Below are 54,376 nucleotides of genomic sequence, written 5' to 3' on the forward strand. Positions count from 1 at the left end.
GAGAGCTACGCGGCAGGCCTGCACCTCCGCGGATCGATCATGTGGCTGAAGTCTCTGACCCCAGCCACATGATCCGAACCTTGAACAGCTCCTAGCGGTGGGAGGCGTTGTGATCTTCTTTCCAGGTGGGCAGTTCGTGCGACCCTCGCTCGTGACGGTGCGGGGGCGGCGCACGGGCGGTTCAGGACCCGGCCCGGCCTCGGCCGTTCGGCCGACTCGCTGCGGCCCGGTGCTTTCGTAGCCTGCTGATGTGGAACATCTTTCTCCTTTCCCGCGTCGAGCCCAGTGGACGGCCGTCGGCTCGCTGTATCTGGCCCTCGTCCTGCTCTGGCTGGTCGACTGGGTGAGCTTCCTGCCGCTGACCGGCAACAGGCACAGCGTGGGGGACTTCGTCCTGCTCGCCTGCGGGCCGGTGTTCGCCGCGCTGGTGCTGGTGCCCGCAGAGCGGTTCACCGTGCGGAGTCGTGCCGCGGTCGTCGCGGCGGGTTCCTGGGCGGTGACCGCCGTGCTGGCCCTCGCGGGTCATGGCGCCACCGGCTCGTGGAGTCTGCTGGAGAGCGGGGCGCTCCTGGTGCTGCTCGCGGTCACCGCCCGTCGGGCCGAGCCGCCGGCCGTCGCCGTCGCCCTGTGTGCCGCCCTCGGCTCTGCGGTGATCGCCGCTCCGCTGCGCCGGGAGCACGCCGCCGATACCGCGACGTTCGCCTTCCTCCTCACCCTGGCCGTCGGCGCAGCCCTGGGCCTCGGCTGCTGCCTCCGCGCCCTGGACGCCCGCCGCACCCGTGCCGTCGCCGCCGTGCGCCAGGGCGAACGGCTGGAGCTGGCCCGCGATCTCCACGACTTCGTGGCCCACCACGTGACCGGCATCGTCGTCCAGGCCCAAGCCGCCCGGACCATCCGCGAGGCCGCCCCCGAGCAGGTCGACACGATGCTGCTTGGCATCGAGAAGGCGGGGCTGGAGACCCTGGACTCGATGCGCCGCCTGGTGCGGGTGCTGCGCGAGGAGGAGAGGCGCGCCGTCCGTCCCGGCGAGCTGTACGCGGGCCTGGCCGACCTGGCTGCCGAGTTCTCCCGGCGCGGCGGCCCGGACGTCACCGTCCGGATCGAAGCCGCCGCCCGCTGCGCGCGTCTGGCGCCGGAGGTGGAGACCTCCGTCCGGCGGGTGGTGCAGGAGGCGCTGACCAATGTGCGCCGACACGCGTCCGGGGCGCACGCGGTGACCGTACACGTCGGCCTGCGCCAGGGGCAGCTGGCCGTGGAGGTGCGGAACCGGCCGCCGTCCGAGCGGGGCGGGGCGCCCGCCGGCGGGCGCGGCGGCTTCGGGCTGGTGGGCCTGCGGGAACGCGCCGAGGCGGTCGGCGGCTCGCTCACCGCCGGTCCCACCGACGAGGGAGGCTGGGAAACGGCCGCGCGATTCCCCGTCCTGGACCGGGCGCCCGCCGGGGCCCGGGCCCCGGCATGGCACGATCGGATGTGTGAGCACCGCCCCGCAGTCCGCCCCCGAGCCCCGTCCGGTCGCGTCCGCCCCTTCGTCGCACGCCACCCGCGTGCTCATCGCCGACGACCAGGAGATGGTCCGCACCGGTTTCCGGCTGATCCTCGACACCCAGCCGGACATCGAGGTGATCGCCGAGGCCGCCGACGGCGCGGCATGCGTGGAGGCCGCACGGCGGCTGCGGCCCGACGTATGCCTGGTGGACGTCCGGATGCCGAAACTCGACGGCCTGGATGTGACCCGGATCCTCGCCGGTCCGGACGCCGTCGATCCGCTGCGGGTCGTGGTGGTGACCACCTTCGACCAGGACGACTACGTCTACGGCGCGCTCCAGGGAGGGGCCTGCGGCTTCCTGCTCAAGGACGCCGGCCCCGGCCTGCTGGTGGAGGCGGTCCGGGCGGCGGCCCGCGGTGACGCGTTGGTCTCCCCGTCGGTGACGGTGCGCCTGCTCGAACGGCTCGGGCAGTACACGGGCCCCCTGCCCGGTACGGACGGCGGGGGCTTCGCGCAACCGCTCACGGACCGGGAGATGGACGTCGTCAGGCTCGTGGCCCGGGGGCGCACCAACCAGGAGATCTGCCAGGAGCTGCACGTCTCGCTCGGAACCGTCAAGACGCATCTCGGGAGCGTCCAGACCAAGCTGGACGTCCGCAATCGCGTCGAGATCGCGGCCTGGGCATGGGAGACGGGAGCGGTCCGGTCCCGTTGAACATCGGTGCCCGTCCCCGCGCCGCGCCCGGGGCCGGACTGCGCCTCGGCCGAACGGCCGAGGGGCATGGGCCGACTCCGGCCGAACGGCAGAGGCCCCGACCGCCCCCGCCGACCGACCGTGGTGGCATGCAGCAGAGCACCATCACCCCGCCCCCCACGGCGTCACCCGCCGTGTCCCGCATCCGCGCCCTCGACGCCATCCGCGGATTCGCCCTCGGCGGCATCCTCCTGGTCAACCTCCCGACGATCGCCCGACTGGCCTTCGGGCCGCGCCCCGGCGAGGTCCACCCCGTCCGGCACGTCCTGGACCTGACCGTCGAGGGACGCTTCTTCCCCGTCTTCTCCTTCCTCTTCGGCATCAGCTTCGCCCTCTTCCTCGACGGCGCCGCACGCCGCTCGGACCGGCCGCGGCTGCTCCTCGTGCGCCGCCTGGTCGCGCTCGGTGTCCTCGGGGCGGCCCACCAACTGCTCCAGCCGGGCGAGGCGCTGACGCCCTACGCGATCTTCGGGCTGATCGTCCTGCTGCCCGCGACCTGGCTGCCGACCCCGCTCGTCCTGGCGGCCGGCACCGGCATCACCCTCGCCTCGGTGACGCTCGCCTCAGGCGGCATCGCCACCATCCCGGGCCTCTTCCTGCTCGGTCTCGCAGTGGCCCGCCTGGGTATCCCCCGCGTCCTCGGCCACAGCACCGGACGGCTCGCCGCCGCCTTCGCCGTGATCGCACCCGCCGCTGTGGCTGCGACCTGGTGGCAGAACGCCATGGACCCCACCGACGCCCACGCCACCCGTGTCGCCGCCGGCGCCGGACTGCTGGCCGCTCTCGCCTACGTCCTCGCCCTGCTCCTTCTGCTACGCGGCCCGGTGGGCCCGGCGCTGTCCGCCGTCCTCGAACCGCTCGGCCGCATGGCGCTCACCAACTACCTGACGGCCACGATCCTCGTCGTCGCGGCCGTACCGGTACTCGGCCTGCGGGAGTCCCTCCACTGGGGAACCGCCATGGTCCTCGCCCTGGCCATCCTCGTCGTCCAGATCCTCTTCAGTCGCTGGTGGCTGGCCCGTTTCCGCTACGGCCCCGCCGAGTGGTGCCTGCGCTGCGTCACCTGGTGGGAGCGTGTCCCCAACTACCGCTGAACGCCCCGCCCCGGCCCGAGCGCTCGCCCACAGAACGTGCCCACGAGGGCCACGATGGACTGACCGCCGGGGCCGGGCAAGCACATGCGGGCACTTCGGCAGACAGCCCGACCGACCCCATGGGCCGCCCACGTCACCGGCCCGCTCGATCGCCGACCCCACCGGCAACCCCGCCGCCCGGCGCACCCCCGTCACACCGGCCGCCCTGCTGGAGCCCGGACGCCAGACCGTGCCCTTCCACGGCCGGGAGGCTCTGCTCGCCGAGCTGGAGGCGTGGTGCGGGCGGGACGGGGCGTGGCTGCTGCACGGTCCGGGCGGGCAGGGCAAGACCCGCCTCGCCCACCACCTCGGCCAGCGGCTCACCGCCCAGGGCTGGCCCGTCCTGTGGGCGCGGGCCAGCGCCCGTCCCGACCATCTGCGCGAACTACGACGCGCGGCCAAGCCCCTGCTGGTCGTCCTCGACTACGCCGAAACCCGCCCCCAACAACTCGGCGCCTTCGTCGACTCCGCCGAACACCCCGGCACCAGCCCGCTCAAGCTCCTCCTCCTCGCCCGCACCGCCGGCGACTGATGGCAGCAGGCCCGAACAGGAAGCCGGCAGGCCGAAGAACTCCTCGCCACCGCCCGCACGCGCCGCATAACTTCCCTGGAGGACGACCCCGACCTGCGCGCCGGCCACTACCACGAGGCTTTGTCCGTCGCAATGCCCATGCGATGGAGCCAGGCCCAATACTCTCCCGCCAACCAGACTCAGCGGTCCTCGACGATGAAGCACGCCCGCTGGTAGAGCTCGTCGAACGTGATGATCTCGACGTCCTGGATGGACGTCCGGTACAGCTCGAAGGAGCTGATCTTCTCCGGGTTCACGGCACCGTTCTGGATGAACTCCTGCAGGCTCCCGATCACCACGACCTGTCGGGGGCGGGTGGTGGACAGCCCGACTTCGATCGGGGTGCCGTCGTCCTCGTAGATGCGATCGAGGAACTGGCGGGAGATGAGCTGCTGGGCCTTGTTGGCGGTCTTCTGCACCTGGGCCACGCCCCCGCCCAGCTCCTTCGATGCCTGGTAGACGCCCGATCGGTACGGGGTTCCGGCGAGTAGCTCCGTCTTGTGGGTCTTGATCTCGCAGAAGAGCATGCTGCTGATCAGGCCTTTGGAACGCATGATGGCGTCGATGCGCTTCCCGGCCCCGCCGAAAATACTGGCGCCTGTGGTGATGCGTTCCAGCTTGCCGTCGTCGATGGACTCACAGGCGATGAGGTTGAGGCCGTAACCGAAGATCCACTGATTCTCCTCGAAGAAGGCCTGCCAGACCGCCTCCGGCCCGCGTGTCGTGGCCAGGCTCTCCGCCTGCTGGAAGTAGCCCGGATCGGTAAGCAACCGCTCGAACCTCTGGAGCTGTTCCTTGCGGTTGCTGATCAGCCGGATGTCCTCTTCCGTGAGTCCGCCGCCGATCGCGGTCCTGACCGCACCGAGAACCATCGTCCGGTCCTGACCGGTCAACAGCTGCACCAGCTGCGCTTCGTCCCCGGTCACCAGCTGGTGGAGGTCACCCGGGGTGCTCAGGCCGGCGCAGCCCTGGAGGAAGTTGATGACCTTCCAGAAGTTCTCATGAACGTCGCCGGTGTCGACGAGCGCCTTGACGGCCCGGGTGGCGCCGGTATCAGGCACCATCAGGAAGATAGGGGTGTCCCCAGCCTTCTTCTTGTCCTTCTTCCAGAGTTTGACCCTCGGCGTGTAGCTGTCGCCCTTCTTGATGATGGTGACGTTGAGCAGGGTCGCTACCTGGGGCCGATCGTCGAGGACGAAGTCGGTGATCATTCGGCGTGCGCGGGTGTCGTAGAGGTGCTGGAGCCCATCGCCGTCTTGGGAACCGCGGATCTCCAGGCTGGCGAAGTCCCCCCGGGTGACGTCGAACTCGGTGGTGGTGAAGGGGAGACGGAAGCCGCGAACGATGGGGGTGGCAGGTGCAGCGGCCTGGGTCCGCCAGTCCGGCGCGATGTTGGGCATCGGCCGGGGATCGCCCTCGACCACGAGGCCCTGGACGTCGGTGCGCCCGAGCTGGCCGAGCACGGTCTCCAGCGTCCGCCAGATCAACCCCTTCGTCTCTTCGGTGACGGTGCGCAGGAGCTCGCGCTCCACCGTCAAGACCGCCTCGTAGGTGTCCGCCGTCCAGCTGTCACCGGGCATGGGGTGGAAGAACCCGCCGTCGCGGCGCAGGGTCAGGACCGCGGTGCGCAGCAGGTCGCGTGCGCTCTCCTCGCCGGCGCAGTCCAGGAGGCTGTAGGTCTGACCGAGGACCAGGTCGAGCTTGCCAGTGTCTTCGTCGCCCAGTGGCAGCGGGATCAACGGGCCTGTCGGGGTGACGCGGACCGGGGTGTACAGCGGTCGGCCGGAGACGAGCTCGTAGGAGCGCAGGCCCCATCCGTCTGGCGCCAGAAGCCGGTTCAGTTCATCGACGTACGCCATCGCCTCCTCGACATCGGCTGCCACCTCGGGATGGACCATCCGTGCCAGAAAGGCGAGCAGTACCTCGTCCGGCCCGTGGGCAAGCTCCAACCTGGGGTCCTCGAAGATCCAGTCGTCGGGCAGGTCATCGTTGTTGAATCGGTGCTGCTGGATATCGTCCCGGACAGTCGGAAGCTGGCTGTTCTCAGGCTGAGGACGGTCCAGGTCGTATAGGCCCTCCAGGAACGTGACCTCGTCCAGCTTCCCCCACCAGGGGCTCGACATCCCACGCAAGTACTTGAAGATGTCTTGCCGCGTCACCACAGTGATCTCTGGTCGAGCGTGCGCTGGGTCGGAGTCATTGGACGTCATGCCTCCATGATGGACGGCTGGTGTGCCATGCGGAGGGCTATTGGGACATTCCGCTCTCACTCAGACATCAACATGTCTGGCTGGCTGGCCGCGAGAACGCCGCAGCACGTCCGGGCGAGGCTGCGGGTGTCGGCAAGGCTCTGGCCGGTCCCACCGCCGGTCCGGGTCACCCGACGGACGCCGAGCCATCGACGCACTCCAGCTCTCGCACTCGCTCTTGAAGTTCGGCGGGCAGATACCAGCCCTCGATGGCCGGTGTCATGTAGAGGCGGGCCTTGAGGCCGAGGAGCAGCTGGCGACGATGTTCCTGGTCCGCCTGGGTCCAGGCGTCGCCGAAGGTCTCGCCGGTCTCGACCTCGACCCAGGCGGAGGGGCGTTGCGGGAGTGCGGCGAGGCGGCGGCGTTCGTCGACGAGGACTTCGAGGGCTTCGGCGTACTCGTCGTCGCCGCCGGGGTAGTCGAATAGGCCTCGGCGTTTCTCCTCGCGCAGGTCGCGCATGGCCGCCGTGACGTGGTTGAGCTGCTCGGTGTGGTCCTCGCCGGGGATGAACCTGCGCACCGTCATCGCCAACCCGGCCAGGCGCTCCACCAGGGCGGTGATCGCGGCGGTGACGCGCTCGCCCTTGACGGACTGACCCTTGCATGCCGGCTTGCCGGCGGTCTTCGCGCAGCGGTAGTACTCGTAGACCTTGCCGTTCTTGGCGAGGTTCACCTGCCGGTAGAACCGGTCACCGCACCGGTCGCAGTGCGGCACGCCCAGCCAGGGCGAGGCGCCGTTCGAGCGTTCCTTCGCGATCGTGCGCTCGTCCATCGCCGCCTGGACCGCGGCCCACTCCTCCTCCGTGAACAGGGGCTTGGCCATCCGGATCGGCAGGCCCTTCGCATCCCTGGCAATCTTGCGCGCCTTCACGGACCGGCCGGTGAGCTTCAGGCCCATCGTCGCCGGCGAGCGGAGGATCTTGCCCACGCTGGTGGGGTTCCAGTGGTTCGACGGCGGCGTCTTGCGCTTGCTCGAGTAGGTGTCGCCCTGGTTCTTGTACGCGTGCGTCGACGGGGTATCGAAGCCGGCCGCCTCCAGGGCCGTGGCGATCATCCACTGGCTCTGTCCCTCCAGCAGGAGCTTGCCCATGTACCGCACGGCCTCGGACGTCACCGGGTCCGGCTCCAGGGTGCGGCCGCCGCCCGGCCGGTCCACGATCCGGTACCCGTACGGCGGCTGCCCGCCGGCCCACCGGTCCGTCTTGCGCAGATGCTTGTGCGCCGCCGACACCCGGGCCTTGATCCGCTTGAGCTCCATCTCCGCGAAGATCGACGCCAGCATGAGGAAGACCTTGGCCAGCTCGTTCCCGAACGACGACTCGCGGCCCAGGGCATCCGCACCGCCCTCACGCCAGGCCCGCCGCCAACGCTCCACCGACCGCTCGCCGACCCGCAGCTCCCGGGCGATCACCGACGTCTTCTCGCCAGCCTCGAACCGGCCCCCGGCCTCCAGTCGCACCTGTTCTCGAAACGCCCGCCGCTCAGCGGTCAGGCCCCCACCCTGCGCATACCGCATACCACCGGCATACCGCAGGGATCACTACCTGTCACCACCGACAACAGAACGAAAACCTCAGTAACCGTCCATGACGACAGTCCGGGGCCTTCCCGGACCTGACACATCGCCCCTCCCACCTCCGCCGTGGTTGCGGCCGCCAGGACGCAGGCACTGAGGATCGCCCCGGAGGCAACGGCGACGGGAACGACACCCCGATGGTCGATCGCGCCGCATGCACGGGATCACCGCTCGGCGCTTCTCACCGCAGCTCATCGTCATCACCGCCGCGTGTGCGCCGGTTGTGAAATGGCCTTCCTTGAGAGCTGCTTTTCCACAGGTCAGAGGCATGTTCGATCAGAACTACGCCTTCTGCGCCAACGTCCGCGATCGCAAAACGGTGCCCGTCTCAGTCAGGCTGCCTGCCGGATCGTCAGTACGAAGAGGCAGCAGCGAGTTGCTGCACTCGTTCTTCGAGTCCGGGTGACAGGCACCAGCCTTCAATGGTGGGTGTCATGTAGAGGCGGGCTTTGAGACCAAGGAGGAGCTGGCGGCGGTGTTCCTGGTCGGCCTTGGCCCAGGCATCGGCGAAGGTTTCTCCAGTCTCGACCTCGACCCAAGTGGAGGGGCGTTGTGGAAGGGCTGCGAGGCGGCGGCGTTCGTCGACGAGGACTTCGAGGGCTTCGGAGTACTCGTCGTCGCCGCCGAGGTAGTCGAACAGGTTGCGGCGCTTCTCCTCGCGCAGGTCGCGCATGGCCGCCGTGACGTGGTTGAGCTGTTCGGTGTGGTCCTCGCCGGAGGTGAACCTGCGCACCGTCATCGCCAGCCCGGCCAGGCGCTCGACCAGGGCGGCGATCGCGGCGGTGACACGCTCGCCCTTGATGGACTGGCCCTTGCAGGCTGGCTTGCCGGCCGTCTTCGCGCACCGGTAGTACTCGTACACCTTCCCGTTCTTCGCGAAGTTCAGCTGCCGGTAGAACCGGTCGCCGCAGCGGTCGCAGTGCGGCACGCCCAGCCAGGGCGAGCCACTGTTCGAGCGTTCCTTCGTGATGGTCCGCTCGTCCATCGCCGCCTGGACCGCCGCCCACTCCCCCTCCGTGAACAGGGGCTTGGCCATCCGGATCGGCAGACCCTTGGCGTCGCGGGCGATCTTGCGCGCCTTCACGGAGCGGCCGGTCAGCTTCAGGCCCATCGTCGCCGGCGAACGCAGAATCTTCCCCACACTGGTCGGGTTCCAATGGTTCGACGGCGGCGTCTTGCGCTTGCTCGTGTAGGTGTCGCCCTGGTTCTTGTACGCGTGGGTCGCCGGTGTGCAGCCTTGGCTGGAGTCGTCCCGCAAAGCCCTTCGAGCCCTGCGGGACTGTCAGCAGATGAAAGAAACCGCTCTGCCGGCCCCGGACGCCGACGGACGGTCACCGGCTCGTCTCGCCCTGCGTCCCCGGTCACGCCCGAGTCGCGATGATGCGTCGGATCGTCGCAGGAGCGCGAACGCCGGAGTCGGCGTCCCGCGTCCGGCACCAGGACCGGCCGGCCTCCGAGGTGGACCCCCAGGACGAGGCGAGGTCGCGCCGCAACAACCAGGGCCGCAGGAGGCCCGGGAGGGCCTGCGGGTAGGGCACGCGGTGGCAGGTGTCCGCGATGGCCTCCACCGCCGCCCAATCGGGGCCGTCCACCGTCCGGCCAGGGGCACCGGGAGCCACGAGGGCCAGGACATCCTCGAACCCGGCGGTCAGCATGGCGTCGCACCAGCCCGCCGCTCCCGACCGGCGCGGAGCAGGGAGCGCGCCGGGGTGGACCGCCGGGCTGGCGGCGGCCGGAGCCGCCGCCAGAGCGGCGTCCAGCCCGTCGGCGGCCGCTTCCCCCGCGAACTCGCGCACCGTGGCCGCCAGCCAGGCCCGCCCGACTGCGTCGGCGGCCGACCAGCCTGCGGTCAGCGCCCGCCACCCGCCCCCCTCGATTGCCCGGGCAGTTCTGACCGCCAGGCAGACACCTGCGATTCCGGCGACGCAACGGCCCGCCTCGGCGAACCCGGGCTCCAGTCCGAACCGCGCAGCCTCCATCTCCAGTACGCCGTAACGTGCCGTCGATCGGATGTCAAGGTGGCCCCTGACGGTACATTGCCACAGTGCTCGCCGAAGCTCTGCACTGGCCATCGCGATCCCCTCCGCTTCTCGTCGACGGTTCGCCCTGACGCATGTGTACCTCGGTAGGTCGGGCACCCCCGCTCAGCGCAGCCGGTAGAGATAGATCGGAGTGTCCCACGGAATCTCCCCCTTCTCCGCCTGCTGAAAGAGGTAGTAGAGCCGGTGGTTCCCGTTGTCGATGGTCTTGCCGTCGCTCAGCATCGCCGGATACATCCCGTCCCTCGGCCGGAAGATCGAATCCAGCAGCTTGCCCTTCTCCGCCAGCTTCCTGGCCCCGGCCAGCTTCTTGTCGCTCTCCGGTTCGCCAGGGTTCACGTCCCGGAAAGTCTTGCCGCGAAGGTCCGCGACCGTTCCGTTGGCGGCTGGCGCCTTACGCAGGACGTTTATCTCGAACCAGGTGAAGTCCGGGTATTCGCCGCAGTTGTGGACCAGGACCGGGGTCCGGCCCGCGAGGACGTAGTACGTGTGAAGGTCCGCGACGGTCAGGTTGTGGGCGGGCCGGGGGGCGGTGCGGTAGGTACGGGACGCGGTGACGGTGACGGTGGTGCCGTCCCCGGCACTCAGGCGGTCGCCGATGGCGAGCTCGCCGGCATCGGTCCAGCGCTGGGTGGTGACGTCCCAGTAGGGGTGGTGGTAGGTGGAGGTGAGGACGGTCGGTTCCGACGGGGCGGCGTCGTCTCCGGCGACGAGCGTGAGATCGGTGAACTTCTCGTCGTCCGGGGTGAGGATGGTGTCGGTGACCGGTTTCGCCGTGGTCTCGCCGGTCTGCGGGTCGGTGGCGACGACGAGGTCGCCCTCGACCAGCTCCTCGATCGGCTTGGCGCTTCCGTCGGCGAGCAGGACGAGCGTTCCGGCCGGGAAGCTCTTGCAGGCTCGCCCGGCCCCGGTCAGCGCGTCGCCGGCGGCGCCCTTGGCGCCAGCCCGCGGGTTGACGCCGATCGGCATGTCCGCCTGGGTGGAGACGAGTTCCTCCAGCGCCAGGGTGGCGCACGCGGGCGGCATGGCCGCGCAGACCGGCGCGCCGACCAGGAGCAGCGAGGCGAAGGCGACGGTGTTGACGAGGCCGCAGATCACCTTGGAGTCGCACCCGCGCGCGGACGGGTTGTTGACCGGGTAGCTACCGAGCAGCAGTTGGGGCTGGCCGCTCTTGGCGGGCGTGCTGGATCCGGTACTGGCGGCGGGCCCGCAGTTGTGCTTCATGCCCATCGCCCACATGCAGCCGCTGTCCTTGGTCTTCGCCTTGGTGGTGGTTCCGCCTACGCCCTTGCCGTTGCTGATCGTCGTGGCGATGTACTGCCGGGTCTTCAGGTCGGACTGGTGGTACTCCCAGGTGGAGGTCTGCTCGGCGCACTGGAGGGTGGCGCAGAAGCTGGCCGGCGGGTAGACCTGCTCCGAGGCGCGTGGGCTGTAGTGGCCGCCGCCGCAGCGTCCTTCCTTGCAGTCGTCGATGATCAGGCCGCTGGCGTCGGTGTGGTTGACGGGGTCGTTGTTGGCGTACGCGTAGGCGTTCCACTGCTGTGGGTCGGACTGGTCGAGCAGCGGGTCGGGGCTGATGAAGCGCCCGGCACGCGGGTCGTAGTGGCGGGCGCCCAGGGTGGTGAGCCCAGCCGCGTCATCCTGGACGCCGCCGACGAAGCCCTTGCTCCCGGCCCAGCTGTCCGGTGCCGGAGCCGTGCCGCGGGCGTTGCCGAACGGGTCGACGGGCCGCCGGGTGACGGCCTGGCCGGGGGCGCAGGCGATCTGCACCCCGTTGGTGCCGTGCGGGTCGGCGGCCTGGACGAAGAGGGAGCCGCCACCGATCGGTGCGGTGACCCGGGTGAGCGACAGACCGCCGGGGGCGCCGATGTAGCGGACGGTGCTCATCGCCCCCGACGCGGTGTCCAGGGTGAGCTGGTCGGTGGCCAGCAGCAGGGTGGTCTTGCCGGGGTTTCGGCGGAGCAGCAGGTTGCCCTCGGCGTCGTAGACGTACTCGTTGGCGCTCGGCTGCTCGGTCTTGGCGAGTGTGGCCAGCTTGCCCTGGCCGTCCCAGCCGAGGGTGGTGGTGCCTCCGGTCCTGGTGACGGCGGTGGTGTTGCCCGCCGCGTCGTACTGGTACCGGTCGACGCGGGTGCCGGACGGCGAGGCAGTGGTGGAGCTGAGCAGGGCGTGCGGGCCTCCGGTTCCGCCGCCCGTGTCGGGCGCGGTGGTCGGCGTGTTGACGGTTCCTGCGGCTCCGAACGTCTGGGTGGTGACGGTGTCCTTGGTGCTGTCGCCGCTCCGGTCGTGCTGGGTCAGGCTCGTGCGGTTTCCGGTGGCGTCGTAGGTGTAGCTCTGCCAGTACGGGCTCGGCCCGCCAACCGACCGACCTCCGGGGACGGCGGCCGGGCCGGCGGCGTTGTCGCAGCCGCCGGTGCCGGGCGCGGTGGTGCCGCCACCGGTACCGTGCTTGACCCCGCTGGAGTCGGTCCAGTCGGCCACCGTGTGCACGCCGCCCGTGTCGGCCCACGCCTGGGTGAGCCGGCCGAGGTGGTCGTAGGTGAAGCACTGGGTGTCGGTGGCGGTGGCGTTCTGCAGGTCGCTCGCCGAGGTCAGCCTGCCGGACGCGGTGTAGGTGTAGGCGGTCTGGGAGACGGAGACGGTCCCGGTCTGCTTGTCGGTGTGGGAGTTGATCAGCCGCCCGGTCGCCCAGTCGTACTGCTGGGTGGAGACCACCTGGGTTCCGTAGTCGCCGACGGTGGTGCGCACCGCACGGCCGAGCGCGTCGTACGCGACCGCCTGGACGAGGGTCTGCTCGTCGCTCATCGCCCCGGTGAGCAGACCGGTGTCGGTGTAGGAGTAGGTGAGGGTCTCGGCGGGCAGGCCGCCGGCAGCGGGCACGCTGAGCGAGGCGACCGCGCCGGTCACCGGCTTGTAGGTGGTGGTGCTGGTGTAGCTTCCCGCAAGCGCGCCCTCGATGGACGGGATCGTCACCGTGGTGCCCAGCGGCCGGTAGACCGTGTCGTAGCCAGTGACCGCCTTGGTGTAGGCGGGCCCGCCGGCTCCCGCGGTGTACCGCGTCGAGGAGGTCGGCTGCCCCTTGGCGAGGGTGTCGTAGGTGAAGCCGGTGAGCTGGTTGGCCGCCGCCACGCTGCCGGCGTACTCGGCGGTCTTGCGGCCGAGAACGTCGTAGGTGGTGACGATCGTGCGGCCGCGTGCGTCCGTGGTCCGCTCGACCCGGGAGTTCACGTCGTAGCCGACCGTGCTGGTGCCCGCGTCGGGGTCGTCGGTCGCGATCTGGCGGCCGCGAAGGTCGTAGCGGAAGGCCCAGTTGTTCCCGGCCCGGTCGGTGTGCCCGGCCGGCTGGCCGGCGGCCGTGTAGCGGTAGGTCGTCACGTCGGCGTCGGCGGGGCTTCCGGTCGGGGCCGCCGTCCGATACTGCCACAGCGCGGTCCGTCGCCCTCGGGCGTCGGTGATGGTGGTCACCGGGGCCTCGCCCTGCGGGGGTGTCACATCGACGCGGTCTGCGCCGGGGTAGGCGGTGACCGTCGCCCACTGCGCGTTGGCGAAGAACCGGAACTCCTCGCGGACGGTGCGGCCCGTGCCGTCGTAGGAGATCCAGGTCTGCGCGGGCACCTGGGAGTCGTTGCCGGGGACGAAGAGGTTCTTGCCCGGCAGGCTCGACGCCTCGTAGTAGGGGGACGAGACCTTGACCGCCCAGCCGTGCGAGTCGTAAGCGGTGTCGGTGATCAGACGCCCGGTCGGTTTCGCGTCCGAGGTCTGCTGGGTCTGGCGAAGTCGACCGAGGCCGTCGTACAGCTCGGTCTTGGAGGAGTACGTCTGGCCGTTGCCCTGAAGCCATTCCGTCATGACCACGGAGGGGCCGGTGGTGCCGTTGACGAAGTACGAGTACTTGAGGCTCGCCTTGCCGCCGGTGGGCCGGTCGGGGTACCAGACGGCAGTCAGCCGGCCGAGCGCGTCGTGCTGCTCGGTGGTGCTGCGGCCGTTCGCGTCGGTGTGCACCAGCGCCTGGCCGCGGCCGGGGTCGTAGTCGACGGAGGTGGTCCAGCCGCCGAGCGGGCCGGTGGTGGTGATCCTGGTGGGCAGGGCCCCGGAGGCCGGGATGTTGGCGATCTGGGTGACCGCGGGCGCCGTCGTCGGGCCGCCGGTCCGGTTGCCGTCTTTGTCATAGGTGGATCCGTCGGTGGTGGCGGTCCGCACCGGCCGGCCGTAGGCGTCGCGCTCGACGGTGCCCTGCTGCAGATAGACCGGGGCGTTCCCGTCGAACCGCTCCAGGACGAGCGAGGAGGTGTGGTCTCCAAGGTCGCCGGCCTGCCCGTAGGGCTTGCCGTCGAACAGCGTCCGGACGGCGGAAATGGTGTTGGCGGGGGTCGCGGGGGTGCCGCAGGGGGCGGCCGTGTGGACCGACTGGGCGATCAGCTGGCGCAGCATCGGGTTGGCCGACGTCGCGTAGCTGTTGGTGGTGCAGGTCTCGGGCGTGGCGGCCGTGCCGTCGCCCTTGTCGGCGACGTGCAGCAGCCTGTTGCCGTTGGCCGGGTCACTGGTGGAGACGGTGGTCGTGGTCCGCCAACTGCCGTCAGAGAGTTTGTCCTTGGCAATCGCGGTGACCTGCGCAGCCGGGTAGCGGGCGTAGCGGAAGGGGATGTCGCCGCCGCGTGCCTGCGTCGCGGTGATCTCCTGCGCGGAGAAGAGGCTGCCCTTGACGCTCTGGACGGTGCCACCGGCCTGGTCGTAGGCCTCGGTGGCGACGGTGGAGCCGGCCAGCCAAGCGCTGTCGACGACGGTGCCGCCGAGCGGGCTGGTGACGCTGACGGCGCGCTTGGTGCCGTCGGCTTTGAGGTCGCCGTCCATACCCCGCAGGTAGGTGACCTTCTGCTGGGTCTTCGGCGCCTCGCCCGCGTAGCCGCTGCCGGTGGTGGTGGTCACCGCCTCGTAGCCGCGGAAGCCGTCCCACGTCCGGGTCTTGGGATCGGCGAACTCGGCATCGTTGCGGTGCCAGGCCGCGCCACCGTGGTAGGTGTACTCGTTCGTCCGTACGGCGGCGGCACCGGTGACCGCGTCCTGTTCGGTGACACTGGTCACCAGCGGCTTGTTGAACCAGTCGGCGACTGGTGTCGAGGAGCCCGGCTTGTACCACTTGACCGGCATGCAGGCGAGCGTGTTGCCGTCCTCGGAGGCGGGCATCCGGTTCTCGACGCGCGAGCAGGCGGGCGGTGAGTAGTTGACGTTGATCCGTCCACCGGTTTCGGTGTCGATCCGTGCGACGCGGGGCCGGACGAACATCGGCGCCGCGGGCACCAGCCCGTCCACCCGGTTGGCCAGGCCGATCGCCGAGAAGGTCACGGCGGGCAGGCTCTGGGCGGGCAGGCCGTTGCTGCCAGTGCGCGTCACCGCTCCCAGCCATAGGGTCTTCGCCGTTCCGTCTCCCGGGTCGTAGAACGACTGGCCGAGGTTCCAGGTGTCCACGGTGATGCGTGCCGATCCGGACAGGACCGAGGTCGTGATGGTGGTCAGCCGCTTGGTCGAGAAGAAGGACGGACCCCGGTTGGCGCAGGAACCGGATGCTCCGCACTGCTGGTCGACCGGAACGTCCGGCCAGAAGGCGGCGTTGGCGCTGGTCCGCTCCGATTCGGCGCAGGTCACCGCGCCCGAGGGTACACAGCGTTCGGCGGTGCCGAAGTCGATCCGCGCGGCGGGTTGGGCGGTGCCCCTGGCGGCGGTCTGCTCGGGGAGCCGCTGGCCGTAGGAGATCTGCTTCAGATAGCCCGCGCGCTGGTAGGGCGTCAGCACGCCGGTGCCGTTGTTCTGCCCGGCGCCCCGGCTGTAGTGGTTGGTCTCGCTCGCGTAGACGTAGGAGGTCAGGTTCTGGTGCGGGTCGACCACGTAGTCCAGCTGCCAGCGCCAGCCCATGGTGCACCAGGAGCCCTTGTCCTTGGCGGGGTCGTGGCACGGGTCGCCGCTGTTCGGGGCGTAGACGGGCACGCCGAGCGCGGAGTCGGCGGCGGGGTCGGTGCCGTCGCCGCCGGGCAGGTGGTTGCGGCCGAAGTAGTACTGGACGCCGTCGGAGGTCGTCACCCGCCAGTACTCTCCGCCGTTCAGGCCGTTGGACGCGCCGCTGAGCTGCTCGATCTTCGAGCCGTCGTCGCCCTGGAGGTGCCACACGCCGGTGGTGTCGTCACGGATCAGCGCGCCCGAGTGGCCGCCGAGTGCCAGGCTCGCGTTCTGACCCGCCCAGCAGAGGTCGGCGGAACCGGTGATGCCGGCCTTGTCGCACGGCCGGTAGGAGCGCTCGATGTAGCCCGGTTCGTAGTCCCAGCCGTCGCCGATCCAGGAGGACTGCGAGTTGGTCGCGGAGCTGCGGCCGTCCACGGTGGCCGAGTTGTAGGACAGCGAGACGGACGGCGCTTCGCCGCCGAGGGCTGGGGGGACCTCGATCGGGTACGAGTAGAGGAAGTTGCCGGCGTTGGAGCCAGCGTTCCAGGCCATCGAGGGGGCGAGCGAGGTAGCCGCGTAGCTGCCGCCGGAGCCGGCGGGGGCGGGCTCCGCGGTCAGCACCATCGGCGCGGCGGCCGGGGTGGGAACGAGGGTGGCCGCGGCGTTTGGCGTGGAGACGGCGGGCAGGGTGACCGTGGCGGTCAGCGTCGCGGCCCGGACGTCGGTCACCGCCTCGACGGGTGTGCGGGTGCGGCACTCGGCGCGCTCGGGTTCGGTGAGGGCGCAGGCCGGGAGCGCGACCAGCCGCGCGCGGTCCGCCCAGGCCGCGCCCTGGAGTCCCGCCAGGTCCACCGTGACCCTCACCTCGCGCCCGGCGGGGGCGCCCTCGGCGGGCGGGGAACCCGCCGTCGCCGGTGGCCCGGCGTCGGCGAGGGTCAGCAGTGGGCCCGCGACACCGGCGGCGCGGCCCTGGTCGACCCCGGACACCGAGACCGCGACCGTCTGGGCGGCCCGTCCGTGGCCGTCCTCGGGCAGCAACAGAACCGGAAGGTCGCCGGCCCGTGCGGGAGTGGCGCCCGCCGACGCCGGGGAGGCACCACCACTGGCCGCCCGGGCCGCCTTCGCCTCGGCGCCGTCCACGCCCAGCGTCACCGTGGTGGATCCGGACAGCACCGGGCGTGCGACCACCGGGGCCGGGCCGGCAGGGAGCGGAGTGCCGCCGGGCAGCGGTGTCACCGTGAGGTCGCCGCCCGGGACCGACGGGGAGTCGTCGCCCAGCGGAGTGTTCGGCGGCACCCACACCTTGTCGGGGTCGGGCTGTTGGTGGGCCGCCGCCCACGCCGCCGTCGAAGGGGCGCCGACCAGACCGGTCAGCAGCGCAAGAACGGCGACCACGGCAGCCGGGGCCGGACTGCGCCGACGCTGCCGGGCCTGCCCCCCACCGCCCGCTGGCTGTATGCGGCCATGCCAATTCAACACGGAACCCCCCGATGCAACGTGCCGCCATGGCGGGCGAGTGGATCGCACACCTTCGATGAGCGACGCCGACCCTAGGGGCCCATGGCGGAATTGGACTAGACCTACTGGTGGGTAATGGGGGTTTCCGCAGCCGTGTCGCAATCTGACTGATCGTCATCGCATCTTTCTGCTAATCGACATGGCAGGTCTTGACTCCAAAGGGTCTCTCCACGCACAGTTTCGGTCCGAACGTCTGCCCGTCGGGGCGGCTATCGGGAGGGTCACACATCATCACCATGGCGAGCACACCAGGAACCTCGCACCACGGAGCGACCCACCAGGGTCCTTCCCGTCGCAGAACCCACCGCGCCGCCGGCCGGATCGCCGCGCTGGCCGTCGCCGGGGCCCTCGCTCTCGCCGCGACGGTGGTCCCCGCGCACGCCGACCTCGGCCCGTCCGGCGCCGGTCCGGACGGCTTCGAGACTCCGGCGCCCGCCAACCAGACCGCGGAGCAACTGGCCGTGGCCGAGGCGATCGGGCAAGCCCGCCGGACCGGCCAACAGGTGGCGGTGGACGCGCTCACCACGGAGACGTCGAGTACCGTCGCCACACCGGCGGGCCGACTCGCCACCACCGACACCGCACAGCCCGTCCGGACCCGGCGCGACGGCGGCTGGTCCGATCTCGACGCCACCCTGCACCGCAACCCGGACGGGAGCGTCACCCCCGCGGTGGCCATGGCCGGGCTCACCCTCTCCGGGGGCGGCAACGGCCCGATGGCCACCCTCACCACGGACGACGGCGCGAGGATCGCGGTCACCGCGCCCTTCCCGCTTCCGGCACCCGTGCTGAAGGGAGCCACGGCCACCTACGCCGACGTCCTGCCCGAGGTCGACCTGCAGGTCACCGCGCTCCCCGCCGGGGGCTGGCGGAACGTGCTGGTCGTACGGACCGCCCAGGCGGCCGCCCGCCCGGAACTGACGACCCTCACCTTCCGGACCGAGGCGACCGGCCTCACAGTCTCCGCCGACGCGGTCGGCAACATCGAGGCGAAGGACCCGAACGGGCGGACGCAGTTCCACGCCCCCGCCCCGATCCAGTGGGACTCCACCACCACACCGCAGACCGGGACCCCGGCGGGCACGGCGGCGAAGGCCACGCCCCTCGCGCCCGGAGCGGCAGCCGGCGCTGCCGAGGCCGCCGACCCGGACGCCGCTGCGGACGGCTCCAGCGCCGAAGGTCCCGGCGAGCACGCGATCGTCGCCCGGATGGCCACCCGGGTCACCGAGTCGGCCATCGAACTGACCCCGGACCGCAACGCCCTCGGCAAGGGCACCGGGCCGTGGTACCTGGATCCGACCCTGGTCGCCACCAGCAGCACCCAGGGCTCGGTCGAGGTCCAGGAGAACCACCCCGGCGCCCGGAACTACGGCTCCTACACCCAACTCGCCACCGGCTTCTGCGGATACAGCGACTGCACCCCGAAGGGGCGCCAGCGCGCGTACTTCAAGATCGGACTCAACCCCGCGCTCCGCACCCGGCCGGAGGGCGCCCCCAACCCTCCGAGCGTCTTCGGCTCCGTCCTCAACACCACCGTCAGCTGGGCCGCCAGCAACGGCACACCGACCCCGTTCGGCTTCTACTGGGCCCCCGACGGTGACATCAACACCCTGACCGACTGGGGCAACCAGCCCTGCGGCATCCAGGGGCGCATGAACGGCTGCACCCGGATCGCCGACGGCGCGATCACCGGCTACGGGCCCATGAGAGTCGTCGTGACCTCCGCCGTCCAGCAGGCCGTGGCCCGGGGCAACACCCAGATGATCATCGGGATCGCACCGGACGACGAGTCGAACATGTACTTCCGGCACAGGTTCGCCGACAACCCGTCGATCACCACCGAGTACGACCACACCCCGAGCATCTGGTACCCGCGCACCGGCCCCTACCCCTTCCATGCCAAGAGCAACCGCCCGATCGACTGCACGGTCGGCATCAGCGGCGGCAACCCCTGGGACAACCCCGGCTGGATCGGCTCGAACCAGAACATCTGGCTGAACGTCAACAGCTGGTCCCCCGCCGGGTTCAACCTCACCAACCAGTTCCATCTCTGGGACGACACCGACCAGACCTGGGGTGCCTCTCCGGCCGCCGGCGGCGGATCGTGGAACTCCCCGGCCTCCGTGCCGGTCGGCACCCTCGCCGACGGTCACCAGTACGGCTGGAACGCCTGGGCGACCGACGGCACCCTGACGTCGGCCGGCTCCGCACTCTGCTACTTCCGCGTGGACCGGACCAACCCGCGCGCCGCCATCGCCTCGCCCGACTTCCCACCGTCCGGAACGCCCAACGACAACCCCACCGCCTACGCCGACAGCAACGCCACCTTCACCCTGGGCGGCAACGACCCCGCTCCCGGCGGCGGCCTCCAGGCCTCCGGTCTCGCCTGCTTCCGCGTCAGCACCGACCCGACCCCGGTCACCGGGTGGCACTGCGGCGACGCCGGGACCGTCACCGCCGACGACAACGGCAACGCCAGCTTCCAGCACGTTCCCGGCAACTGGGGCACCAACGTCATCTTCGCGCAGGCCCAGGACAACGCCGGCAACTACAGCGACGTGGCCTCCTACAGCTACTACGCGCCCTGGCGGCCCGGCTCGCTGCCGGTCTTCGGCGACGTGGACGGCGACCGCAAGGCCGACATCCTGCGCCCGGACGCCGCGGGCAACCTGAACGCCCTCGGCGCCAACACCGACCCGACCCGCACCAACTCGGCCGTCGCCGCCGCCGCGCCCGGCAACGACCAGAGCCACCACCCCACCTGGAAGGACTACCGGATCACCCACCGCGGCGCCCTCATCGGCGGCGCCAACGTGGACCAGATCATCGCCCACAACACCACCGATCCCGAGCTGAAGAAGCTGCTGAGCCTCGTCTACAACGACGGCGCGGGCCGCTTCGACAACCTCGTCTCGACCAGCCTCGCCCGGCCCGCCAATTGCCGGCTGACCCTGGGCGGGCCGGTCACAGACTGCGCCTCCACCGGCGTCTACGCCGAGGACTGGTCCACCCTCAGCCAGCTCGTCGCCATCGGCACCCCCGAGGGCGAGCGCACCTCGGGCACCGTGATGACCACCCGAAGCTCACTGCTCACCGTCGAGCAGGGAGGACGGCTGTGGCTGTACCGTCCGGGTGGCGCGAACGAACTCTCCCCCACCGCCCAGCTGATCCCCACCGAGGCCGGCCACGGTGACTGGAACGACTACGAGCTCATCAACCCCGGCCCGGCCAACGGGGCCCTGAAGATCTCCGACACCGACTCCGTGGGCCAGGCCACCGTCTGGGCCCGCTACCGCGGCCCCGGTGATCGGCACGGCAACGTCTACGCGTACGCGATCACCGGCACGGTCAACGCCGACAAGACGGTGACGCCGAACTACTCCGCGCTTGCCCGGCCGGACGCCGGACGCCTCATCCTCGGTGGCAGCGGCACCAGCACCGCCGCCTACCCGGAGATGGGTTCCTCGGGCGACCTCAACGGGGACGGCCTCGCCGACCTCTGGACCGTGGACGCGGCCGGCAACGTGCACGTGTGGCGCGGCGTCAACACCGACGGCGTCGCGGGGCGGGTCGACGGCTTCACCTGGCCCGCTTTCATGGGCAGGTCCGGAGCCACCACCTCGATCCGCTCCGCGATCGCGCCCGGCAGCTGCCTCGACGCCGAGGGCGGGGTGGCCGCCGGCGCCGCCATCGCCCTCTACGGCTGCTGGGGCGGCAGCAATCAGCACTTCAACTTCGCTGTCGACGGCACGCTCCGCAGAAGCGGCCTCTGCTTCTCCGTCCAGAACGACGCGGCGGCCCCCGGCGCTGGCGTCGCAATGCAGGGCTGCGCCGGGCTCAACGGACAGAAGTGGGCGCTCGGATCCGACGGTGCCCTGCGCAACACTCCCTCCGGTCTCTGCCTCGACCTCCCGTCCTGGAGCACCGCGCCGGGCGCCCGGCCGGTGCTGTGGCCCTGCAACCAGGGCGGCAACCAGCGCTGGACGGCCGTCGCCGAGTAGCCCGACCTGGCCCCGCCCCCAACCAGCTGCCGCCGCCCGCCCCGGGCGGCGGCAGCTCCGTTCTGGCCGATCCGCCACACCGATGGGGCGCTCACGCCCCCTCAACCCGTGCTAGTGCCGCATCAGGCAACGTTCGCCTCGTCGTGACGTGTCGCCCGGTTGCTGTTCCGGGCGGCACCGGACCGTCAGAATGATCAAGTGGCTGAACGCGTGCAGGTCCGTGAGATCGATGGCGACGAGGGCAGACGGCTGCTGCGGAATCAGGCGCGTGATGACGGCGGACATCCGCTGGGGAGACTCGGCAGCCTTCGCGGCCGCGTCCAGGGACGAGGACCAGCAAGTGGCGGCCGGAGAGAAGGTTGGCCACGCGCCCTTGCCGTCTGTCCCTGGCGGGAATCCCTTTCCGTCCAGCCGTCGCGCCCGTGTCGGCGAGGCCGGCGCCCGCCCAGGCGGTGGCCCGTCGGCACCGGCCAAGCGCGCCCTCTTCCGTCCGAGCCCGCCCCGGCCCCGATGCCTGCGAAGACCACCAGCACGCCGGTCGGCGCCGCCTACTACAAGAACTGCGACGCCGCCCGCGACGCCGGCGTGGCCTCGTTGCACCGGGGAGATCCGGGAGATCGGCCCGCGCTTGACCGCGACGATAACGGCGTCGCCTGCGAGTAGGAGCGCCGACGAGGCACTCGGACCCGAAGCCGTTCTGCGCATGCTCACCCTGGCAAAACTCCCGCACCGAATCCGTCGGCGGCTGCCGTCCGTCCGCACCACCTCGAACCCGGGGTACTTGCCCTTCTGCATCGGGGCGATCCGGATGCCAGCCACGCCCACACCAACCTTCTCCTCGACCTCGTGGTGCATGTCGAGAAGGTCCCGCACAAGGTCGGACTCCTCGTCGGCCAACTCGGTGCCGATCGTGTTCCCGTGCAGAACCTTGCCCACCGCGTCGCTGGCCGCCGTCTTCGTCGTGTACCAACGTCGCCCCGATCCAAGTCACTGCCATCAGATCAACCTCCTGATCATCCGCACGCCACATCCAGGCGTCCCATAACGATGGTCCCAGCCGAGCGGCACAACCGAACCGAATTCCGCAGCTGTGGTATGGAAGCTTGCGCGTCCCGCACCTACCGCCCAGGTGCCCCGGACCAACGCGTCCGCTCCGCCTACACGGAGGTTTCGGGTCAAACAGCGATCCCGGATCAGCCGACCTACGCCGAGCTGCCGGCGTAGTCCAGCTTCGTTACTCGTGCTTCGAGTTCGGCGGGCAGGTACCAGCCTTCGATGGTGGGGGTCATGTAGAGGCGGGCCTTGAGGCCGAGGAGGAGCTGGCGGCGCCTTTCCTGGTCGGCTTGGGTCCAGGCGTCGGCGAAGGTCTGGCCGGTCTCGACCTCGACCCAGGCGGAGGGGCGTTGCGGGAGGGCGGCGAGGCGGCGCCGTTCGTCGACGAGGAGTTCGAGGGCCTCGGCGTACTCGTCGTCGCCGCCGGGGTAGTCGAACAGGTTGCGGCGCTTCTCCTCGCGCAAGTCCTTCATCGCCTGGGTGACGTGGTTGAGCTGCTCGGTGTGGTCCTCACCTGGGATGAACCTGCGCACCGTCATCGCCAGGCCGGCCAGGCGCTCCACCAGGGCGGTGATCGCGGCGGTGACGCGCTCGCCCTTGACGGACTGGCCCTTGCAGGCGGGTTTGCCGGCCGTCTTCGCGCAGCGGTAGTACTCGTAGATCTTGCCGTTCTTGGCGAGGTTCACCTGCCGGTAGAACCGGTCGCCGCAGCGGTCGCAGAGCGCAACGCCCAGCCAGGGCGAGGCACCGTTCGAGCGCTCCTTCGTCACCGAGCGCTCGTCCATCACCGCCTGGACCGCGGCCCACTCCTCCTCCGTGAACAGCGGCTTCGCCATCCGGATCGGCAGCCCCTTGGCGTCGCGGGCGATCTTGCGCGCCTTCACGGAGCGGCCGGTCAGTTTCAGGCCCATCGTCGCCGGCGAGCGCAGGATCTTCCCCACGCTGGTCGGGTTCCAATGGTTCGACGGAGCAGTCTTGCGCTTGCTCGAGTACGACTCGCCTTGGTTCTTGAACGCGTGCGTCGACGGCGTGTCGAAGCCGGCGGCCTCCAGCGCGGTGGCGATCATCCACTGGCTCTGCCCCTCCAGCAGGAGCTTGCCCATGTAACGGACGGCCTCGGAGGTGACCGGGTCCGGTTCGAGTGTGCGGCCGCCGCCCGGGCGGTCGATGATCCGGTACCCGTACGGCGGCTGCCCGCCCGCCCACCGGTCGGTCTTGCGCAGGTGCTTGTGAGCGGCCGAGACGCGGGCCTTGATCCGCTTGAGCTCCATCTCCGCGAAGATCGACGCCAGCATCAGGAATGTCTTGGCCAGCTCGTTCCCGAACGACGACTCGCGGCCCTCCCGGTAGTCCAGGGTGATCCCGTCGTCGGTGAAGACCAGAACCTTGTGGTTCTCCTCCGCCCAGTGGGCGACGTCCGCGCAGTCCTTCGCCGAGCGGAACGCCCGGTCGACCTTCGCCCAGACCAGCGCGTCCCACTCGCCCTGCCGCTCGGTGAGCCACGGACCCAGGTCGGGACGCTTCCACGGCGTGATCTGGGCAGAGACGTCCAGGTCCTCGAAGGACCCGACGATCTCCCACTCCTTCGAGACCGCGTGCCGGGCAGCCGACTCCGCCTGGACCAGGTGCGAGACCTTGCCCTCGTCCCCGTGCGTGTCCGACACACGCGAACCCACCACCGCCCGAACCGGCGCCAAAGCTGTCATGCTGCTGCCTATAGGAGGCCCCCTACCGCCCAGGCCAGCAGACACCCTCGAACAGCCCACACTCGAACGGGTGGACCTTTTACAAAAGCCGTCGTTCCGCTGGCGCATCGACCTCCAGGTCACCACCCCCACGCTCGCCGCCAAGGCCGTCGAAGCCTACGTCGAACGCGCCGCCACCCACGCCGAGCGGTGGTCCGACCACGCCCCGGTGACCGTGGTCTTCGATATCGACCAACTCCCCTAGCGCTTCACGAAGTTCGAGCCATCGACTTCGGCCGCTGCGGTCGTCGCACAACCTGCACAGAGTGACGATCGCAGCCGCCATTGCCCTGCGCACGGACTGCACCGGCGATCAGCGCGCCCTGAGTGAAGGTCAGCTGATCTACTGGAAACGATTCAGTTTGAAGGGGATGCAGGTGGTGCGGTCGGGGTCGAAGCATTCGGGGTCGGGGAGGTGGGCGTCCTCGCGGTGGATCGCATAGGTGCTGAATCCGATGATGGTGCCGGCGGCCAGCCGCACACCGGCGAGTTCAGTGGTGCGCGTGAGGAACCAGCCCGAGGAATACAGCCGGAGGGCTTCGGTGACGACCTGGCCCAGGTAGGGCAGGCCGTCCAGGTGCTCATGGGCGTTCTCGCCCGACTCGACGGAACGACCTGTATGAAGCAGCGGGGTCGAAGCGCTCCTCCCCCGTGCCCCAGCTTGCCCAAGAGCCGGCCTGCGGTCGCTCCCGGCCCCGTGTCCCGACTGACGGGACTTTCAGCACAGCGGGCGACCTTCCCCCGACCCGCGGGTAAGGTGGTGGATCATGTCTAGCCGTAAAACGTCGATCATGGAAGCAGCGGCGCGGGTGATCGCGCGGCGCGGGGTGCGCGGGCTGCGCGTGGAGGAGCTCGCCGCCGAGGCGGGCGTGTCCACCGCGCTGATCTACTACCACTTCAAGGACCGCACCGGGATCCTCCGCCAGACGTTGGAGTTCATCAACGACCGGGCCGAACGCTACACGACCGAGCGCGCCGCGGACGCGCCGCCGCTGACCGCCCGCGAGGAGTTGGAGCAGACACTGCTGCTGGAACTCCAGGACACCGTCGAGGTCCGGGAGAACAGCACCGCCTGGGGCGAGCTGCGGGCCAGCGCGGTGTTCGACGAAACCCTGCGCGAGGACCTGGCGCGGGCCACCCGGGTCTGGGTCCAGGAGATCGCCGAACTGCTGGGCGCGGCGCAGCCGATGTCCTCGGCGGTCGCGCTGGCCGGCGCGGCGGAGCGACTGACCGCGCTGCTGGAGGGACTGAGCACCCGCTGGCTCAGCGGCAGCCTGCCGCTGGCGCACGCCAGAACGCTGATGCTCGACGCGATCGACACCGAGGTGTCCCGACTCGGGTCCTGAGCGGCACCCGATCAGGCCCTGCCGGGTCCCATGCCGGGGCGCCACCGGGGCTACTGCGCCCATTCGTCACGCTCCGCACACGCACCTCACTACAGAGTCATGGCGCATCGTCGAGTCTGACTGATTTTTCAGTCACGGCGAGCCTGACCACGCAGGAAGGGTGCTGCCGCCGGCCCGCTCCCCGTGTGCGCCGGTGCGTCGCCTCGCGAAGAGTGGTCCTGGCAGCCCTCGCACCCTGGCCCGGCACCTTCGCACGAACTGGAGCCCCTCATGACCGGCTACCACGACGCCCACTCCGCCGGGACCTATCCGTGGGTGCCCGCGGACGACGTCCCGCACGCGCGGACCTGGGTGTCCTGGCCCTCCCGCCGGGGCGTACGGGGGCTGCGCCTGGGCGGCGTCCAGGAGGACATCGCCCTGATCGCCCGCACGATCAAGCGGTCGGGGTCCGGCGCGGCGTGGCTCCGCCGTCCGGGGGAATGCAGAGCGCCCGGCGCCCTCCCGGAAGCCCGGCGCGGTCCGGCGGCGGTGCTCGTTCGCCCCGGGGGGCGAGTCCTGCTGGTCCCGGGGCCCGGCAGGTCCCACCACCTGCCGGGCCCCGGGCCGTCTCACAGTGCGCGGCGGGCGGCGGCGATCCGGTCGGGATCCCAGCCGGGCCGGGGGACGGACTCCAGCAGCAGCCTGGTGTAGGCGTGCTCCGGTGAGTCCAGGACGCGGGCGGTGGGGCCGGATTCGACGATCCGCCCATGACGCATCACGACGACCTGGTCGGTGACGCAGCGGACCACGCCGAGGTCGTGGGTGATGAAGAGGAAGCCGATGCCGGTCTCCTCGCGGATGTCGGCGAGGAGGTTGAGCACCTGCGCCTGGACCGAGACGTCCAGCGCGGCGACCGCCTCGTCCAGGACCAGCACGGCCGGTCGCACGGCCAGTGCCCGGGCGATGGCGACGCGCTGGCGCTGGCCGCCGGAGAGCTGCCGGGGCAGCGCCTCGGCAGCCCGGGTGCCCAGGCCGACCTGGTCGAGGAGTTCCCGGATCCGGGCCGGGTGGTCGGTGTCGGGGAAGTGCAACCGCAGGGTCTCGCGGAGCACGGCCTCGACGCCGGTGCGCGGGTCCAGGGAGAGGTACGGGTCCTGGAAGACCATCTGGACCTCGCGGGCGCGGGCCAGCCGTTCGGCCTTGCTCCGGGCGCGGCCGCTCCGGACCCGGCCGTGGACCAGCACGTCGCCCGCGTCGGCCTGTTCGAGGCCGACCACGATCCGGGCGGTGGTGGTCTTGCCGGAGCCGGACTCGCCGACGATGCCGAGCGAGGCGCCGGCGTCGAGGGTGAAGGAGACGTCGTCCACGGCCTGCACGGTGCCAAAGGTGCGGTGCAGGCCGCTGACCCGCAGAACGGGCTCAGCCATCGGTGCGGCTCCCTTCGAGCGGGTGGTGGCAGGCGGCCGGGTGCCCGCCCTGCTGGGCGGGCACCTGTTCGCGGCGGATCCCGGTCGCGTGGCGGCAGCGTTCGGCGAACGCGCAGCCGGTCAACGCCCTCCGAAGGTCCGGCGGTTGGCCGTCGATGGCGGAGAGCCGGCCGGCCGGGGCGTCCAGTGCCGGGGTGGCCGCGAGCAGCGCGGCAGTGTACGGATGGCGGGGCCGCTCGAACAGCGCCTCGGCGGGGCCGTGTTCGGCGATCCGCCCGGCGTACATCACATAGACCCGGTCGCTGATCGCGGCGGCGAGGCCGAGGTCGTGGGTGACGAACAGCAGGCCGGTGTCGAAGCGTTCGCGCAGCCGGCCGAGCAGGGCGGCCACCTCGGCCTGACTGGTGACGTCGAGTGCCGTAGTGGGTTCGTCGGCGAGCAGCAGCACCGGGTCGCCCATCAGGGCGGCGGCGATCATCACGCGCTGCAGCATGCCGCCGGACAGCCGGCCGGGGTAGCGGCGCAGCAGGTCCGGCTTGAGGCCCACGGCGTCGAGGAGTTCCACGGCCCGCCGGTCGGCGTCCGCGGCGCTCATCGTGCCGGTGAGCCGCACGCTCTCGGTGAGGAAGTCGCCGATCCGGCGCAGCGGGTTGATGGCGGCCCGGGGGTCCTGGAAGATCATCGCGGCCCGGCCGGCGCGCAGGGTGCGCAGCCGGCCGGGGTCCATGGCCAGGACGTCCTGGCCGTCGACCAGGACCTTCCCGTCGGCCTCGGCGCCGGGTGGCAGCAGGCCGAGGGCGCTGCGGGAGGTGAGGGTCTTGCCGGAGCCGGACTCGCCGACCAGGGCGACCGTCTCGCCGGCACCGACGGTGAGGTCGACGCCGTCGAGGACGGGGCGGGCGGTGCCGGGCAGTCGGAGCCGGAGGCCCTGGCTGTCGAGGGCGTTCACGCGGTCCCTCCGGTGGTGCGGTGGTCGTTGACGTGTTTCCCGTTCATGCGGACCTCCGGGCGACCTGGTCGGCCCAGCGCTCGCCGACCACGTTGAAGGCGACGACGGTGAGCACGATCAGGGCACACGGCAGGATCGCGGAGAGCGGGTAGCCGTGCTGGATCGCCGTCTGGCCGTCGAAGACCATCCGCCCCCAGTCGGGGGTGAGCGCGGGGACGCCGAGCCCGAGGAACGAGAGGCCGGCGAGGTCCATCAGGGCGTAGCCGAAGTTGACCGCGGACTGGGCGAGCACGATCGGCGCGATGTTGGGCAGGACGTGCCGAAGGCAGATCTGCACCGCGGAGTGGCCCTGGACCTGGTACGCGGAGACGTAGGGGCGGGTCCGTTCGGCCAGCACCAGTGAGCGGGTGAGGCGGGAGACATAGGGCAGGTAGGCGATCGCCAGGGCGACGACGGGGGCCATCAGGCCCTCCCCGTACACCGAGACGATCAGGATGGCGAGCAGCATGCCGGGGAAGGCGAAGACCAGTTCGGTGCTGCGGGAGAGCACGGAGTCGAGCCAGCCGCCGCGCCAGCCGGCGGCGAGGCCGACCGCGAGGCAGGCGACGGTGGAGAAGACCACCACGCCGAGCGGGCCGAGCAGCGAGGTGCGGGCGCCGGTCAGCAGCCGGGAGAGGGTGTCGCGCCCGGCTGCGTCGGCGCCGAGCAGGTGGTCGGGCGAGGGCCCGGCGAGTGCGTTGCCCAGGTCGACGGCGCTCGGGTCGTAGGGCGCGAGCCAGGGCGCGAGCAGCGCGGCGAGCACCAGGAGGGCGGCGAAGCCGAGGCAGACCAGGTGCAGCGGTCCGCCGGCGGACCTGAGCCGGGCGAGGCCCGGGCGGCGGGTGAGGCCCGGCCGTTGGGTGAGACCGGTACTCATGCGCCGGACCTCCTGGAACCCAGGGTGACCCGGGGGTCGACCAGCGGGTGGAGCAGGTCGACGATCAGGTTCACCGTCATGAACAGGGCGACGATGATCAGCGAGATGGCCTGGACGGTCGGGAAATCCTTGGTGGTGCTGGACAGTTCGAGGAGCTGGCCGAGGCCGCCGATACCGAACGCGGACTCCACCAGGATCGTGCAGACCAGCAGCGTGGAGACGATCAGGCCGCCGGTGGTCAGCACGGTGCCCAGCGCGTTGCGGAACACGTGACGGCTGATCACCTCGCGTTCCGGGACGCCCCGGCTGCGCGCGACGGTGACGTGCTCGCCCTCCAGGGCCTCCAGCATCGCCGAGCGGGTGACCCGGGCGAGCATGCCGATCAGGTACAGCGCGAGGGCGATCGCCGGCAGGCTGAGGTGCCAGAGCATGTCTCCGAGGCCCTCGCCGGCGCCGCTGGTCGGGAACCAGCCCAGCTTCACCCCGAACAGGCCCTGGAGCAGGACAGGTGAGGTTCTCGAAGGCGCCCTTGCGGACGTCGTCGGGGGCCCCGGCCCAGGCGGCCCTGGTGGTGAGCGAGCCGGTGACGGTGCCGGCGCCGGCCAGGCCGGTCCTCACGAAGCCGGAGCGGTCCAGCGACAGCGACAGCGCCTTGCGGACCCGGACGTCGCCGAGCACGCCCCGCAGGTTGGCGACGTTGAGGTTGACGGTGCTCAGGCCCTCGCCGAAGTACAGCGTGCCCGGGCCGCTCCTCCTGAGCCGGTCGTAGCTCTCGGTGGGGATCAGGTAGCCGCCGTCGACCTCCCCGCTGAGCATCGCGTTGGTGCGGGCGGAGGGATCGGTGAGGAAACGGAAGACGGCTTTCCCGGCCTTGGCCTTGGTGCCCCAGTAGTCGTCGAACCGCTCCAGCTCGATCGACTGGCCCTTGGCCCAGGCGCCGAGCTTGAACGGGCCGGTGCAGTCCAGGCCACCGGTGGTGCCGTAGTCCTTGCCCGCCGACTCGACCCCGGCCTTGGCGGCGACCACGCCGGCCGCGGTGGCCATGTACTGCGGGAACTGGGAGTCGGGGCGCTTGAGTCTGACGGTGACCTGGAGCGGGCCGGTCGCGGTGATCGAGTCGACGTTCTGGAAGGTCTGGGCCCAGGCCGCGGCGTTGTCCGGGGCGGTCTGGCGGCCGAGGCTGTAGACCACGTCGTCGGCGGTCATCACCGAGCCGTCATGGAAGTGCACGCCGGAGCGCAGGTCGTAGACCCAGGTGGCCGGGTCCGGGTTGGAGGCCTTCTCGGCCAGTCCGGGGGCCGGCGTGAGCTGGGGCGTCCAGCGCATCAGGCTCTCGCAGACGTTGGACAGGATGGTGTTCTGCGGGTAGTCGAAGGCCTGGACGTAGTCGAGCGTGGGCGGCTCGGCGTAGGTGGCCCAGGTGAAGGAGTCGATGTCGCCCTCGGCGGTCGGCGTGGTGGCGGAGAGCTGGACGTCGGCCTGGTCGCCGCCGTTGCGCGGCGGGCCGGAGCAGGCCGCGACCAGGGCCGCGGCCGAGAGGACGGCCGTGGTGGCGAGGACGAGCCGGCCCGGGGAGGGGGTTCGTCTCGCGGGAGTGAGGGTCATGAGGGTGGGCTTTCGGTCGGAGCGGGGCAAGGCCGTGGGGACCGCGCGGGGTGGGACGTCAGACGCGGGCGGCCGGGACCTGCTGGGTGATGCAGTGGATTCCGCCGCCGCCCCAGGCGATGACCCGGGAGCGGACGCCGACGACCTTGCGGCCCGGGTACGCCCCGGCCAGCACCGCGAGGGCACCCTCGTCCGCGGGGTGATCGGCGACCGGGACGACGACCGCGCCGTTGGCCAGGTAGTAGTTGAGATAGCCGACCTCGACCTCCCGGCCGTCGACCTCCACGAACGCGGTCTGCGGGACGTCGACGATCTCGAAGGGGCGGCCCTGGGCGTCGGTGGAGTGCTCCAGCACGGCGCGGTTGGCCCGCATCCGGGCGTAGTCGGGGTGCTCCGGGTCGGCCGGGAGCTGGACCACGACCTTGCCGGGGGCGGCGAAGGCGCACACGCCGTCCACGTGTCCGTCGGTCTCGGTGTCCAGCAGTCCTCCGTAGGGCAGCCAGATCACCTTGGTGACGCCGAGGCGCTGCTTGAGCTCGACCTCGATCTCCTCGCGGCTCAGGCCGGGGTTGCGGTTGGGGTGCAGCAGGCACTGCTCGGTGGTGATCAGGGTGCCCTCGCCGTCGACGGTGATCGCGCCGCCTTCGAGGATCATCTCGGAGCGGACGGCCGGGACCCCGAGGTGCTCCAGCAGCAGGCCGCTGAGCCGGTCGTCGGCGTCCCAGGGGTGGTGCTTGCCGCCCCAGGCGTTGAAGCGGAAGTCCACGCCGGCCCGGCGGCCCTCGCCGTCGAGTACGAAGATCGGCGCGGAGTCGCGGAACCAGGAGTCGTCCAGCGGCAGCTCGACGACGGTGACGCCGCCGGCGCCGCACAGGGCGAGCGCCTCCTCGCCGTGGCCGGGCGGAGCGACCATCGTCACCGGCTCGAACTCGGCGATGGTGCGGGCGACTTCGGCGTACTCGCGCTTCACCTCGGCGAGCGTGGCGCCCCACAGGTCCTCGCGGACGGGCCAGGCCATCAGGCAGCCCTCGTGCTCGGTCCACTCGGCGGGCATGCGGTACGGGACGGTCACGGGATACCTCTTCGGGATCGGGTGTACGGGTGGAACGGTGTACGGGTGGAACGGTGTACGGGTGGGACGGTGGACCCGGCGGCCCGCTCCGTGGGGTCGGCCTGCGGGCCGCCGGGAGACTCGGGCGGTGACTCAGGCAGCCGGGACGCTGGGCTGGGACTGGGTCGCGCAGTGGATGCCGCCACCACCGCCGGCGATGTTGTCGATGTTCAGCTGGACGACGTCGCGGTCCGGGTGGGCGGCCTGGAGGATCGCGTAGGCAGTTCCGTCGGCCGCCGCGTCGCCGAACTGCGGGACGAACACGGCGCCGTTGGCGGTGTAGTAGTTGGTGTAGCTGGACAGGAAGTCCCTGCCCCTGCCGCGGATCAACTGCCGGTCCGGTCCAGGCAGTTCCGTGACGGCCAGCGGGCGGCCCCGGGCGTCGGTGGCGTTCGCCAGGATCCGCTTGGACTCCTGGTAGACGTCGATCCAGATCTGCGCGGTGCCCGGACCGGGCTGGTCGAGGATGATCTTGCCGGGCGCGGTGAAGCGGGCCAGGCAGTCGATGTGGCAATCGGTGATGTCCTGGCCGGCCAGGCCCGGGAGCCAGATCACCTTGCTCACGCCGAGGCCGGCCTTGAGGGCCTGCTCGACCTGGGCCCGGGACCTGCCGGGGTTGCGGTTGGCGTTGACCAGCGAGCTGACGGTGGCCAGCAGGGTGCCCTGGCCGTCCGTCTCCAGCGAGCCGCCCTCGCCGGTGAACGGGGCGGCGATCCGGTTGACGCCGTAGCCATGGAGCAGGGTGGCCGCGACGGCGGCGTCATCGGCGTAGGGCTGGTAGTAGGGCGTGCCGCTCTTGCCCCGGCCGTTGAAGTTGGTGTCGAGCCCGGCGACCGCACCCGGGGCGGTGAGGAAGGTCGGGCCGAAGTCCCGGATCCACAGGTCGTCGTTGGCGATCTCCAGCACGGTGATGCCGTAGGTGCTGCCCCGGCCCAGCCAGTACCGGGCGTCAGCGGCCTGGCTCGGGCGGGCCACCACGACGACCGGCTCGTACATGGAGATCGCGTGGGCGACCCGGGCGATGTCGTCGCGGACGCCGGAGAGCTGCCGGCCCCAGATCGTGGACCGGGCCGGCCAGGCCATGAAGGTGCGGTCGTGCCGGTCGGTCTCGGCCGGCATCCGCAGCTGCGGGGTGGCGGGAGCCGCCCGGAAACCGGCGCCCGCCGCAGGGGCGGCGGTGGGCAGCACCGCGCCGAGGGCGAGCACCGGCAGGGCTGCGGCTCCGAACTGGAGCAGTCTTCTGCGCGAGGTCGTGGAAGCGACCTCGGGAGACGTGGAGATGGTCATGAAACGCTCCCTGGAAGTGGCGGGAGGTGTGAGGGTTGCCCCGCATCCTGCATCTAACTGAAAATCCAGTCAACCCTTTGGGGTGGCTCAAGAGAAATGAACTGACAAAACGATCAGACTTTCTCCACGATCGCCTCCAGGGCAGGTACAGTGGGCGCCCATGTCAGACCGCCGGACAGGCATACTCCAGGCCGCCACCCGTGTCATCGCCCGACGCGGGGTACGTGGACTGCGCATGGGCGAGCTGGCCTCCGAGGCCGGCGTGTCCATCGCACTGATCTACTACCACTTCACCGACCGGGCGGGGGTCCTGCGGCAGACGCTGGAGTACATCGGCGACCGCGCCGACCACTACACCGCCGAGGACCGCACCGCCCCCCACCAGGGCCGCAACCCGTCCAAGGACCCGCTCGCCGACCTCGAACAGGTCCTGCTGCTGGAGCTCCAGGACACCACCGAGGTCCGCGAGAACAGCACCGCCTGGGGCGAGCTGCGGGCCACCGCCGTGTTCGAACCGGAGCTGCGCCAGGACCTCGCCCGCAGCACCCACGGCTGGGTGCACGACATCGCCGGACTGCTCTCCCAGGCCGACCCGGACGGCACCGCACCCTCCCACGCGGCCGCCGCCGAACGTCTGACCGCGCTGGTGGAAGGCCTCAGCGTGCGCTGGCTGAGCGGTTCGCTGTCGATCGAGCAGGCACGCCGAGTGCTCCGCGGCGCAGTCGAGGTCGAGCTGGAAGCCCCTCGATCGGATCGGGCGGCCCCGGCCACCGGGGGCGGATTCGGCTGATCCTGACAAAACCTCTAAACTCTGCGGCGCGGACAGGCCTCGCCTGCCCACACCCTGGCGGCCCGGCTCCACCGTCCCGTCCCCGTCCGCCGACGAAGGAAGCCCGCATGTCCGCTGACCGATCCCCCTTCGCCCTCCAGCCCGTCTTCCAGGCCCTGACCGCGGACGACCCGCGCGAGGTCGGCGGCCACCGGCTGTACGCGCGGCTCGGCGCGGGCGGCATGGGCCTGGTCTACCTCGCCTACACTCCCGGCGGGCGCCCGGTGGCCCTCAAGGTGGTGCGCCCCGAGCTGGCCGGGGACCTGGACTTCCGGGCCCGGTTCGCCCAGGAGGTGGCCAGCGCCCGGCTCATCCACGGGCTCTTCACCGCCCAGTTGGTCGACGCCGGCCCGGACGCCCCCACCCCCTGGCTGGCCACCACCTACGTGCCCGGCCCCTCGCTCCAGCAGGTGGTGCAGCACTTCGGTCCGCTTCCCGAGCGCACCGTGCTGCTGCTGATGGCCGGGATCGCCGAGGCGCTCCAGGCGATCCACGCCAGCGGGGTGGTCCACCGCGACCTCAAGCCCGCCAACGTACTGATCGCCGCGGACGGCCCCCGGGTCATCGACTTCGGCATCGCCCGGGCGGCCGACGCCGTCGCCCTGACCGGCACCGGGCTGCACATCGGCTCCCCCGCCTACATGGCGCCCGAACAGGCCACCGGGCAGGCCGCGACCAGCGCCACCGACGTCTGGGCGCTCGGCGCCCTGGCCGTCCACGTCGCGGGCGGCGCCCCGCCCTTCGGCGACGGCCCGCATCCGGCGACGCTCTACCGGACGGTCCACGAGGAACCCGCCCTCGACCACGTGCCCGAGGCCCTGCGCGACCTGCTCCGGCGCTGCCTGGCCAAGCGCCCCGAGGACCGGCCGACCACCGCCGAGGTGATCGCCACCGCGGCCGGGCACCCTGCCGTCGGCGGTCAGCCGAGGTTCGGCGAGGACTGGCTGCCACAGCCGCTGACCAGCCAGATCACCCGGCACGCCGAGCTGCCGCAGGTACCCGCCGAGGCCTCCGGACCGGGGCTGAACCCGGCCGCGACGATGCCGGCCCCAGCCGCCGTGCCGACGCCCACGCGGCTCGCCGCCGTCCCGGGCACGTCCGCCGCCGCTGCGGCGACACCCGCTCCGGCCACGCCGGCGACACGGCTGCGGCGGCCCCGGGGGCGCGCGTCCCTGATCGCCGTGGTCGCCCTCGCCGTCGGCGCGGTGGCCACCGCCTTCGTGCTGGACGACCCGGACCCGGTGGAGGCCGCCACGGCCGACGCCCCGGTCGTCGGCTCTCCCGCACCGGGCACGCCCGTCGCCACACCGACGCCGACCGGCCCGTCCGGTTCCACCCGCTCGCCCTCCGCCACCGCCGGGCCGAGCCGCACGACGCCGCCGCCCCCCGCTGCCGCCTTCACCCCCGACTACCGCGCCGTCGAACTCACCTCGGCGGACCCGGGCTACGAGTTCGACCTGACCTCCGGCACGGTGGTGCCGGTCGACACCGCGAACTGGTACGTCGGGCGGACCGACAGCGAGTTCCTCGTGCCGGAGACCGCCGACTCCTACATCGGCCGGGACTCCGGCCTCGGCCTCGCCGAGTGCCTCCAGGGGCTCGGCAGCCGGCCGACCGCACGGCTGCCGTTCAGCGCCCTGGGAGCGCGCGGGGCCTTCTGCCTCCGGTCCGCGGACGGCAAGGAACTGGCGGTGGTCCGGGTGCTGTCGACGGCGGGCACGGACGGGTCGGTCAGCGTCTCGCTGGACCACTACCGCCGCAACGGCTGACACCTCCGGGAACGGCCGAGAGCCCGTCCCCCCACGGCACGGGTGGGGGCGACGGACTCTCGGCGCTGGTCGACGGCCCGGGATCAGAGCAGCCGGCGGGCCGCCTCGGGCGTGCCGGGAGCGCCGGTCCCCGGGGCGGGGGCCGTGCCGGTCGACTTGCCTGAGGTGGACGCCACCGTACCGGGCGTCCCGGTCGCGGCCGACGGGGCGGCCGCCGGTTCGGCGGCAGGCCGGTCCTCCTCCCGCATGGCGGCCGTCTCCGCCTTGAGGATGCGCATCGACTTCCCCAGTCCGCGCGCCATCTCGGGCAGCTTCTTCGAACCGAACAGCAGCACCACGACCGCCAGCACCGCCAGCAGGTGCCAGGGCTCCGGTCCATGGCGAAGCATCCTCGCCTCACCTGGCCTTTCGTCGTCGGGGCCGGGCCCTGTGGGGGGAGGCCCGGGTTGTATCGGGGTGGTGCGGACGCCTTCATCGTCAAACTTGACTGACTTTTCAGTCAATGGAAGAGTGACGTTCCGGCGACGCCGGGCCGCTGCGCCCGCCGCCGACCGGCGCCCCGCACAGCACTCCCCGGAGGCTCGCCGCCGTGCCGGACCGGATCCACCCTCGGCCCACCGGAGTCCACCGTGTCCCAGTCCCCCCTCGCGCGCCGCACGGTGCTGCGTTCCCTCGCCGGCGCCGGCCTGATCGCCGTCGGCGCGACCGCCTGCGCCGCGGTCGGCGACGATGCGGTCGGCGACGATGCGGCGGAGCCCGCCACCCCGTCCTCCACGCCCGCCGGGCAACCCTCCGCGCATGCCACCGCCGAGCCGTCCGCCGGCTGACCCCTCCCGCCCAACCCGCCGCTCCGCACCGAGGGAGAAGGGACCCCCGTGCAACTGACCCCCACCGAACGCGACCGGCTGCTGATCTTCACCGCCGCCGAACTCGCCCGCGCCCGCCGTGCCCGCGGACTGCGGCTGAACGTCCCCGAGGCCACCGCGCTGATTTCGGACACCGTCTGCGAGGCCGCGCGCGACGGCCTGCGGCTGGCCGAGGCCGTCCGGCGCGGCCGTGCCGTCCTCGCCCCCGGCGACGTCCTGCCCGGCGTCCCCGACCTGGTCACCGAGATCCAGGTCGAGGCGGTGTTCCAGGACGGCACCCGGCTCGCCGTGATACCCGACCCGTTCGGCGGCGGCGGCCTGGGCGAGGCCGCACCGGGCGCCGTGCTCCCCGACGGCGCCGCCGAGCCTGCGCCCGCACCGGACCTCACCCTCACCGTCCGCAACACCGCGGACGTGCCGGTCTCGGTCACCTCCCACTTCCACTTCTTCGAAACCAACCCGCGCCTGGCCTTCGACCGGGCCGCCGCCTACGGCATGCACCTGGCTGTCCCGGCCGGCTCCTCGGTGCGCTTCGACCCCGGCGCGGACGTCGAGGTCGGCCTGGTCCCGATCGGCGGCGAGCGGGTCGCGATCGGCTTCGCCGGGCTGGTGGACGGACCGCTGGACTCGCCGCGGGTCCGACGGGAGGCACTGCGCCGGGCGGCCGAACAGGGCTACCTCGGGGCGAACCGTGACGACGAGGCAGGCCAGGCAGAGGAGAACCGGCGATGAACAGCAAGAGCGAGGCGATCGAGGCGATCGAGGCGTCCGAATACGCCGCCGTGCACGGCCCGCGGGCCGGCGACCGGGTCCGGCTCGGCGACAGCGGGCTGGTCGTCCGGGTCGAGTCCGACTCCCAGCGGCCGGGCGACGAGTTCCTGGTGGGCTTCGGCAAGACCGCCCGCGACGGCCTGCACCTCAAGGCCGCGGCCGTCCGGGACACCTGCGACCTGGTGATCAGCAACGTGCTGGTGATCGATGCCGTGCAGGGGATCCGCAAGACCTCGATCGGCATCCGGGAGGGCCGGATCGCCGCCGTCGGGCGGGCCGGCAACCCGGACACCCTGGAGGGCGTGGAGGTGGTGGTCGGCACCGGGACGGCGATCGTCTCCGGCGAGGGCATGATCCTCACCGCCGGGGCCATCGACACCCACGTCCACCTGATGTCCCCCCGGATCATGGAGGCCTCGCTCGCCTCCGGCGTCACCACCATCATCGGCCAGGAGTTCGGCCCCGCCTGGGGCGTCGGCGTCAACTCCCCCTGGGCGCTGCGCCACGCCTTCAACGCCTTCGACGCCTGGCCCGTCAACATCGGCTTCCTGGGCCGCGGCTCCTCCTCCCACCCCGCGCCGCTCGTCGAGGCGCTGGCCGAGGGCGGCGCCTGTGGGTTCAAGGTGCACGAGGACATGGGGGCGCACACCCGGGCGCTGGACACCGCGCTGTCCGTGGCCGAGGCCCATGACGTCCAGGTCGCCCTGCACACCGACGGGTTGAACGAGTGCCTGTCGGTCGAGGACACCCTGCGCGTGCTCGAAGGGCGGACCATCCACGCCTTCCACATCGAGGGCTGCGGCGGCGGCCACGTCCCCAATGTGCTCAAGATGGCCGGCGTGCCGAACGTCATCGGTTCCTCCACCAACCCCACCCTGCCCTACGGCCGGGACGCGATCGCCGAGCACTACGGCATGATCGTCTCCGTCCACGGCCTCAAGACCGACCTGCCCGGCGACGCCGCAATGGCCCGCGACCGCATCCGCGGCGGCACCATGGGCGCCGAGGACGTGCTGCACGACCTCGGGGCCATCGGCATCACCTCCTCCGACGCCCAGGGCATGGGCCGGGCCGGCGAGACCGTGCGCCGCACCTTCGCGATGGCCGGCAAGATGAAGGCCGAACGCGGCCCGATGGAGGGCGACGGCCCCTCCGACGACAACGAGCGGGTGCTGCGCTACATCGCCAAGCTGACCATCAACCCCGCCATCGCCCATGGGCTCTCGCACGAGGTCGGCTCCGTCGAGGTCGGGAAGCTCGCCGACCTGGTGCTCTGGCACCCGGCCTCCTTCGGCGCCAAGCCGTACATGGTGCTCAAGGCCGGCTTCCCCGCGTACGGCGTCACCGGCGACCCCAATGCCGCCACCGAGAGCTGCCAGCCCCTCGTCCTGGGGCCGTTGTTCGGCGCCCACGGCGCCACCCCGGCCGACCTCTCGGTGGCCTTCACCAGCCGCGCCGCCGCCGAAGCGGGCACCACCACCCGCCCGTACGACACCATGACCACCCGGCGCCGGCGCGTCCCGGTCCGCCCCACCCGCGGCATCGGGCCGGCCGCCCTGGTCCGCAACAGCCGCCTCGGGCAGATCCTGGTCGACGGCCAGCGAGGCCTGGTCACCCTCGACGGCGCCCCGCTGCACTCCGACCCGGCCGAGGAGGTGTCGCTGAACCGCCTCTACTTCCTCTGACACCGCCGCGGAGGGAACGGCTCACCTACGGCGCCGCAGGCAGACTCAGCACCACCGCCAGCGGCACCACCACACTGGATCCCCGCCACTGGTCGACGGCCGGGGCCTGCCGCCGGCGACCGTGCCCACCCCGGGCAACGTCAACGACGCCACGTGGACTGAAGTAACCCTCGGGTGGTGTGCTGTTGCCTTTCGGTGCGATTGGGCTTACTGATCGTTTCAGAAGGAGTTGAGCCGCAGGTCGTGTGCTCGACGATCTTGGTCGACAGGGTGTCCGGGTGCGTGCTGATCTTGTTCCTGACGACCTGTGGGAGCGGGTGGCCCCGTTGCTTCCACCCGCTCCCGAACGACGTCGGCATCCAGGGCGGCTTCGCGTTCCGGACCGAGCGGCCCTCGCCGGCGTCCTGTACGTCCTGCGGACCGGTGTCGCCTGGCGCGACGTCCCGGCCGAGACGGTGGGCTGCTCCGGAGTTACGGCCTGGCGCCGGCTACGGGACTGGACCGAGGCCGGTGTCTGGCCGCGCCTGCATGCCGCCCTGTTGGCTGAGCTTCGCCGCGCAGGCCTGCTGGACCTGGACGACTGCTCCGTGGACGGGTCGCACGTCCGGGCCCTCAAAGGGGGGACCACGTCGGCCCCTCACCCGTCGACCGCTCCCGCCCCGGCTCCAAGCACCACCTGATTGTCGACCGCCACGGAACCCCGCTCGCCGTCACCCTCACCGGCGGCAACCGGCACTACGAGCGACGCGCCGATCTCCACCAGGGCCTGCTCGAACTGGCCTGCAGCCTCATATGCCTGCGCCGCCTGCACACCTCCTCCTGAAGCGATCAGCTGGCTACGCTGAACCACCCCGGCCGCACCTCGGCCAGAAGCGGTTGCAGCGACCGCACCGCCGTCTGCAGGTCCTCATCCGTGACGTCAAGAGGCTCCGGCAGGCTCCGCCCGTACTGGTGCAGCCGCCAGAGGTCGAAGACCTCGTTCCCGTCAGCTGCGAAGTCCACATCAACCTCGGTGCCGTTGTCGCTCACGAAGCGACACCCGGCCCCATGGACCTTGTACGCGTACGTGCCGACGTGCCCGCTCCGGCTGATGATCCGGCGCGAACGAACCAGGTCGAGGACATCTGCGAGTCGCTCAAGCGAGGGGATCGCCGCCCTCATGGCCTCGCCAATCGCGTTCAGAGCGTGGACGTAACCAAGCACGAGTTCCCGTGCAGCCCCAACCCGTTCCATCCGGCGCCAACCCCCTGAGTCCGTGACTGAAGGGATTGTTCCACGGGCCGCCAGCATCTCCACAGAATGGCATTCTGAAACGATCAGTTAGGCAAAGTTCCCGAAGAGTTCGGGCTGTTGAATCATGAACTCTTTACGCGGGGGTCCTGTGCGGAATGAAGATATGACACTAAGATCGCCGAGACGCGAGACGACGGTTGCGCTTCGTGACAGCGCGTTCTTGGGGCTCCCTCAGGGTCTCCGCGGGCCTTGATGCCCTTGATCTGCGCGTGGCCCGAGCGGTCGATCATGATGGCCGCTCGGACCTTGCCATCGACGCCACCATCCGCTCCAAGCGGGCCAGCCGTGTCTTCTCGGTACGGGCGGTGACCAGACCGAGGTACAGGGCGAACTGATCGGACTTGCCGAGCGTGTCGTAGAACACCCGCGCTGCAGGGTTCGCGTCGAGGGCTTCGATGAGATCCGGTGGCGCGGTGGCGCTCTTCTGCGAGGCGTATGCCTTCTCCCAGCGGCCGTCCGCCCGCGCCGCCTCGACCTCGGCCAGCCCGCGGGGGCGCATCCGGCCTGCCGCGATCAGGGCCTCGGCCTTGTCGACGTTCACCTGCGACCAGACGGAGCGGGGGCGGCGGGGTGTCGTGCGCTGCAGAAAGTACGAGTCGTCGAAGCCTCGTCGCTGACCGTCGATCCAGCCGAAGCAGAGCACCGTGTCGACCATCTCTTCCCAGGTGAGCGACGAGATCCCGGTATGCTTCTTGGCGATCTTCACCCAGAGCGCGGCCTTCTCCCCGTGATGCTCTTCGAGCCACGCCTCCAGCTCGGCCGGGCTCGCGGGGACAAGGATCTCGACGCCGTCCTCGTGTTTCTGCATAAACCGCAGGCTAGAGGCCATATAGGACAGATGGTGACCTCCTCAAGCGACCCGCTCAGGCGACCTGACCGGTTCACTACTTGGCGACCTTCGCCCCTGCTTGCCTCGGGTCGCCCGTCGAGTTGATGAACTGCTTGAGCCGGCTTGGGATCTTGCCGCAGCAGGCCGGCCAACCGACCACAGGGTCCGCCAAGGCAGCTACCGACACAGATGTGCTCGGGGAGAGGCCCAGCAGGACCGCCCGACCGCTGTGCCGCAGGCCCTGGCCGCCGTCCTCACCCCACGGCCGGATGGGCCCGACCCACCCCCTGACTCCTGGCACTGGTCCTGACGCTCCTTCTGCTGGCGTCTGGGGCTTCGCGTTCGTCCGATGGCTACGAGAAAGCACCTGATGCCGGTCCTCGGCCCGCTCCGATCCCCGCCGCGCCGCCGACGGCCCCGCACCTCCCGGGCGCGGGGCTGCCCCACGCCCAACGCCTCCTGGCCGAAGCAGCAACGGCGCAGCCACCGACAGGGTGGAGTATCGCCCGGGGTTTCTCCATGCCCTGCACGACATCGCGTCCTGGGAGTTCGCTCCGGGCCCGGTCGCGGTGGCGGGCATCAACGACTGAACCGCATCCAGCCCGTGCCCGCACCGCCCGCGGACCCGCCGCCGCGCGACTGCGGTGACCGTTTGCGCCGTAGGCCAGTCAACGGCCGACGCTGCGCAGCCGCTCTGCGGCAAGCGAATCCGAGTCGGTCATAGTCCTGACCGCAGGGCCGCGACAGGCGACAGACGACAGACGACAGACGACAGGACAGATGTGACCACTGCCCTGGGTACCTGGGGCTGCGCCAGAATCCTTAGTGGTCGGCTCTCGAAGTCCTTCGGGGTTGACGCTGAGAGAGCTCCCCGTGCCAGGTGGTGGCGTGGAACCGGCCGAAGGGCGAGTTGACCTTCAAGTGGGATGAACGTCGACAATCGGGGCCATGGACGGCACCACAGAACTACTGAGTATCAGCGCCTTCGCGCGGCGGGTCGGTCTCGCTCCGAGCGCCCTGCGTTTCTACGACGACTGCCGTGTCCTGCGGCCGGCGTGGGTTGACGGTGTGACTGGATACCGCTTCTACAGTCCTGCTCAGGAGGCCCGTGCCGCTCTCCTACGCGGTCTGCGAGAAGCGGGAGTGCCGCTGGCTGAGGTTGCCCTGGTGCTCGACGGGCCCGAGCGCGAGGGCCGGGAGGTGCTGGAGCGGCACTTGGAGAGGATGCAGGACCGGACGCGGACGGCCAAGGCCGCCATCGCGGCGGTTCTGCGTTCCCTGTCGACCGCCGACAGCATGACGGAAGCGCGAATCGACGGCGTGGAGTTGGCCAGTGCGGTACGCCAGGTGGTGCCGGCCGCAGCCTCCGACGTGGAACACCCTGCACTTGGCTGCGTCCTCATCGAGATCGATGACGGCGAGGTCCACGTGGTGGCTACCGATCGCTATCGCCTGTCGATGCGTGTCCTGAGACCTGCGGCTCTCGATGGAGGGCCCTGCCGTCTGCTGGTGCACGCGGCTGACCTGATCGAGTTCGGGCAATGGGCGGCGCGATTCCACCAGGTCACCATCCAGGTCGGACCGGACGGGACCCGAGCACGCAGTACGTCGGAGTCCCGTGTCCTGGTGACGGTCGATGACCCGTTCCCTGACCACCGCGAGATGCTCTCGGCTCTGGCCCCGCCCGAATACCGCGTGATCGTGGACCGCCTGGCCCTTCGCGACGCGGTCAACAGTCATGGCGACGCTGCACGTATCGCTCTGAGCTTCGCCGGCGACGAGATGACCATCTCTCTGGCCGATCACTCCAATGCCGCTACCCTGTCCGCGGTCTGCCATCAAGACCTGCCGCAGCGGATCGGCTTCGACCCTGCCGTCCTGGCTCCCGCTCTGGAGGCCGGCGTCGGGCCCGACGTCCTGCTTGAGATCGCCGCCGCAGACCGACCCGTCGTGGTGCGCTCCGCGGACCAGGGCAGCTTCACCACCCTGGTCATGCCGGTCCCCCTGCACACCTCCGGCTGATCCTCCGTCAACACCGCACCCTCATCAACTCAGGAGAACCATGACCGACCCCGAGAACATCGTCGTGCAGCTGTGCGTCCAGGGCATGCAGGCCGAGACCGAAGGACAAGGCGACCGAGCCCGGGACCTGTTCCTGCGAGCTTGGGAAGCGGCCGAGGACGACTACGACGCCTGCATCGCCGCGCACTACCTCGCCCGGCACCAGCCCACGCCGCAGGAGACCCTGCACTGGAACCAGGAGTGCCTGAACCGAGCCGACAAGGTCGGCGACGACCGCGTCCGCGGCTTCTACGCCTCCCTCCACGGCAACATGGCCCGAGCCCACCGGGACCTGGGCCAGATCGACCAGGCCCGCGAACACTTCGAGTCCGCCGCCAAGCACATCGACGACGTCCCCGCCGGCCCCCACCAGCAATGGCTCCGCTACCGCATCGCCGCAGGACTGCGTGCCACCACTCCGGCCGCACCACAGCAGCACGAAGACCCGGTCGGCGAACTCCTCACCAGGCTCTGCGCACGCACGGACCTCGAAGCCCTGAGTCTGCTGCTGCCCCCGTACATGGGCAGCCTCGGCACAGCCGACGACGAGGAACGCATCACCACCGCCCTGCGCATGCTCCACGCCGAGCGTCGCCTTCCCGACGAAGAGCAGACCACCCTCAGCCACGCGATCAACGTCCGGTCCGCGGCGTGAACGCCCCCGCCCCTCGGTGACGCGCGCGTAGACCACCAGCCGCCTTCCTGGGCGCCGACGAACCTTCAACGATCACGATGACCCGCCGACCTGACGGTCGGCGGGCCGCTGCCGCGTCCCGCCCCATCCCGTTCCCCGAGGACCCCGAGGAGCCCGCCGACGTGGCACCGCTGTGCCGCGCCTTCCTGCGCGGAGTGTGCGTCGAAGCCGGCAGGATCTTGGTCCGGGAGGCGTGGAGGATGATCACCGTGAAGTGACGCCCGCCGTCCAGGCCGCACCCGCGCCCGAGGGAGCGGCCGGCACGGGAAGCCGGGCGAACCTGTGGAGCCGGACGCCGGTCAAGAGCGGGACGACGGGGCGGGTGGGGCCGGGCGGAGCGGCGTGGTTGCTGCCGCCTGCGCGCCTGCGGCGCGTCACGGCCGCTCACTCGGCGGCTTTCCCCCCGGCACCGCCGCGGGCGGCCGCCGACGGGGTGCGCGACCGCAGGCGCTCGCCCTGCGGTCCGAACACGACCAGGTACTCGACCGGGCCGCCAGGGCCTGCGTTGGCCGTTCCGTGCGGGGTCCGGGTGTCGAACTCGGCGACCTCCCCGGGGGTCAGAACGAGGTCCTGGCCGGCGAGCGCGAGCCACAGCCGCCCGTACAGGACGCACAGCCACTCGTAGCCGTCGTGTGAGACCTGGCGGGGCCGCGTCGCCGGGCCGTCGAGGGCGGGCAGGACGTGCTTGTGGACGTGCAGGCCGCCGACGTACCGGGTCAGCGGCAGCACCGCCTTGGCGTCGCCGAAGCTCAGCGGCGCTCTGACCTGCGGCTCGGCGGCGGGGGTGGGCGTCCGGCCGGCCAGTTCGTCCAGGGAGGCGCCGTACTCCTCGGACAGGCGCAGCAGCACGTCCAGCGTGGGACTGCGCCGGCCGGTCTCGATCCGGGACAGCGTGCTGGTGGAGATGCCGGTGGCGCGGCCGACGGCGGCGAGTGTCGCGCCGCGGCGTTCGCGCGCGGCCCGCAGCCGGGGCCCCATCCCGGTCGGCGCGCTGCCTGCGTCGTCGGCTGCCACCTTCGCCCTCCTTCGCCTCGCCCCGCCCTGTTCTGCGAGTTTGCCAGATCGGCAACGGTCGTCGCGCCGAGCGGGTGCCGCGCCGCAGGATCGACGGGTCACCGCCTCCACCGCGAACCGAGGAGAAGCCATGCAGCCCGAACCGACCGCCGAGTCCCGCCACCGCACCGTCCGGACCCCGGCCGGGCGCCTGCACCTGGTCGAGCAGGGCACCGGCCCGCTCGTCCTGCTCGTGCACGGCTTCCCCGAGTCCTGGTACTCCTGGCGCCACCAACTCCCGGCCCTGGCCGCGGCCGGCTACCGGGCGGTGGCGATCGACGTGCGCGGCTACGGCCGCTCCTCCAGGCCGGAGGCCGCCGACGCCTACCGGATGCTCGACCTGGTGGAGGACAACGCCGCCGTCGTCCGCGCCCTCGGCGAGGAATCGGCGGTGGTCGTCGGCCACGACTGGGGCTCCACCATCGCCGCCGCCTCCGCCCTGCTCCGCCCCGAGGTCTTCCGGGCCGTCGGCCTGCTGAGCGTGCCCTACGCACCGCCCGGCGGCCCCCGCCCCACCGAGGTCTTCAGCCGCGTCGGGGGGCCCGGCCAGGAGTTCTACGTCTCCTACTTCCAGGAGCCCGGCCGCGCCGAGGCGGAGATCGAACCCGACGTCCGGGGCTGGCTCGCGGGCTTCTACGCGGCCCTGTCCGCCGACACCATGCCCGCACCGCACGAAGCCGACCCGCACTTCGTCACCCCCGGGGGCCGACTGCGCGACCGCTTCCCCGCGGACGTCCTCCCGGCCTGGCTGAGTGAAGGTGAACTCGACTTCTACGCTGCGGAGTTCGAGCGCACGGGGTTCACCGGCGCACTCAATCGCTACCGGAACATGGACCGGGACTGGGAGGACCTCGCCCCGTACCGCGGGGCCCCGATCAGGCAGCCGTCCCTGTTCATCGGCGGGACCCTGGACGCCTCCACCACCTGGATGTCCGACGCCGTCGACGCCCACCCCGCGACCCTTCCCGGGCTGACCGCCTCCCACCTCCTGGACGGCTGCGGCCACTGGATCCAGCAGGAGCGCCCCGACGAGGTCAACCGGCTGCTGACCGACTGGCTCGCCACCCTCCGGGGCTGAACCGGCGGGCCGGCGGACCGGCGGACCGGCGGGCAGGCGGGCCAGCAGGCAGGCGGGCGCCCGGTGCTCCGGCTCCCTCCCGCAGGCGGGGCGGGGCCGGTTCAGCGGAGCAGCAGGTCGCGGATCGCCCCCGCGACCTCGTCGGGCGCCTCCTCCGCCATGAAGTGGCCGGCCCGGGTCAGCCGGTGCTCCAGGTCCGGGGCCCAGGCCCGCCACACCCCGGCGGCGTCGTAGCCCAGCCGGGCGCCCCAGTCCTGCTGGATCACCGTCACGGGCATCGCCAGCTGCGACCCGGCGTCCAGGTCCGCCCGGTCGTGGGTGACGTCGATGCCCGCCGAGGCCCGGTAGTCCGCGACGATCGACGGCACCGCCGCACCGCTCGCCCGCAGGTACTCGGCGCGCACCTCCGGCGGCAGCGCGGCCGGGTCGTTCGCCCAGGCGTCGAGGAACGAGCCGAAGAACGCGTCCGCGCTGTTGGCGATCATCGTCTCCGGCAGCCCGGGCGGCTGCGCCATCAGGAAGAGGTGGTAGCCGACCGCCGCCGGGACGCCGTGCAGCACGTCCCACATGTCCAGTGTCGGCACGACGTCGAGAATACCCAGGTGGGTGATCGTCTCCGGGTGGTCCAGGCCGGCCCGGAAGGCGACCAGGGCGCCCCGGTCGTGGCCGACCAGGGCGAAGCGCTCGTGGCCGAGCGCCGCCGCCAGGGCGACCACGTCCGCGGCCATGGCGCGCTTGGCGTACACCTCGGGGCCGGTGGCGGCCGGCTTGTCGCTGGCGCCGTAGCCGCGCAGGTCGGGACAGATCACCGTGTACCGGTCGGCGAGCCGCCCGGCGACGTGCCGCCACATCAGGTGGGTCTGCGGGAAGCCGTGCAGCAGCACGACGGGGCTGCCGCTGCCGCCGACGGCGGCAGCCAGCTCCACTCCGTCCGTGCCGGGCAGGCGGACGTGGTCGAAGCCGGGGATGGCGAGCGTCACGAGAAGCCCCTTCCTGGGGTCGGTGGACCGGGAGGGCCCCGGTCCGGGGGGTTGGTGCGACCAGCGTGGACGACGGCGATCAGCAGCCGATCAGTGCGCTTCGACGCCACGGGGCCCGGACCCGGAAGATGGGGGCATGCGAATCGACGTGCTCGGCGCCGTACGGGCCCTCCACGACGACGGCACGCCCGTCGACCTGGGCGGACCGCGCCACCGCGAGGTGCTCGCCCGGCTCGTCGCCGCCGAGGGACGGATGGTCGCCACCGACACCCTCGTGGACGACCTGTGGGCCGAGCCGCCGGTGCGCGCCATCGGGGCGCTGCGCACCTTCGTCGCCGCGCTGCGCCGCGCCGTCGAACCCGAGCGGCCGCCCCGCACCCCGCCGCACGTCCTGGTCACCGAGGGCCCCGGCTACGCCCTGCGCCTGCCGCGCGAGGACGTGGACGTCCACCGGTTCGAGGACGCCCTGGCGCGCGCCCGGCGCACCCCCGACGCGCTGGCCGACCTCGACGCGGCCCTCGCGGCCTGGCGCGGCCCGGCCTACGCCGACGTGGCCGCCTCCGCATGGGCCCGGCGCGAGCGGACCAGGCTGGAGGAGCTCCGCCTGGAGGCGACGGAACTGCGCGCCCGTCTCCTGCTCGACGCGGGCTCGGGGGCCGACCTCGTCGCCGAACTCGGTTCCCACGTCGCCGAGCACCCGTGGCGCGAACCGGCCTGGGGGCTGCTGGCCCGCGCCCTGCACCGGGCGGGCCGCCAGGCGGACGCGCTGGCCACCCTGCGCCGCGCCCGCGCCATGCTCGCGGACCAGCTCGGGCTGGACCCCGGGGCCGAGCTCCGGCGTCTGGAGACCGACATCCTCCGCGGCATCCCGACACCCCCGCCCCCGACACCCCCGCCCCCGGCGCCCGGGTGGACCGGCGGCCTGCGGCTCGGCCCGCGCACCACCGTGGAGCTGGCCCGCACCCTGGCCCTGGCCGGCGGCGACGCCCTGGCCCACTCGCGGCGCGACCGCCTCGCCGCCGTCCGGGCGGCGGAGCGCACCGGGGACACCACCCTGACCGCCCGCGTCATCGGCGCCTACGACGTGCCCGCCCTCTGGAGCCGGGCGGACGACCCGGAGCAGTCCCGTGCCGTCGTCGAAGCGGCCGAACGCACGCTCGCCGCGCTCGGCCCCGACGGCCCCGCCGAACTGCGTGCCCGTCTGCTGGCCACCGTCGCGGTCGAGAGCCGCAGCGCCGACCTCCCGGACGGCGCCCTGGAGCACGCCGGACGGGCGGCGCGCGAAGCGGAGGCGCTGGCCCGGGAGCTGGGCGACCCCGCCCTGCTGGTGTTCGCCCTCAACGGCGTCTTCCTCCAGTCCTTCACCCGGCCCGGGCTGGCGGCCGCCCGGGACGCGATCGGCGCCGAGATCCTCGACCTGGCCACCCGGCACGACCTGCCGAACTTCGCCGTGCTGGGCCGGCTCGTCCGCCTGCAGTCCGCCTCCGCCCTCGGCGACCTCGACGCCGCCACCGCGCACGCCGCGGCCGCCGAGGAGCTCGCCGCCGCCACCGAGGCCTCCCTCGTCCCCGTCCTCACCGCCTGGTTCCGGGCCCGGGCCACGGCCGCCCGCAGCACCGAACCCGGCGGACCGACCGCCGCCACCGCCGCGGCCCACTACCGCGCCGCCGAGGACGCCCTCGCCGCGACGGCCGGCATGCCGGGACTCCACCGCGGCCTGTTCGCCCTCGCCCTGCTGGGCCTGCGCCTCCTGCACGGCCGGCCCGCACCCACCGACCCCGCCCTCGACTGGGGCCCCTACCGCCCCTGGACGGAGCCACTGGTGCTGCTCGCCCACCGCCGGACCGAGGAAGCCCGCACCGCCCTCACCACGGCACCCGAACCGCCCCGCGACCACCTTCAGGAGGCGCTCTGGTGCCTGACCGCCCGCGCCGCCGCCCGCCTCGGCGAACACCGGACCGCCGCCCGCGCCGCGACGGCCCTGCGCCCGGCCCGGACCGAACACGCCGGCGCGGCCAGCGGGCTGCTGACCCTGGGGCCGGTGGCCCGCTACCTGGCGGAGGCCGAGGCTTGCGCCGGCGGACGGTGACCGCCGGCGGACGGACACGGTGGCGTGGTCGTGGCGTTCTGCTCAACGCTCAACGCCGGACCACCACGACGACGCCGTCGTCACCGCCCGGGCCCGAGGACAGGGCCACCCCGTGGCCGACGGAGGGGCAAGGGCCCAGGACGACCACTGAGGGAGGCCGACGTCCCTCCGGGGAGCGGGTCCGCACAGGCGCCCCCGGGCGACCCGGAGCCTACGGGGGTGTCCCCTTCGTCCGGGTCCACCGTCCCGGCCGGTGAGGCGTCAGTCTGCGGGCGGGAGGTTCCCACCCGCGGTGACCACGCCTGTCTCATAGGCGATGACGACCATCTGGGCCCGGTCATGGGCGTGGAGCTTGGCCAGCAGCCGCCGGACATGGGTCTTGACGGTCGCGATGCTCAGCCCCAGATGCTCGGCGATCGCGCGGTTGGGAAGCCCCCGGGCCACCAAGCGGAGAACCTCCCGTTCGCGTGGGGTCACGCCCGCGAGCTCCCGCGCGAGTGGCGGGCGCGGCTCGTGGCGTCCGGCGAACTCGCGGATCAGCCGACGGGTCACCGCGGGCGCGAGCAGGGCGTCACCGGAGGCGACCACCCGCAAGGCCGTCAGCAGGTCGGCGGGAAGGATGTCCTTCAGAAGGAATCCGCTGGCTCCGCCGCGGAGTGCCGCGTACACGTACTCGTCCAGATCGAACGTGGTGAGGACCAGCACCCGGGTGCCGGCGGCGTCCGGGTGCGCGCAGATGCGCCGGGTGGCCTCCAGACCGTCCATGCCCGGCATGCGGATGTCCATCAGCACGACGTCGGGCCGCAGCCGCAGGGCGAGTTCGACGGCCTGCTGCCCGCTGACGGCCTCGCCCGCGACGGTGAGGTCCGGCACGCTCTCGATGAGCAGGCGGAAGCCCTCCCGCAACAGCGCTTGGTCATCGGCGACGAGCACCCGGACCGGCCGGTTCACCGGGCTGTCTCCGATCCGCAGGGCAGCCGCGCATGCACCCGGAATCCGCCCGTCGCCAGGGGGCCCGCGGAGAGGGTCCCGCCGCACATGGCCGCCCGCTCCCGCATCCCGACGATTCCGTGCCCGCCGCCAGGACGCCGGGCCGGGAGCCGGGCCGGGGGCCGGGACGGGGGCCGGGACGGCGCGTCGTTGACGACCTCGATCTCGACCGCCTCGGGGCCCGTCCGGGTCAGGTTCACCCGGCAGTCCGCCGATCCCGCGTGCCTGACGACATTGGTGAGGGCTTCCTGAACGATCCGGTAGACCGCCAGTTCCACACCCGGGGGGAGCGGTGGACGCGGGTCGACGGACAGCTCCACGCGCGGGCCCGCACCGTCCACCAGCGCGGGCAGGTCCGCCAGACCGGGGGCGGCCCCCAACTCGGCTCCGTCGCCGGGTGATCGCAGAACGCCGAGCATGCGGCGCATCTCGGTGAGCGCCGTCCGGCCCGCCGTCCCGACCAGTGCGAGGGTCCGCCCGGCCTCCTGCGGGTCGGTGGGGGCCACCGCGCAGGCCACCTCGGCCCGTACCGTGATGACCGTCAGGTGATGGGCCACCACGTCGTGGAGCTCGCGGGCGATCCGCAGGCGCTCGTCCGTCACGGCCTGCCGGGCGGCGAGTTCCGCGTACGACCGCTGCTCCCTCAGCGCGGTCCCCACCAGCCAGGGCAGGGTCATCATCAAGGACGCGAAGACGGCCCCCCACGCGACCCCGGAGGCCGGCACCGGTCGCGGTACGAGGGCCATGGCCGCCGCGACGGCGCCCAGCGAGCAGCCGAGCGCCGTCGCGGACCGGCGCCGCGGTTCGCGCGCCGCCACCGTGTACAGGGCGGCCGCGACGGGGACCCAGGACTCCTCCCACCCGGTGAACGCCAGGGCGAGGACCGCTCCGGCCAGGACCGTGTACAGCACCCGGACCGGCCGTCTGCGCCGTACCGCGACCGGCAGCCAGACCACCACCGCCACGGCTCCCGCGCCCCAGCCACCGCTCCGCGTCTCGCTCGCGCCGAACGCCAGGGCGAGGAGCACGGCCGCGACCGTGTCCACGCCGTGCCACTGTCCGTCCCGCAGACGCCCGGCCACCAGAGGCCGTGACTCCCCTTCGCCCATGCCGGCCACGCTATCCAGGCGGGGGCCCGGGGCCGGTCAGCCCGGAGGACGTCATCTCGTGGGCTGAGTCATCCGTGCGGCTGATGCCCGGCGTACCCTCCTGGGCTGACACCGGGTTCCTCCCCGGGAGCGAAGCCGCCCGGCCCGTCGGACGGAACAGTGGAACCATGAACCGGAGAACACTGCTGTCCTCGTGCGCCGGACTGGCCGCCGCCGCCATGATCCCGGGTCCGCTCGCGCCGGTGGCCGTCGCGCGGCCGGGGCAGGAGGAACCCGTGCGGTTCCAGCTGCCCGCCCCGGACGGACCGTACCCGCTGGGTACGATCGCGCTGCACCTGGCCGACACCGCGCGGCCGGACCCCTGGGCGCCCTCCCGCCCCTGCCGTGAACTGATGATCAGCATCTGGTACCCCGCCCGCAGCCCCGCGGGCCGCCCCACCGTTCCCTGGATGCCTCCCGCCGCGGCCGACCGGTACCTGAGCCTTCTCCACCTGCCTCCCGGCCGGGTGCGACTGGGGGGCACCCACGGCCACGACGGTGCTCCCGTCGGCGGCCCACCGGGCCCCCTGCCCGTCGTGCTCTACTCTCCCGGCTCCGACGCGTCACGGTCGTTCGGCACCGGCATCGCGGAGGACCTCGCCAGTCACGGCTTCCTGGTGGTCACCGTCGACCACACCTACGACGCGGCGGCAGTCGCCTTCCCCGGCGGACGCGTCGAGACGAATCCGCTGGGCGGGATCAGCGACTACGCCAAGGCCCTCGCGGTCCGTACCGCCGACATCCGCTTCGTCCTGGACCGGCTCGCCGTCCTCGCCTCGGGTGGCCACCCCGGCGTCTGCCGCACCCCGCTGCCCCCAGGCATGCGCGGGGCGCCCGACCTGCGGCGCGTCGGGATGCTCGGCCACTCCCTGGGCGGGGCCACCACCGCCGCGACGATGCTCACCGACGGGCGGATCACGGCGGGAGCGAGCCTGGACGGGGGCGCGGCGGGCCCGGTGGTGGACGCCGGGCTCGACCGTCCGTTCCTGGTCGTGGACACCCTGGGCAAGGGCGGCATGGAGAGCAACCCCGCTCTGCGCGCGTTCTGGTCGCGTCTGCGCGGCTGGCGCCTGCATCTCACCCTACGGGGAGCCGCGCACCTGTCGTTCGGCGACGATGTGCTGATCCTTCCGCTGCTCGCCCCTCTCCTGGGCATGACACCGCCCGATCTGGAAATGGAGGTCGGAACGATTCCCGGGCACCGGGCCCAGGCGTTCCAACGCGCCTACCCGCGGGCCTTCTTCGACCTCCACCTCCGCGACCGGGGGCGGCTCCTCGACGGCCCCTCCCCCGACTTCCCCGAGGTCGACTACGCCCGGTGAACCCCTCGGCCCCGGTCCTGCCCGTCCGGGCCCCGGGGTACGGCCCACGGCTGCGCGGCGCGAGGCCCGCCACGGCCCGGCTGCCGCCGGCGCCCGCGCGTCGGCCCGACTCGCGCGGGGCGGAGCGCCGCGATCTGCGTCGAGGACACCCGTGTTCCGACGGCGGGTGGCGCCACCGGCCGCACAGCCGCCGACTTCGCGGACCGGGCGGCAGCCCCGGGCCGCTGGGAACGGGGACGATCCCGTTCCCAGCGGCCGTCCGCCCGCACGTGGACGGCCGGGGTCAGCCGGTGACGGCCGTGCGGCGGGTGCGGCGGGAGCGTGCCGACAGCCCGATCGCCACGACCGCGCCGAGGAGCAGGACCGCCACCGCGACCCCGGTGGCGTGGCCGACGGCGTCGGTGAAAGCGGCGCGCGGGTCGCGGACGCGGGTGAGGCGCTCCGCGAAGCCCGAGGTGATCAGCGTGCCGAGGATGCTGGTGCCGAGGACGGCGCCGATCTGGCGGGCGGCGTTGACCGTGCCGCCCGCCTCCCCCTCGCGGCCGTGCGGGACGTGGCTGACGGCGAGCGCGGTGGAGGGGGCGTTGGCGAGGCCGCAGCCGAGGCCGAACAGGACGAAGGCGGCGGCGTACCCGGTGAACGCGGTGTCCGGTTCGATCCGGGCGAACAGTGCGGCCCCGGCTGCGGCCAGCAGGAGGCCCGCCGCGATCAGGACCCGCGGGCCCAGCCGGCGCACGGCCATCCCGGCCAGCACCGAGGCCGCGATGAACGCCCCGAATTCCGCGAGGAGTTGGACCCCCACTTGGAGGGCGGTCAGCCCCCGTACCCGCTCCAGCCACATGACCTGGAGGAGGGAGAGGCCGACGAAGCCGAACAGGACGGCCCCGGCCAGCAGGAGGGAGGCGCTGTAGGAGGGGTCGCGCATCAGCCGAAGGTCGACCATGGGGGCGCCGTGGCGCAGTTCGACGGCGATGAAGGCGGCCAGCAGGAGGACGGCCGCCGCAGCGGCGGCCACGGCCCGTGCGGAGCCGTAGCCGTGGTGGCCGCCGTCGATCAACCAGAAGACCAGCAAGGCGAGTCCGGCGGCGGCGGTGGCCTGTCCTGCCAGGTCCAGGCGCCGGGCGGCCGGGTTGCGGGACTCGGGGACGCGGACCAGCGCGACCGCCGCGGCGAGGCCGGCCATCACGATGTTCAGCCAGAACGCCGTGTGCCAGGTCCACCAGCGCAGCGCGAGGCCCGCGACCAGGGGTCCGACGGCCAGGCCCAGCCCGGAGGCGGCCGCCCACGCGGAGATCGCCCCGGCGCGGCGGCGCGGATCGCGCACGGCGTGGGTGATCAGCGCGAGCGAGCTGGGGGTGATCAGGGCGCCGCCCAGGCCGGCGACCGCCTGGCCGATGAGAACGGCGGCGAGGTCACCGGCCAGCGCGAGGACCAGACCGCCCGCGGCCATCGCCGCCGCTCCGGCGAGGAAGACGCGCCGGCGCCCCCACCGGTCGGCCAGCGCTCCCCCGCCCAGGACGCAGGAGGCCACCACCAGGGTGTACATGCTCGGCACCCAGACCATGTCGGCGGGCTCGACACGCAGTCCGGCCTGAACGGCGCCGAGCGTGCCGATGGTCTCGGTGGTCTGGAGGAACACCGTGAACAGCCCCAGGCAGGCGGCGACGAGGACCGGCCAGGGGCGGCTGTCGCGGGCGTCGCCGCGTTCCGCGGGCACCGCCCGGTCGGACGCCTCGCCGATGGCACCCGTGGCGGTGGATGGTGAAGCCCTCATGCGGCCTCCTCGTTCGATCGGCCCCACGGAGCGCCCGGGCCGCAGAGTTTGAAAACAGGACGGACTCACTATAGGGGTGTGAGTTTGAAAAACAAACCATCAAGCCGCCGAGCGGAACGGCCGGCTCGGGAGCCGTCGGCACCGCCGGTGAACGGATGCCGCCGGGGGGTCGGGGAGTCCGTCGCCGTCGGGACTCCCCCGGCCCGGCCCCATGGCGTCAGCCCGGGGCCCGACCGCGGGAGCCCCGTCGGAGCGCACCTCCGACGGGGCTCCCGGCCGGGACGGCGGAGGGCCGGCCGGCGGGGTGCGCCGGCCGGCCCTCGCGGTGACGCCGGCTCAGTTCTTCTGCCGGGTGAGGTCGTAGACCGTCCCGGTGTCCACGGTGATCTTCTGGTAGTGCTCCTCGACCCACGCCCACATGATGAAGTCGGCGACCACGAGGAAGTACGCCGGGAACCCCATCTGG

General features: G+C 72.2%; 37 protein-coding genes and 5 pseudogenes. 19 read left to right on the plus strand and 23 right to left on the minus strand.

From position 1 onward, the window contains the following. Positions 1 to 853 precede the first annotated feature (853 nt). The 4 genes and pseudogenes from ACFXAM_RS12495 to ACFXAM_RS12510 form a co-directional block, all read left to right on the plus strand. Positions 854 to 1,357: pseudogene (locus ACFXAM_RS12495) on the plus strand (sensor histidine kinase); the annotation flags it as partial. Between the two features lie 211 nt (positions 1,358 to 1,568). After that, positions 1,569 to 2,201, plus strand: a complete 633-nt coding sequence (locus ACFXAM_RS12500; RefSeq protein ID WP_380290232.1) for a response regulator — start codon at positions 1,569 to 1,571, stop codon at positions 2,199 to 2,201. Positions 2,202 to 2,329: 128 nt separating this feature from the next. Further along, on the plus strand, positions 2,330 to 3,334 hold the full coding sequence (locus ACFXAM_RS12505) for a DUF418 domain-containing protein (RefSeq protein ID WP_380290234.1): 1,005 nt from the start codon (positions 2,330 to 2,332) through the stop codon (positions 3,332 to 3,334). 229 nt (positions 3,335 to 3,563) lie between these two features. Continuing rightward, positions 3,564 to 3,905: a hypothetical protein gene (locus ACFXAM_RS12510; protein ID WP_380290236.1), complete on the plus strand. Its 342-nt coding sequence runs from the start codon at positions 3,564 to 3,566 to the stop codon at positions 3,903 to 3,905. Between the two features lie 179 nt (positions 3,906 to 4,084). Here the strand turns inward: ACFXAM_RS12510 and ACFXAM_RS12515 are convergent, their stop codons facing one another. The 5 genes from ACFXAM_RS12515 to ACFXAM_RS12535 all read right to left on the minus strand — a co-directional run bounded on the left by ACFXAM_RS12515 (position 4,085) and on the right by ACFXAM_RS12535 (position 17,137). Next, complete coding sequence (locus tag ACFXAM_RS12515; protein WP_380290238.1) at positions 4,085 to 6,154, minus strand: Shedu anti-phage system protein SduA domain-containing protein; 2,070 nt, start codon at positions 6,152 to 6,154, stop codon at positions 4,085 to 4,087. 166 nt (positions 6,155 to 6,320) lie between these two features. Further along, positions 6,321 to 7,709: a recombinase family protein gene (locus ACFXAM_RS12520; protein ID WP_380290240.1), complete on the minus strand. Its 1,389-nt coding sequence runs from the start codon at positions 7,707 to 7,709 to the stop codon at positions 6,321 to 6,323. Positions 7,710 to 8,121: 412 nt separating this feature from the next. Further along, the gene (locus ACFXAM_RS12525) at positions 8,122 to 9,027 is read right to left on the minus strand and encodes a recombinase family protein (protein WP_380290242.1); all 906 of its coding nucleotides are present in this window, start codon (positions 9,025 to 9,027) and stop codon (positions 8,122 to 8,124) included. Positions 9,028 to 9,130: 103 nt separating this feature from the next. Continuing rightward, a complete protein-coding gene (locus tag ACFXAM_RS12530) occupies positions 9,131 to 9,841 on the minus strand; it encodes a hypothetical protein (RefSeq protein WP_380290244.1) in 711 nt (236 codons plus the stop codon). 72 nt (positions 9,842 to 9,913) lie between these two features. Further along, positions 9,914 to 17,137: an RHS repeat-associated core domain-containing protein gene (locus tag ACFXAM_RS12535; RefSeq protein ID WP_380290246.1), complete on the minus strand. Its 7,224-nt coding sequence runs from the start codon at positions 17,135 to 17,137 to the stop codon at positions 9,914 to 9,916. A gap of 359 nt (positions 17,138 to 17,496) precedes the next feature. On the opposite strand from ACFXAM_RS12535, the gene ACFXAM_RS12540 reads away from it, so the two are divergent. Both ACFXAM_RS12540 and ACFXAM_RS12545 read left to right on the plus strand, forming a co-directional pair. Next, entirely contained in the window at positions 17,497 to 21,261 is a 3,765-nt protein-coding gene (locus ACFXAM_RS12540) for a ricin-type beta-trefoil lectin domain protein (protein ID WP_380290248.1), read from the plus strand. 510 nt (positions 21,262 to 21,771) lie between these two features. Continuing rightward, positions 21,772 to 21,924: an excalibur calcium-binding domain-containing protein gene (locus ACFXAM_RS12545; protein WP_380290294.1), complete on the plus strand. Its 153-nt coding sequence runs from the start codon at positions 21,772 to 21,774 to the stop codon at positions 21,922 to 21,924. A gap of 90 nt (positions 21,925 to 22,014) precedes the next feature. Here ACFXAM_RS12545 and ACFXAM_RS12550 read toward each other — a convergent pair. Both ACFXAM_RS12550 and ACFXAM_RS12555 read right to left on the minus strand, forming a co-directional pair. Further along, positions 22,015 to 22,197: pseudogene (locus ACFXAM_RS12550) on the minus strand (DUF3223 domain-containing protein); the annotation flags it as partial. A 266-nt stretch (positions 22,198 to 22,463) separates the two neighbouring features. After that, a complete protein-coding gene (locus ACFXAM_RS12555) occupies positions 22,464 to 23,978 on the minus strand; it encodes a recombinase family protein (RefSeq protein WP_380290250.1) in 1,515 nt (504 codons plus the stop codon). 142 nt (positions 23,979 to 24,120) lie between these two features. Between ACFXAM_RS12555 and ACFXAM_RS12560 the strand changes: the two are divergent. Further along, positions 24,121 to 24,264 (plus strand): annotated as a pseudogene (locus ACFXAM_RS12560) (exodeoxyribonuclease III); the annotation flags it as partial. A gap of 138 nt (positions 24,265 to 24,402) precedes the next feature. On the opposite strand, the gene ACFXAM_RS12565 reads toward ACFXAM_RS12560, so the two are convergent. Next, the gene (locus ACFXAM_RS12565; RefSeq protein ID WP_380290296.1) at positions 24,403 to 24,687 is read right to left on the minus strand and encodes a cytochrome P450; all 285 of its coding nucleotides are present in this window, start codon (positions 24,685 to 24,687) and stop codon (positions 24,403 to 24,405) included. 139 nt (positions 24,688 to 24,826) lie between these two features. On the opposite strand from ACFXAM_RS12565, the gene ACFXAM_RS12570 reads away from it, so the two are divergent. After that, positions 24,827 to 25,405 (plus strand): TetR/AcrR family transcriptional regulator, encoded by a 579-nt coding sequence (locus ACFXAM_RS12570; RefSeq protein WP_380290252.1) that lies wholly within the window; start codon positions 24,827 to 24,829, stop codon positions 25,403 to 25,405. A 608-nt stretch (positions 25,406 to 26,013) separates the two neighbouring features. Here ACFXAM_RS12570 and ACFXAM_RS12575 read toward each other — a convergent pair. The 7 genes and pseudogenes from ACFXAM_RS12575 to ACFXAM_RS12605 form a co-directional block, all read right to left on the minus strand. Continuing rightward, a complete protein-coding gene (locus ACFXAM_RS12575) occupies positions 26,014 to 26,811 on the minus strand; it encodes an ABC transporter ATP-binding protein (protein WP_380290254.1) in 798 nt (265 codons plus the stop codon). Continuing rightward, entirely contained in the window at positions 26,804 to 27,760 is a 957-nt protein-coding gene (locus ACFXAM_RS12580) for an ABC transporter ATP-binding protein (protein WP_380290256.1), read from the minus strand. The genes ACFXAM_RS12575 and ACFXAM_RS12580 overlap by 8 nt, the downstream gene beginning before the upstream one ends. A 43-nt stretch (positions 27,761 to 27,803) precedes the next feature. Further along, positions 27,804 to 28,676 (minus strand): ABC transporter permease, encoded by an 873-nt coding sequence (locus ACFXAM_RS12585; RefSeq protein WP_380290298.1) that lies wholly within the window; start codon positions 28,674 to 28,676, stop codon positions 27,804 to 27,806. Then, positions 28,673 to 29,158, minus strand: a complete 486-nt coding sequence (locus ACFXAM_RS12590; RefSeq protein ID WP_380290300.1) for an ABC transporter permease — start codon at positions 29,156 to 29,158, stop codon at positions 28,673 to 28,675. Before ACFXAM_RS12590 ends, ACFXAM_RS12585 begins: the two co-directional genes overlap by 4 nt. A 112-nt stretch (positions 29,159 to 29,270) precedes the next feature. Then, positions 29,271 to 30,281 (minus strand): annotated as a pseudogene (locus tag ACFXAM_RS12595) (ABC transporter substrate-binding protein); the annotation flags it as partial. A 58-nt stretch (positions 30,282 to 30,339) separates the two neighbouring features. After that, a complete protein-coding gene (locus ACFXAM_RS12600; RefSeq protein ID WP_380290258.1) occupies positions 30,340 to 31,353 on the minus strand; it encodes an agmatine/peptidylarginine deiminase in 1,014 nt (337 codons plus the stop codon). 132 nt (positions 31,354 to 31,485) lie between these two features. Continuing rightward, positions 31,486 to 32,679, minus strand: a complete 1,194-nt coding sequence (locus ACFXAM_RS12605) for an agmatine deiminase family protein (protein WP_380290260.1) — start codon at positions 32,677 to 32,679, stop codon at positions 31,486 to 31,488. A 160-nt stretch (positions 32,680 to 32,839) separates the two neighbouring features. On the opposite strand from ACFXAM_RS12605, the gene ACFXAM_RS12610 reads away from it, so the two are divergent. Together ACFXAM_RS12610 and ACFXAM_RS12615 are read left to right on the plus strand one after the other, a co-directional pair. Continuing rightward, positions 32,840 to 33,469: a TetR/AcrR family transcriptional regulator gene (locus tag ACFXAM_RS12610; protein WP_380290262.1), complete on the plus strand. Its 630-nt coding sequence runs from the start codon at positions 32,840 to 32,842 to the stop codon at positions 33,467 to 33,469. Between the two features lie 107 nt (positions 33,470 to 33,576). Beyond that, complete coding sequence (locus tag ACFXAM_RS12615; protein WP_380290264.1) at positions 33,577 to 35,277, plus strand: serine/threonine-protein kinase; 1,701 nt, start codon at positions 33,577 to 33,579, stop codon at positions 35,275 to 35,277. Positions 35,278 to 35,360: 83 nt separating this feature from the next. On the opposite strand, the gene tatA is transcribed toward ACFXAM_RS12615, so the two are convergent. Continuing rightward, positions 35,361 to 35,666 carry a Sec-independent protein translocase subunit TatA gene (tatA, locus tag ACFXAM_RS12620; RefSeq protein WP_380290266.1) on the minus strand — a complete coding sequence of 102 codons (306 nt, stop codon included), beginning with the start codon at positions 35,664 to 35,666 and terminating at the stop codon, positions 35,361 to 35,363. 240 nt (positions 35,667 to 35,906) lie between these two features. Between tatA and ACFXAM_RS12625 the strand changes: the two genes are divergently transcribed. The 4 genes and pseudogenes from ACFXAM_RS12625 to ACFXAM_RS12640 all read left to right on the plus strand — a co-directional run bounded on the left by ACFXAM_RS12625 (position 35,907) and on the right by ACFXAM_RS12640 (position 39,422). Then, complete coding sequence (locus ACFXAM_RS12625; RefSeq protein ID WP_380290268.1) at positions 35,907 to 36,104, plus strand: hypothetical protein; 198 nt, start codon at positions 35,907 to 35,909, stop codon at positions 36,102 to 36,104. A gap of 48 nt (positions 36,105 to 36,152) precedes the next feature. Beyond that, positions 36,153 to 36,875 (plus strand): urease subunit gamma, encoded by a 723-nt coding sequence (gene ureA / locus ACFXAM_RS12630; protein ID WP_380290270.1) that lies wholly within the window; start codon positions 36,153 to 36,155, stop codon positions 36,873 to 36,875. Then, complete coding sequence (locus tag ACFXAM_RS12635; RefSeq protein ID WP_380290272.1) at positions 36,872 to 38,599, plus strand: urease subunit alpha; 1,728 nt, start codon at positions 36,872 to 36,874, stop codon at positions 38,597 to 38,599. The genes ureA and ACFXAM_RS12635 overlap by 4 nt, the downstream gene beginning before the upstream one ends. 278 nt (positions 38,600 to 38,877) lie before the next feature. Next, positions 38,878 to 39,422: pseudogene (locus ACFXAM_RS12640) on the plus strand (IS5 family transposase). 5 nt (positions 39,423 to 39,427) lie between these two features. Here the strand turns inward: ACFXAM_RS12640 and ACFXAM_RS12645 are convergent. Further along, complete coding sequence (locus tag ACFXAM_RS12645) at positions 39,428 to 39,889, minus strand: DUF6896 domain-containing protein (RefSeq protein ID WP_380290302.1); 462 nt, start codon at positions 39,887 to 39,889, stop codon at positions 39,428 to 39,430. Between the two features lie 229 nt (positions 39,890 to 40,118). Next, positions 40,119 to 40,700 carry a YdeI family protein gene (locus tag ACFXAM_RS12650; RefSeq protein WP_380290274.1) on the minus strand — a complete coding sequence of 194 codons (582 nt, stop codon included), beginning with the start codon at positions 40,698 to 40,700 and terminating at the stop codon, positions 40,119 to 40,121. Between the two features lie 969 nt (positions 40,701 to 41,669). Here ACFXAM_RS12650 and ACFXAM_RS12655 point away from each other — a divergent pair. Together ACFXAM_RS12655 and ACFXAM_RS12660 are read left to right on the plus strand one after the other, a co-directional pair. After that, a complete protein-coding gene (locus ACFXAM_RS12655; protein ID WP_380290276.1) occupies positions 41,670 to 42,743 on the plus strand; it encodes a MerR family transcriptional regulator in 1,074 nt (357 codons plus the stop codon). Positions 42,744 to 42,783: 40 nt separating this feature from the next. Continuing rightward, on the plus strand, positions 42,784 to 43,437 hold the full coding sequence (locus ACFXAM_RS12660; protein WP_380290278.1) for a hypothetical protein: 654 nt from the start codon (positions 42,784 to 42,786) through the stop codon (positions 43,435 to 43,437). Positions 43,438 to 43,860: 423 nt separating this feature from the next. On the opposite strand, the gene ACFXAM_RS12665 is transcribed toward ACFXAM_RS12660, so the two are convergent. After that, a complete protein-coding gene (locus tag ACFXAM_RS12665) occupies positions 43,861 to 44,454 on the minus strand; it encodes a helix-turn-helix domain-containing protein (protein WP_380290304.1) in 594 nt (197 codons plus the stop codon). Between the two features lie 166 nt (positions 44,455 to 44,620). On the opposite strand from ACFXAM_RS12665, the gene ACFXAM_RS12670 reads away from it, so the two are divergent. Next, positions 44,621 to 45,607 carry an alpha/beta fold hydrolase gene (locus ACFXAM_RS12670; RefSeq protein WP_380290280.1) on the plus strand — a complete coding sequence of 329 codons (987 nt, stop codon included), beginning with the start codon at positions 44,621 to 44,623 and terminating at the stop codon, positions 45,605 to 45,607. A 101-nt stretch (positions 45,608 to 45,708) separates the two neighbouring features. Here the strand turns inward: ACFXAM_RS12670 and ACFXAM_RS12675 are convergent, their stop codons facing one another. After that, a complete protein-coding gene (locus tag ACFXAM_RS12675; protein ID WP_380290282.1) occupies positions 45,709 to 46,587 on the minus strand; it encodes an alpha/beta fold hydrolase in 879 nt (292 codons plus the stop codon). Positions 46,588 to 46,723: 136 nt separating this feature from the next. On the opposite strand from ACFXAM_RS12675, the gene ACFXAM_RS12680 reads away from it, so the two are divergent. Then, positions 46,724 to 48,676 (plus strand): BTAD domain-containing putative transcriptional regulator, encoded by a 1,953-nt coding sequence (locus ACFXAM_RS12680; RefSeq protein WP_380290284.1) that lies wholly within the window; start codon positions 46,724 to 46,726, stop codon positions 48,674 to 48,676. 261 nt (positions 48,677 to 48,937) lie between these two features. On the opposite strand, the gene ACFXAM_RS12685 is transcribed toward ACFXAM_RS12680, so the two are convergent. Beyond that, on the minus strand, positions 48,938 to 49,627 hold the full coding sequence (locus ACFXAM_RS12685) for a response regulator (RefSeq protein ID WP_380290286.1): 690 nt from the start codon (positions 49,625 to 49,627) through the stop codon (positions 48,938 to 48,940). After that, entirely contained in the window at positions 49,624 to 50,712 is a 1,089-nt protein-coding gene (locus ACFXAM_RS12690) for a sensor histidine kinase (protein ID WP_380290288.1), read from the minus strand. The genes ACFXAM_RS12685 and ACFXAM_RS12690 overlap by 4 nt, the downstream gene beginning before the upstream one ends. A 230-nt stretch (positions 50,713 to 50,942) precedes the next feature. On the opposite strand from ACFXAM_RS12690, the gene ACFXAM_RS12695 reads away from it, so the two are divergent. Continuing rightward, positions 50,943 to 52,136, plus strand: a complete 1,194-nt coding sequence (locus ACFXAM_RS12695) for an alpha/beta hydrolase family protein (RefSeq protein ID WP_380290290.1) — start codon at positions 50,943 to 50,945, stop codon at positions 52,134 to 52,136. A 283-nt stretch (positions 52,137 to 52,419) separates the two neighbouring features. Here ACFXAM_RS12695 and ACFXAM_RS12700 read toward each other — a convergent pair whose 3' ends face one another. Beyond that, entirely contained in the window at positions 52,420 to 53,910 is a 1,491-nt protein-coding gene (locus ACFXAM_RS12700) for an MFS transporter (protein WP_380290292.1), read from the minus strand. Positions 53,911 to 54,376: the final 466 nt, after the last annotated feature.

The sequence above is a fragment of the Kitasatospora sp. NPDC059462 genome (assembly GCF_042749955.1).
Taxonomy (GTDB): Bacteria; Actinomycetota; Actinomycetes; order Streptomycetales; family Streptomycetaceae; genus Kitasatospora.

Coding starts and splice junctions, on each gene's coding strand:
- ACFXAM_RS12660 (WP_380290278.1), top strand. CDS start 42,784: ATGACCGACCCCGAGAACATCGTCGTGCAGCTGTGCGTCCAGGGCATG.
- ACFXAM_RS12585 (WP_380290298.1), bottom strand. CDS start 28,676: ATGAGTACCGGTCTCACCCAACGGCCGGGCCTCACCCGCCGCCCGGGC.
- ACFXAM_RS12645 (WP_380290302.1), bottom strand. CDS start 39,889: ATGCTGGCGGCCCGTGGAACAATCCCTTCAGTCACGGACTCAGGGGGT.
- ACFXAM_RS12545 (WP_380290294.1), top strand. CDS start 21,772: ATGCCTGCGAAGACCACCAGCACGCCGGTCGGCGCCGCCTACTACAAG.
- ACFXAM_RS12665 (WP_380290304.1), bottom strand. CDS start 44,454: ATGGGGCCCCGGCTGCGGGCCGCGCGCGAACGCCGCGGCGCGACACTC.
- ACFXAM_RS12605 (WP_380290260.1), bottom strand. CDS start 32,679: ATGACCATCTCCACGTCTCCCGAGGTCGCTTCCACGACCTCGCGCAGA.
- ACFXAM_RS12540 (WP_380290248.1), top strand. CDS start 17,497: ATGGCGAGCACACCAGGAACCTCGCACCACGGAGCGACCCACCAGGGT.
- ACFXAM_RS12615 (WP_380290264.1), top strand. CDS start 33,577: ATGTCCGCTGACCGATCCCCCTTCGCCCTCCAGCCCGTCTTCCAGGCC.
- ACFXAM_RS12700 (WP_380290292.1), bottom strand. CDS start 53,910: ATGAGGGCTTCACCATCCACCGCCACGGGTGCCATCGGCGAGGCGTCC.
- ACFXAM_RS12635 (WP_380290272.1), top strand. CDS start 36,872: ATGAACAGCAAGAGCGAGGCGATCGAGGCGATCGAGGCGTCCGAATAC.
- ACFXAM_RS12695 (WP_380290290.1), top strand. CDS start 50,943: ATGAACCGGAGAACACTGCTGTCCTCGTGCGCCGGACTGGCCGCCGCC.
- ACFXAM_RS12530 (WP_380290244.1), bottom strand. CDS start 9,841: ATGGCCAGTGCAGAGCTTCGGCGAGCACTGTGGCAATGTACCGTCAGG.
- ACFXAM_RS12505 (WP_380290234.1), top strand. CDS start 2,330: ATGCAGCAGAGCACCATCACCCCGCCCCCCACGGCGTCACCCGCCGTG.
- ACFXAM_RS12520 (WP_380290240.1), bottom strand. CDS start 7,709: ATGCGGTATGCGCAGGGTGGGGGCCTGACCGCTGAGCGGCGGGCGTTT.
- ACFXAM_RS12500 (WP_380290232.1), top strand. CDS start 1,569: ATGGTCCGCACCGGTTTCCGGCTGATCCTCGACACCCAGCCGGACATC.
- ACFXAM_RS12515 (WP_380290238.1), bottom strand. CDS start 6,154: ATGACGTCCAATGACTCCGACCCAGCGCACGCTCGACCAGAGATCACT.
- ACFXAM_RS12570 (WP_380290252.1), top strand. CDS start 24,827: ATGTCTAGCCGTAAAACGTCGATCATGGAAGCAGCGGCGCGGGTGATC.
- ACFXAM_RS12575 (WP_380290254.1), bottom strand. CDS start 26,811: ATGGCTGAGCCCGTTCTGCGGGTCAGCGGCCTGCACCGCACCTTTGGC.
- tatA (WP_380290266.1), bottom strand. CDS start 35,666: ATGCTTCGCCATGGACCGGAGCCCTGGCACCTGCTGGCGGTGCTGGCG.
- ACFXAM_RS12610 (WP_380290262.1), top strand. CDS start 32,840: ATGTCAGACCGCCGGACAGGCATACTCCAGGCCGCCACCCGTGTCATC.
- ACFXAM_RS12670 (WP_380290280.1), top strand. CDS start 44,621: ATGCAGCCCGAACCGACCGCCGAGTCCCGCCACCGCACCGTCCGGACC.
- ACFXAM_RS12650 (WP_380290274.1), bottom strand. CDS start 40,700: ATGCAGAAACACGAGGACGGCGTCGAGATCCTTGTCCCCGCGAGCCCG.
- ACFXAM_RS12680 (WP_380290284.1), top strand. CDS start 46,724: ATGCGAATCGACGTGCTCGGCGCCGTACGGGCCCTCCACGACGACGGC.
- ACFXAM_RS12655 (WP_380290276.1), top strand. CDS start 41,670: ATGGACGGCACCACAGAACTACTGAGTATCAGCGCCTTCGCGCGGCGG.